Genomic DNA, 57,671 nt, shown 5'->3' on the forward strand with positions numbered 1-57,671 from the left:
TGCACAAGGTCTCCGACTGCGCGAGGTTCTTCCCATGCAAGCCATTCGCCATGGGACGATGTAGCCTTCTCTTCAACAGAACGAGATCGGCACCTCGAAATTAGACCCGTTTCGCAGCTCAATACTTGGCCCGTGGTCTCCCCTGTGAACGCTTCACGTCGGCCCTTGCGGGACGCCGCGCATCACTCGGGGTCGGGGTGGATGGCTAGTCCTTACCCCATGGGGGACTTTCACCTCCTATTCTTTGCCAGCTTTCCTGGCGCACTCTGCTCTGGGTCATTCGCTGCGGACCTAAGGCGGCCCAACGGCACCCCACGGCCCGCAAGCCTCTGAAAGCAGACACGATCTGCGCCCTCACAAACCGAGGAGCACGATCATGCCTGACGAAAATAGCCTCTCCACCAAAGCTCGCCACACACCCTGGAATAAGGTAAGCGGATCGAGCCAAACCTCCGGTGCGCCCAAACCAAGTCTGGTCGATCCGAACCCGACTCCTGATCGAAAGACGGACCCGCGACCTTGCCCTTTTCAACCTTGCGATCGACAGCAAGTTGCGTGGTTGCGACGTCGTCGCCTTGAAGGTCGGAGATGTCGCTCCGAATGGCTATGCGGTCGATCGTGCGACCGTCCGACAGAAGAAGCCGGCAGGCCAGTCAAGTTCGAGTTGACGGATCAAACCCGGCAAGCCGTTGACGATTTCTTGAAGGAAGCCGGCAAGAGGCCAGGTGAGTATTTGTTCACTGGGCATCGTGGGCGCGATCGGGCGATGACAACCCGCCAATATGCTCGCCTCCTTACCGACTGGGTGGCAAGCATCGGGCTTGACCCGGGGGTATTTGGCACCCACTCCCTACGCCGGACCAAGGCAACGCTGATCCACCGCCGCACGGGGAACTTGCGAGCCGTGCAGCTTTTGCTCGGCCATACCAAAATCGAAAGCACAGTGCGCTATCTCGGCATCGAGGTTGACGACGCGCTCGCGATTGCCGAACAAGTTGATGTCTGAATCACCAGGGCAGAGCGGACATGCTCTACCCATCGGCTATCAGCCCCTTCGGGCCAACAGCGGAAATGATGAGCGACATATCGACGCGCGCTCCAGCCGAAATCGCATAGCTTACTAGGGTCGCTTCAGCAAGTTTTTTGCCGAGTGCACATCAAGGAGGTCGGGTCCATGAAGACCGCCGTTCTTACACTTATGGCAATGATCTTCACGTTTGTTTCGGCATTCGCACAGCAAACTACGGGCGTGCCGGGTTCACCCAGCGCAACCACAACAATTGATGGCAAATATCTTCCGCCCCAGCCCGCGCCGTTCGACGGCACGATGAGCATGGACGCGAAGGATTCCAAACCGTATTGGCCACCGACCGTAGTGCCGCGCAAGGGAGCACCCAACATTTTGCTCATCATGACCGATGACCAAGGCTACGGCGTGTCCGGCACCTTTGGAGGCGTGATCCCCACGCCGTCCATGGACCGCATCGCGAAGGCGGGGCTGCGCTACACGCAATTCCACTCCACCGCGCTCTGCTCGCCGACCCGGGCGGCACTGATCACTGGCCGCAACCACCACTCGGTAGGCTTCGGGGTGATCACCGAAATGTCCACTGGATACCCCGGATACGATTCCGTCATCGGACCAGAAAGTGCCACCATCGGCACGATCCTGAAGCAGAACGGCTATGCCACGTCATGGTTCGGCAAGAACCACAACACTCCGAGCTATCAACTGAGTTTAGCGGGGCCGTTTAACCAATGGCCGAACGGGATGGGCTTCGATTACTTCTACGGCTTCATGGGTGGCGAAACAGACCAGTGGACGCCTTTTCTCTTCCGCGATCAGACACAGGTTTTTCCGTGGGTAGGACACCCAGGCTACAATCTCACCACCGATATGGCGGACGAGGCCATCAAATACATGAAGGACCTGAATGATGCCGCGCCTGACAAGCCGTTCTTCCTCTATTACGTGCCCGGCGGCTCGCATGCGCCACACCAGCCTACCCCGGAGTGGATCAAAAAGATCAGCGACATGCACTTATTCGATCAGGGCTGGGAAAAGCTGCGCGAGACGATCTTCGCAAACCAAAAGCAGCTCGGCGTCATCCCAGCGAATGCCCAGCTTACCCCCTGGCCGGATGGACAAGCGGAATTCGGCGGGGCCAAGCTTCAGAAATGGGACACGCTTACTGCCGATGAAAAGAGACTTTTCATACGTCAGGCAGATGTCTTTGCCGCCTACACGGCCTACACCGACCATGAAATTGGCCGTGTGATCCAGGCAGTCGAGGACCTGGGCAAGCTCGACAATACGCTGATGATCTATATCAGCGGCGACAATGGCACCAGCGCCGAAGGCTCTATCCTCGGCACGCCAAACGAGATGGCCGCAATTCAAGGCGTCAACATTCCGGTCACGGAGCAGTTGAAGTTCTATGACGCCTGGGGTTCAGATCAGACCACGCCACACATGGCGGTGGGCTGGACTTGGGCGTTCGATACGCCGTTCAAGTGGACAAAGCAGGTGGCGTCGCACTTCGGCGGTACCCGACAAGGTATGGCTATCTCGTGGCCGGGCCACATCAAGGACATCGGCGGCATCCGCACGCAGTTCCACCACATGATTGACATTGTGCCGACCATCCTCGAGGCCACGGGCGTCCAGGCGTCGGTGATGGTCGACGGCGTTGCCCAAAAGCCAATCGAAGGCGTGAGCATGGCTTACACCTTCGACAATGCCAATGCGAACGCCCCGTCTACCCGCAGCACGCAGTATTTCGAAATGGTCGGCAACCGAGCCATCTACAATAACGGATGGTTGGCCGCCACAACGCCACCCTCACCACCTTGGGATTTGGGCTTCGGCAAGTTTCCCGACGTCGTCAACGGCTACACCTGGGAGCTCTACAACCTCGCCGAAGATTATTCGGAGAACAATGACCTCGCCGCCAAGATGCAAGACAAGCTGCGCGACATGCAGCAGCTCTTTCTGGTCGAGGCGACGAAATATAACGTGTTCCCGTTAGATAACAGCTTCACCGCCCGCGCAGCTACGCCGCGACCGAGCGCGACCGCCGGCCGGACCGTCTTCACCTATTCGGGTGAATCGTCCGGTCTCCCTTACAGCAGCGCTCCGGACATCGCCGGCAAGTCTTACTCGATCACCGCCGAGGTCGACATCCCGCAAGGGGGGTGCAGAGGGCATGATCAATACGCTCGGCGGCCGTGGCGGTGGCCACGGTCTCTACATGCTCAAAGGCAAGCCCATTTTTGTCTACAACTTCTTTGACGTGGAACGATTCCGTTGGGAAGGGCCAGCGGCACTCACTCCCGGCAAGCACACCATCGTGTTTGACTTCAAATACGACGGCCCTGGTTTCGGCAAGGGAGGCAGCGGCGTGCTGTCGGTAGATGGCAAGGAGGTCGCGAGCAAAACGATCGCGCACACCATTCCGTTTGTCGAGACGATTTATGAAACCTTCGACGTCGGAGTGGATACACGCACGGGGGTAGACGACAACGACTACCAACCGCCGTTCCGGTTCACCGGCAAAATCGATAAGCTGACCGTCAGGTTGACCCCTCTGAATGCTACGGAGGAACACCACCTTCAGGGGAATATCCAAGAAACCAAAAACAGGGCGCACTAGTTCTCGCCTGATCGCCTTCAAATCACGGGCCGGTTTCCTCATGGAGAGCGGCCCAGTGATGGCGTTTACCGCTGTACTCACGCCACCCTCCCGATATCCGGGCCGGAACGGGTTGTACATGGATGCTGCGCCAACGATCGCGGGTCCAGAGGCGGCACTATTGAGGGCATCTGAAAGAGCCGCCCGATTTTAACTTCGAGCCATGGCAACAGGCGAAATAGCAAGCGTCATTCCGGCGCCGCAGATTGCGGCGCTCAGCCGAAACACGATCAGGACTCCTTGATCGATTCTGGATGCGGATTCGGTCTGCTGTCGCGGGAGATTGAGCGAGAGCGTTAACGGAACCCAGACATCTCTTTGCGGATTGGTGCCAATCGGGCGCCAAAACTTGTGAAGAAGCCGTGCCGGTCCTGGTCGACTAAAGCAGAGGGGGTTGGCATCGCCGTGGGAGCACGGGCATCGACGTAGCACGGGCGATACATGGCTTGCAGCTGTTTGCCGCGAAGGAAGATCATTCTGGGGGTAAGACCGCCGCGCCTTGCAATCCATCGCCGCACTTGTGATGGATATCCCGAATAGAGCAGCTGGGTTGCCTCGGGATTGGTGACAGTTCGGCCATTACCGGTGAAATCATAAGCGGCATGGAACCCAAGTGTCGCGTTCGAGGTGACACAAATCCTGTCGTGAGGGATTGTTGAGAGGAGGATGGTGCAGGCCGAAGCGCAAAGGCCATCAATCATCACCGTTTGGCCTGAAGCGCGGAGTTCACTGTACTTCGAGAGGTACTCTCCGATCTGCCCGCCTGGGTCGTCCGCAATCCGAACCGCCGCGTGGCCTGACCCTATGCCCGCGAGCAAGAGCGCTGCCGTGAGCAGCGCAGACAGAATTTTCATTAAGTTCCCTACCCAAGTTGAAGAAGTGATGCGGACGTCCGCCGTTGCGCATCGGGCCGGAAACAATGGCCGAAGATGGTTGAGGTGTGACGTCGGGCGTCCAATAGCGGCTCTTGGTCGCCGCTTAAACTAACCGCAACGTTTGTTGCGCGGTGGATGCACGCGCACTGTTCCCTAGCGGAACCCTTGAGCACTTTGCATGAGTTACTGCGATAGACGCCGCGATCCCTCAATAAGATCAAATCGAAAAGACGTTGGCATTGCACCCGGCTCTGCGACCGCGACCTTCATTCCGCAGGTCCCGCGCATAGGCGCCCAGCAACACACGACCGTATATCGACCGAGCGAAGCTCGCGCAGAAATTGGTTGCAGGAACCCGGGTCTCAACTTTCGGCGCAGGGATTGGCACTGATGAGAAAGTGCCTGAAGGGAAGCGTTTGCACGCGGGCATCAGGTCGATGGGCACGCGAGAACAATTCCTTGGTTCTCTTGATTTAGGTCAACGAGACCTCAAAGTGCGTAACCATTTTGCGCGGTGCTTAGGGGGCCACCTATCACCTAGGAGATCTCCGATGTTGAAAATAGTAGTGGCCGGAACAACTGCACTCTTCGTTATTGCATCCCCTATTGCCAACGCCCAAAACTCGCAGACTTCGTCTTCCGCGTCTCCGGAACGGTTAAATGCAGCGGACCGCAATAACCTGACGGACATGAGGATTGATCTGGTAAAGGCGGCGTTGCAACTGACACCTGAACAGGAAAAGCTTTGGCCGCCGGTAGAGAGTGCTATCCGTGCCAGGGCGGAGGATCGGAAAGCGCGGGTAGCAAAAATCCAGGAAACAGTGGGTAGACGGGCCGACGAAAGCCGCGTCGAAGCCTTGCGCAATCGTGACCCCATCGCCTTTCTGCAACGACGCTCGGAAGCATTGGCTCAACGATCAGCCGATTTGGATAAACTCGCTGAGGCATGGCAGCCACTCTACAAAACTCTCAATCCCGAACAGAGGCAGCGCATGGCGGCCGTCGCGATCTTTGTACTCCGCGATATGAGTGATGTCGTGGAACGGCGCAGGGCGCTGCAGTCTGACGACGACGAGGACTGAAGCGAAGTCCTGCAAACCTACAATAAAGCCCGTTGGCCTGGTATGTTATGACCACTCTGCGGCGGGGGCGATCGGCGCGAGCGAAGCGTCGTTTTGCAACATCGGCCCGTCGACCCCGCCGTCGACATCTTCTATGCGTGCGCTCGGCTTTCCAGAGTCGATCGTCAGACGAGCCGACCCCGCATTCACCGCGCCCGGTCTGCCAGCACGTTCCGCTTCCTGGATCGACTTGTCGATTTTCGATGACGTGATCGATCGGTGCCGACTTTGATGAGCGCGACAAGGACTATGGGAAGGAGCTGCAAACGAAGCAGACCGCTAACTGAGGCGGCTTCTTTCATGCAGGCCGATCTGCTCCAGATGGTCGGCGATCCAACCAATCGGCCAACCGTTTGTATTCAAGCGCCATGAGCTCTAGTTCACGTCGCGTGGCGTCGGTCGATGCAAGCGCCGCCTGCGTGCGGCATAGGAGCGCAAGGGAGCGATAAGAGGAATTGGGAAGGTCGTGATGCATCGGACGATCCTAGCCACGTTTCCATGTTTGCGGAACTAAGTATGTTAGTTTCACATCCCCAACGGAGGCGCCTTAATCGTCCCAGATCAGTTCGCGGCACTTGAGCGGGAGCACACGTCTCTTTCAATCACCAACGCTCATGAGTCGCTGTCGGTGATGGAGTTACACTGTCTGAATACGATAACGCAGACAGTCATCTAAGACAGCGCCCTCAAGTTTAACTGGGGTCGACGCTGCTCTCTCGTCTCTTTTGGAAAGGGCTCTTGGGTCTTGCGGCCGAGGAAGGTATCGGGCGCTGGACAGTGCTTGAGCACTTCGACCGCTTCTCTGGCCAATTCTCGCAGCATCTCTGCGTCCTGCGCTTCCCGCTGGGACGGACGGCAAACGCCACGCCGCAATAGCATGGTTGCGCTCCTCGACTATGCAGGCGGGAGCGCAATCAGTCTCTCTGCCACCGACGCCTACGGACAGAGCCTCAGCCGGTGATGCCAGGACGATATCACCTTCAGACCATCATTCCCACGAATAAAAAGACCACACAGAACAAATTACGTGCCGACACTTCGCCTCTGGCGTGATCAGCGGACTCCCCGCTCTGACAAGCGGGCGAACTCGCCGATCCCGTTGCACCTGCTGCGGGCCCGTATGATCGAAGAACTATCGCTGCCTAGCCAGCGACCTCGATCATCCCTGTTGCGAAGGCAGATTGAACTGAAACACCGCGCCCCTTGGTTCATTCGCACCGGTCCAAAGTCGTCCTCCGTGCGCCTCGATGATCGATTGGCAGATCGACAGGCCCATGCCGGTCCCGCCCGGCTTGGTGGTGTAGAAGGGCTCGAACAGGCGATCGACCATTACCCCGTCAAGTCCGGGACCGTTGTCCCGCACGGCGACAACAACGCGACTTGAGGCACCTCCGGCCGTGCTGATCCGCAGCTCCCGTCCCCCCACGTCGAGGCAGTTCATTGCCTCGATCGCATTGAGGATCAAATTCAGAACAACTTGTTGCAGCTGGACGCGATAGCCCTCCACGCGTGGCAAGCCCGGAGCGAGGTCCGTCTGGATCAAGACACCGTGCTTGAGCAGTTCGCTCCGGGCTATGGTGATCACGTCCAGGATCGCACCATTGACGTCGATGCTCTCTTTCGGCGCCGGCGTTTTCTTGATCAACGAACGGATCCAGCCGATGATCTCGCCGCCCCGCTTGGCGTCTGCGACAATGGATGCGAGCGCCTGCCGTGCCCTTTCGAAATTCGGAGATTGAGATCCCAGCCAGTTCAGTGCGGCTTCTGCGTTGCAGAGCATCGCGGTGATCGGTTGGCTCAACTCGTGTGTCACCGAAGCCGTGACCTGGCCCATTGCCGCCGCGCGATTGGCGTGTGTCAGTTCCGCCTGCATCTCGCGGAACGTCTCGGCGGTTCGCTTGCGTTCGGTGATGTCGCGGCTCAGACAAATGATCTGTCGTCGGCCGCCTTCGCAGAATTCCCGCATGCGGACTTCGACGGGAAACACGGTGCCGTCCTTTCGGCGATAGCGGCTCTCGAGCGTCGTGATGCCGCCGGCCTTGATGCGCTCGCGGTTGATCCGCCAGGTCGCTTGATCAATCTCCAGATCGAAGAAGGACGCAGTTGCCCCAACCAGTTCGCTTCGGCTGTAGCCCAGGCTTTCGCAAGCATTTCGGTTCACGTCGAGAACGCGACCGTCTTCACTGTGAAGCATGAACGTATCTGTGGCGTGGTCCACGAAGGTCCGGAAACGGGCCTCGCTCTCGATCAGCGCCTGTTCGGCGCGCTTGCGCTCCGTGATGTGGCGCCCGACGCCGCGGTAGCCCGTGAAGCGCCCCGTTTCGTCAAAGACGGGCAGGCCGGAGACGGACACGTAGCGCTTGCCGCCATCGGGCGTCGGCCGCGCGTGCTCGAAATCCCGGAACGGAAGGTGGGCATCCAGCATCTCCCGGTGCTTGCGCCAGCCCTCTTCATCAGGCTCCAGATGCGGGACCTCCCACCGCGTCCTGCCGATCTCGGCGACCGGCGGCTCGGCCAGCGTCTCCGCGAACTCCTGGCGGATGAAGCGATGCTGCGCATCGGTTTCCCAGTACACATCGAAGGAGAATTGCACCAAGGTGCGAAAGCGCTCCTCGCTCTCGCGCAGCGCCTCCTCGTGGCGCTTGCGCTGATTCGAATCGAGCGCGACCGACGGCACTTGAACCGGATCTTGCATAATCGACTCTTGCTCGAGAGCGACGGATCAAATCGACAAATTTCTCGCACCGGATAGCGGGGCTGTCCCTCGCCCCCGGAGCGGCAGATAACCCCGACGATCGCCAACGATGCACGGCGGGTCGAACCTCGCAGTGGCCAATGATCGTTCAGGAATATGCCTTGTGACGACTATACTTACGTATACGAGGGCTTCTTTGTTGCCCACTTGCGGGACGAAATTGGTCCGGCCGCCAAACAACGCGAACTGAGCTCCGTTCCATCAACGCCTGCGTGTGAGGCGAAGCCGTGCGCTTGTGCCGGGGGTGTCGACCCATGTCCGCCGTGCCATGAGGTGACCTGGCTGCCGCGAAATTGATCTTGGTCACAGACCTGGCCCGGCCGGATCTTCCATGTTCGACAGGGTTTGGCCGACCAAACCATGGTTTAGCTTGAACAAAACCTGGTGCTTGCGGTCTCATCCGGACCGCTTGCAGCGAAGCTGATGGGAGACCCCTGTGTGGATACCGGGACTTTCTGTGTCCAAGGCATGAAACTCGCATGACAAGGCACCGGCAGACCCATAACTTTTCGCTTTGAGCGCGCACGAGGGGACAGGGGTGATTCACGCTGGCGTTAGCCCGATGGCGTTGCGTGGTGATCGGCATGGCCACGATGGCCTCGCCGGCCTCACGCCAGGCATCTCGTTTGCTTTGGTGCGACAAGCGCCGCGAGAAATGTTGCGCGTCTTACGGTGCGGCCCTACCGTCATCGCGGAGATCCATTGGCCGTCGGGAGAGGCAGGCGTCTTCCTGCGCTGCCGTATCGAACTGAGCTCAAGAGACCAGTGGCGGTTGCGGCATCGACGGCACGCCCATCAGGCCGCGAACCATCAATCATCTGCATTGGCGATCCTTGCAATGACGTTGCTGCTTGCCGTGTGCGGCTGGATCGTCGGCGGAGCCGAGGGAATGCAGCGGGCGCTGTTGGGAAGCATGCCCCGTCCCGACGAAACCGTCATCTCACGCGAGAGCATGTATCGCTGGTTCGGCGCCCGCCTGCTGTCCCCTGCCGAGGTGCCGGACCTGTTCGCCATCCTGACAGGGGTTTGCTGCCGGGCGGGCCTTACTCGATCGCCGGATCTCTATTGCCTGCCGGCACCGCGCGACATGAATGCCTATGCGCTCGGCGGACCAGAACGCAGTGCCATCGTGCTCACCGAGGGCCTGCTGCGCGGCATGACGCGCGACGAAATTGCCGGGATCCTGGCCCATGAAGTTGCTCATATCCGTAACAATGATGCCCGGACCATGAGCTGGGCGACGGCGTTGCGTCGCGCGATCGATTGGACATCGCTCGCTGGTCTTACGCTGCTGCGGAGCAGCCATCATCATCACGGTGGCATGGCATCAAGCCGGCCACTGGCGACGCTGCTGAGCGCAGCTCCAACTCTCGGTCAGCTCCTTGGATTGGCACTGTCGCGCGTCCGCGAGCTGGATGCAGATGCAACAGCGCTCGAACTGACCGGCGACTCGCGGGCGCTCATCGCCGCACTCGACAAGCTCGAGCGCCATCACACCGGCTCTGCGTCAAGGCCCACATCCGCATTCGCGCATGATCCGATGCGCTTGCTTCGCAGCCATCCCGCCACCTCCGAGCGCGTCGGCACATTACTCAACCTCGCCTATTAGAATGCGCGCAAGTTGACACCAGCGCACATCGGAAAGCTTGCTGACCAGGCAAAGAGTGCTGACGAAAATCCGCGGACTTGAAATTTTGCTGAGATTGATTGCCGCCAAAATATCGCCGCGCTTTCGCGAAACTATTTCGCCGCAAGTACGTTTTTCGCGTCTATGCTCATTGGAAAGATTGGAGAGAGGTCAGCGTAATTGCAGAGCGTCTGAGCGGACGTCGGACATAACATAACGAAATGGCTGGCCACATCGCCAGCGAGGAAAATCCGCTCCACATCTCTCAACGGCTGTCATCTTGTTGCCGCTCTAAAACATCTCACCGTTGGCGTGTCACCTTGAGGGGAAGCAACTTGCATCTCTCAAGTGGACGACGTTGCTTGCGGCTGAGATTTTCGTGCCAAGCATTTCAACTTGAATGTCCAGCGCCGTCGCACCGGCGTGACGATCCGCTATTGCCGCAGAAGGCGTCGCGCATGCGACAGCCTTCGCAAGATCCAGACTTCGCAAGACAGAGACTTGGCAAGACATTGGGCTGAGGGCACCCACCATCGCGAGGAGGCAAGCGATGACCTACTATGACACCCTGCAACAGAACCTCGGGCCTGGTTCGCCATTCGGACAATTCGGTCCGCAACAATGGGGAACCGGAGCATTTGGTTCGCAAGGCGGCCAACAGCATGGAGGAGGCGGTCTTGGATTGGGCCAGGCGGCCTACGGACAGCAATACGGACAGTTCGGCGGTCAGCCGACCTTTGGCGCGTTTGGATATGGCCCCGGCTGGGGCGGCCAAATGGGCTGGGGTCAGCAGCACTGGGGCGGACAACAGCGCCAGCTTTCGCCGCAGGACGTGAGTGAGGTCGTGCGCCAACTGGTACCGGCGCTGCCTCAAATTCTTGCGCAGGCGCAAACTCCGTTCGCAGGAATCGGCTATGCGGCCTACGGCCAGGCACCGCGGCAGCTAAGCCCGCAAGACGTGAGCGAAGTCGTGCGACAACTCCTGCCCATCGTGCCTCAGATCATGGGAATGCTGCAGAGCCAGCCGCAGATGCAGCATTCGGCCATGCATGGCGGTCTCGGTCAGGGTCAATTCGGAGGCCTCGGTCAATTCGGTCTCAGCTATCCGGGGCAGACTCAGCCTGGGCAGTTGTGGGGTGCGCAATCCGGCGCGCCGCAGTTCCAGGCGGCATTCGGCGGCCAGACGCCGTTCGGCCAGCAGCGACAACTGACGCAGCAGGACGTCGCCGACATCACCCGCCAGCTGATCGGCATCATTCCGCAGGTGATCGGTAACCTTCAGGCCTACGGTCAGCAGCGGATGATCTGACCGCACGGTATGGCGCGACCGCCGCCAGACGCGGCGGTCGCGCTCGGCCGTTGCGCACGTCCTCCGAAGGAGAACCCTCATGTCGGATTCAAACCCCTCTGCGGCAACCGCGTCGCAGCGCCACTCCTCAGACATTCAGCAGCTCGTGGGCCTGCTCGGCAATCTGATGCCGCTGCTCTTGCGCCTGCAGTCGCAAGCGTTCGAGCAGCCGTTCCGGACCATGCCCGGCAACTTCCCGATACCGAACGCGGTGCTCGATCATCAGGCCGCGGACAACATGATCGGAGACATGATCGCAGAATCGCTGCGCTCGCTCTCTGCCTATCTCGAGGCCAATGCTGCCCAGCATGCCGGCCTGGAAAACTGCGTTTCGATCGTCACCCAGGCAGCCAACAGGTTTACCGAGCGGGACTATGCGCAGGCCTTCAACCTGATCTGGCTGGCCTATCGGGCGATCGAAGCCGTCCGCGCAGCCGATCCTCGCCTTCCGTTGCTGCGACAGGCTTCGATCGATCACGCGCAATCTTCAATTCACTGAGATCAAGGAGGTGACGCCATGGCAACAGGTCCAGATGATGCGCAACCGACCTCGCGCGGCAATCGACGCAAACCAGCGCGCGCCACTCAATACATGATCGCACCGGCGGGCCCCGGCGTCAGCGCTCAAACGCTGGCCGAACAACTGAATCAGTTCGGCAATATCCTTTGGACCCATGACCAGCGCGGCATCAGCGGTCCTCCCATTGCGATCGTGCGTATGCCCGACGAAGCCGCGGCCGCCTTGCGCCGCTCCACGGGCGGCAGCCTGGTCATCGAGCCCGACAGCATTCTACGAGCTGCATCCTTCGCCGGCCCGGCCTCGTCTTTCATCCCGGCGACCGCGACAATGACCGCACTCGGGCCGGACCTGAACGTGACGATCCGGGTCCTCAGCGAAGCTGGGACGCCCGTGGAGCAGGCAATGGTGCGGCTCATCGGCGAGCAGGGGTCAGTTCAAGGGCGGACGAATGGTGATGGCAGCGTCAGTCTGACGCTGCAGGACGAAGTGCCTGAAACGATCACCGACGTATTCGTCAGCCCACGCTCCGGCCATTGGGGCCTATGGCAACGGCGGCCGTATATCGAGGCCGATGCGGTGAACACCTTCACCCTCAAGCCGTTGCCGCTGGCTGGCGGGCTGGATTGGGGCGGCGAAGCGATGCGCTTCGATCGGATTCCAAACCAGTGCCGTGGAGCTGACATCAAGATCGCCCTCATCGACAGCGGCGTGGCGACCAGCCACAAGCAATTGGCGAGGATTGATCACGGCATCGATGCCAGAGGTTGCGAAGAACGCTCGTGGTCGAAAGACGCAGCTGGCCACGGCACGCCTTGCGCAGGCATCATCAATGCCGCTCCGCAGGCCGATCACGGCATCCGCGGCTACGCTCCGGATAGCGAGTTGCATGTTTGCAAGCTTCCCACCGACGCCCGTTGTAGCGACCTGATCGCGGCTCTCGATGACTGCCTGCAAAATGGCATCGACGTGGCGTGCGTTGGCGTCGGTTGCGAGCGGGGCTCCGTGCTGGTCGAGCAGCGCATTGCGATGGCCAAGCAGCAAGGCATCGGCATCATCGCCGCTGCCGGCAACTCCGGAGCAGGCGTGCTGTTTCCGGCCTGTTCTGCCCATGTCATGGCGGTCGGCGCAGTCGGACAGATCGGCAGCTTCCCGGAAGACAGTCCGCAGGCGGCACAGGCCGCAGCGGCCACGGCGGCTTCGGGCGGGTTGTTCGTGCCGCCGTTCGCCTGCCGCGGGCCCGAGCTCGACCTGTGCGCGCCTGGTGTTGCGATTGTCGCCTGCCAGTCGCCGGATGGCTACGCGGTCTGCGACGGCAGCTCGCTTGCGGCGGCTCACGTTGCCGCGCTTGCCGCCTTGATCCTGGCTGACCACGCCGACTTCAAGGGCAGCTTCATCGCAAAGGATTATCGGCGGGTCGAACGGCTGTTCCAGATCCTGAAGGACACGGCGCAACCCATCGGTCATCCATGGCAGACCGGGGCCGGGCTGCCGGATGCGGCCCGCGCGCTTGGCGTCTGGTCCGATCAGCGGCCCCTTGCCGTGCCGCTCAATGCCGGACTGCGCGAGATGCGCAGCGCCATTCGGCAGCTCGATCGGATTCCATTCGGCGCAAGCCAGGCGATGATGTTCGAGCCGCCGCGAGGCCCGGCCAATGTGACGCGGCTTCCGCTGAATCCGGCCCCTATGGCGTTCGAGGCCGCTGGCGGGCAAACGGCAACGGTGCATGAACTCAGAACAGCGATGACGCTCGCTGGTCTGGCGTAAGGACCTGAGAGGATGACACAGGCCCGCAGTCCTAGAACGTCGCGCGCAATCCCGCATAGAAGGCGCGCGGCCTTGCCGGGCTCAGCGAGCGCGGATCGGTGAAAGGATTGCCGCCGTTGGCGAAATTAGGCAGTGCCTCCCTGTCGAAGAAGGTACCGAGCGTCGAGTAACGGTTGTCGAAGACGTTGTCGACGCGACCGTAGATCTGGAGGTTCTTGGTGACCTGGTAAGAGGTGTGGAGGTTGAACACGGCATAGGACGGCAGCTTCGGGAATTGGTTGGATTCGTCGCCGACGAAATACTGGCTTGAGACAAAGAGCGCATCGCCCCCGACCTTCCAAACGTCGGTAACAGCATATTCAACGCTGGCCTTGACGAGGTGGCTCGGCAGGCGCGGAATGTGGTTGCCCGGCAGAACCTGGATATTGCCGTCGGCGTCGGCGAACGGGCTGTTCGAGCCAAGCTGCAGCGCATCGAGGAAGCGCGCATCCAGGAACGCATAGCTCGCCTGGAATTGAATCGCATTCGATTTCAGGCTCACCTCGGCTTCGATACCCTGTCTGCGCGTCCGGCCGACGTTCTGGAAGAAGCCGAATCCCGTCAGCCCCGGAATTGGGGTCGCGAGGATGTCGTTGTAGTTGGTGGCGCGGTAGGCGCCGATCTTCCAGCCGAGCGAGCCGATGTTCAATTCCTTGGTGCCGCGGAAGCCCGCTTCCACGGTCTTGGAGACAACTTGCTGCAGTGACGGATCGGCAATCAAGAACTGCCCGATGACACACGGCCTCGTCGGATCGGCGCACCCGAGTTCAAGCGGCGTCGGCACACGGTTGGCTTCGGAATAGCCCGCATAGGCAGTCACTTCCGACGTGATCTTGTAGGTGCCGCCGACGACCGGATTGAATCGATCATAGGTATGATCGCCATTGAGCGCGGTGCCGAGCTGGTCCATCAGCGTGACACGGGCCGCATTGAACCGCCCGCCTGCCGTCACCGCAAAGCGATCGTCCACGTTGAACGTGTCGAGCGCATAAAGTCCCTGATACTGGTTGACGGTGCGAAGCGACACCGGACCGATTGATGTCGGAACTCCGGACTGGCCCAGAAATATGCCGCTGCCCGTGACGACATAGTTCGTGCCTATGGTTGCCAATTCGGCGCTACCGGTAAAGCGGGTGCTGCTGACATCATAGCTTGCGCCGATCACGAAGCGGTTCTCATGACCGAACAACTGATCGCTGTTGGTTGCCTGCCCGGATACGCCAAACGTGGTCGATCGCGTGCTGGTGCGATCGATCTCGCCGAGTATGGCATCCGGCGCAAAGGGATTGACGAGCTGAGCGCCATTCAGGCCAAAAGCGGGGGTCGTATCATTGCCAAAGCACAAGAGCGTTGGATCGGCTCCGCAGGGCTGCGTATCGGTCGGGTTTCCGTCCACGGTGTTCTGGCTGAAGCGCCGCACATGCGCCGTGCCTTCAAAGGTCCAAGTCGGCGTCGCCTCCACCTTGCCGGTCAGGTTGAGATAACCGACCTTGTTGGAAGTGGTTTGTGGCGTTGTGTAGGTCGCGCCCCAATATTGCTGGAGCAACTCGGCCGGAACAGTGCTGGGTCCGGCCAGGGAATTGTTGGCGAGGCCCATGTTGAGGTGGAATTCGTTGCCTTCAAAGCGATACCCGACATCGCCAAAAAAGCGCCGGACGTCCGACGACGAGAAATTGCGGAAGCCATTGTCGTGAATGCCTTCAAGCGCTCCGTAGACCGCCCAGTTGTTGTCGACCTGCTTGCCCCATTGTGCAGAGCCATAGATGCGACCGAATGAGCCGCCCATGACGTCGATCTCGGCGCCGTGATAGTTGAAGCCGTTCTTCATCTGCAGATCGATGGCACCACCGAGCGCATTGAGACCGAACGCGGGATTGTTGGTCACAACCAGGGCCGATCGGATCGCGGCTGTCGGGATCAGGTCCCAATTGACAGTATCGGAAAAGGCCTCGTTGATGCGCACGCCGTTCTGATAGACGGCCAAGCCCTGCGGCGTGCCGGCCAGAGGTGAAGCGACGAAGCCGCGAAACTGCACATCGGGCTGGAATGGATTGCCGGTCACCTCATTGATGCTGAGACCAGGCACGTACTGCTGCAGGGCAACGGCGATGTCCGGCGAGCGGGTGCGGCTGATCTGGTTTGAATCGACCGCATTGATGCTGGCTGGAATCTTGTCAACTTCGATGCTGCCGGAGGCGCCGGGCGAGGTCGGATAAACGTAAACCCTGGTCCGGGGACGCGTTGCCACGCGGATCGTGGGTCTCGCCCGAGGGGACGCGCGCCTGGCGCTGGTCTGCGGCGGTGCCGTCACCTCGACGGCCGGCAGGTTCTGAACGTTGGTCTCCTCGTCCTGTGCGAAAGCTGCGTCGGTACCAACTACCATTCCCGTAAAAATTGAAAGTATAACCAGCCCACGAACCCCCATGGTCGACACGTCTCCACGCGCAATGTTCCGGCTCATTTGTCCCCGCCGGTTTTGACGTGAAGGATACAGGTCAAAGAGCGAAACGCGCCAGCTACAAAAGGTCGGGCGGTATCGGCACCATATTTCCCGACGAAATCGGGAATTATTCCCGATCCTCAACTCGCCGCCGTTGGGATCAGCGCCTCCACCGTCACGCCGCCCTCGCTGGATGCGACGTTGAGCGTGCCGCCGAGCGCGAGAATCCGCTCGCGCATGCCAACGAGACCGAAGCCGAGCTTCTGGCCCTCCTCCATGCCGCGGCCGTTGTCGCAGACCCGCACGCGTGCGCAGCCGCGTCCCTCCCGCGCGACGCCGGGCAGCTCGGCCGGCTCGATCGTGACATTCACCGAGGTCGCGCGCGCGTGACGGAACACGTTGGTCAGCGCCTCCTGCACGATGCGATAGATGGTGAGATCGGCGGTCTCGCCGGTGACCCCGAGCTCGGGCGAGATCGTGGTTTCGATCCGCACGTCGGGATGCGACTCCCGCCACAGCCGCGACAGCGCTTCGAGCGCCTGCCGCAAGCCGAGCTCGGCAAGGCCCACGGGCCGCAGGCGCTCCAGAACCCGGCGGTTGAACTGCTGGAGCGCGTTGACCTGCTCCAGGATCGCACCGCCATGCTTGCGCACCGTCTCGGCACTCAGTTCGCGCGCCTCAGAGAGCTTTGCCAGCGCGCTCGCATGCGCGCGCAGCGAGAACAGATAGGGCCCGAACTCGTCGTGAAGTTCGCGGGCGATCTCCTTGCGTTCCCTGTCCTGGAGCGACACCGCGCGCTCGGCAAGGCGTCGCTTCTCCTCGACCGCCTCGCCCAACGTCGCCGCAAGGTGGTTGAGCCGGGTACAGATCGCAGCGAGCTCCGGCGCGCCGCCGGGCGCGACGCGCGCGTCATAGCGGCCGGCTTCGAGCGCGATCATGGCCTGCGAGAGGGATTCGAGCGGTTTCAGCGCGCGGCTGACGACTGTCATGGTCACCAGGAAGAGCGCCAGCGCGATCGCCGAGCCGATCTCGAGCTGGGTCACGATGCCGTCCCAGATCTCGGCGATCTCGTCATTGGGATGTGAGGTGATGACCAGCGAGCCCGGATTGCCGTGGATCGAAACGGGGACGCTGACCGCGGTCTGCTCGGGATGAACCAGGCTGACGAACCAGGCCGGCGGCGCCCGCGCATCATCATCCTCGCCGGCGCGCGGCGGCGTCAACGCGTTGCCCGCGGCATCGCGCAGCGCGATGCTGATGTGGCGCTTCCGGTTGAGGTCGTGCGCGATCTGGTTCAGCCTGGCGTCGGGATCGGGCGCCTCCTTCAGCTCGGCGACGATCATCTCGATGAACTCGCGCGCCAGCCGGATCACGCTCTGGTCCTCCGCCTGGACGCGCGGCCCCGCCTCTGCGACCTGCCGCGCGATATTGACGCCAAGCCCCAAAGCCAGCACGAGCGCCAGCAGGAGATTGATGCGCCCGCGCAAGGATAAATTTTGCCACATTGCTTTCGCCCGCTGCCCGCGAAGGTTCGTTCATCGGGAGCGTTGACATGACCAAAGCGCCCGATATCTAATCCGAACCGTACAGCAATCTCGGCCGGGTTGCATGGTCCGACGCGGGACGTTCGTTGCGAGCGTTACCGTTGCGGAGGCTCATGCGACGCAAAAACCAAAGGCGCGAATGGCTGTCGCGGGGAACGCCTATGCGCATTCTGATCGTTGACGATCATCCTATCGTCGCCTCCGGCTGCCGTGCCGTGCTGGCCGACGAAGGCGAGATCGATATTCTGGAAGCCGCCGACGCCGAAAGCGGCGAGTGCGTGTTCATCGTCGAGCGCCCCGACATCTGCGTGATCGACATCAACCTGCCGACCGTCTCGGGCTTCGAGCTGGCGCGCCGCATCCTCGATCGCGCACCTGACGCCCGCATCATCATGTTCAGCATGAACGACGATCCGGCCTTCGCCGCGCGCGCCATCGAGTGCGGCGCGAAGGGCTACGTCTCCAAGACCGGCGATCCCAACGACCTCGTCGAGGCGATCCGCGCCGTCGGCAAGGGCGAAACCTATTTGCCGAGCGCGATCGCCCGCAGCATCGCGTTCGCCGGGCCCCAGCTCGCGCAGAATCCGTTGTCGAAGCTGAACGCGCGGGAGATGGAGATCCTGCGGCTACTGAGCGCGGGCAAGAGCCTCTCGGAGATCGCCTGGCTGGTGCAATCCTCCTACAAGACGGTCGCCAACACATCGTCGATCATGCGCCAGAAGCTCGGGGTGAAGACCTCGGTCGAGCTGGTGCGACTGGCGATCGACAGCGGCGTCGCCTGACGAAGCACGCTTTCGCAAAAATTCGGTCACATACGCGTTGCAATCTTGATGTGGCGAGACGCCACGGAGTTTTTCGGCATGACGATCCAGACTGTTTCGACCAACAAATCCTACGGCGGCGTGCAGGGCGTTTATCGCCATGCGAGCAGCGCCACCAAGACCGACATGACCTTCTCGGTCTATGTGCCGCCGCACGAGGACGGCGCAAAGCTGCCGGTGGTCTGGTATCTCTCCGGCCTCACCTGCACGCATGCCAACGTCACCGAGAAGGGCGAGTTCCGCCGCGCCTGCGCCGAGCTTGGATTGATCTTCGTCGCGCCCGACACCAGCCCGCGCGGCGCTGACGTGCCCGGTGACCCCAACAACGCCTATGATTTCGGCCTCGGAGCCGGCTTCTATGTCGACGCGACGCAGGAGCCGTTCGCACGCAATTATCACATGTGGAGCTACGTCACCGACGAGTTGCCGAGGCTTGTCGCGGAGACGTTTCCGGTCGATGCCAAGCGTCAATCGGTGATGGGGCACTCGATGGGCGGCCACGGCGCGCTGACGGTCGCGCTGCGCAATCCGCACCGCTATCGCGCCGCCAGCGCCTTTGCGCCGATCGTCGCGCCCTCCCAAGTGCCCTGGGGCACCAAGGCGCTCACCGGCTATCTCGGTCCCAACAAGGACACCTGGCGCGCGCACGACACCGTCGCGCTGATCGAGGACGGCGCGAAATATTCGGGCTTTCTGGTCGACTACGGCGATGCCGATAACTTCTTGACGGAGCAGCTTCGCCCTGAGCTGCTGGAGGCCGCCTGCACGAAGGCGAATATCCCGCTGACGCTGCGGCGACAGCCCGGCTACGACCACAGCTACTACTTCATCTCGACCTTCATGAGCGATCACCTGCACTGGCACGCGGCGAGATTGACGGCGTAAGGTGGAGCATGCTGCTTTCCCTTCTCCCTTGCGGGAGAAGGTGGCGAAGCGGGTTCAGCGGTGCCGGGGGCGCGAAGAAGCTCCTCTACTCCGGCTTGCCGTAGTTCGGGGCGAGGAGGCGGTTGCGGATCAGGTAGCTCATGGCGCGGGACCAGGATTCGTCGGTATTGCCGCGCATGTCGGCGCTGGCCACCGTCACGAGATTTCCGGTGTGCACGTCGCGCAGGTAAATGTTGAGGTTGAGGATCAGGTTCGAGACCTTCTGCACCACGCCGGTGATTTCGAGATCGGCGCCCAACTGCCCCGCCAGCTTGACGTCGCAACCGCCGCAAGCCTGGAGATTGCTGTGCCGGGCCGCATCACTCACCGGCGCGATATCCACGACCTGGAACTTACCCGATTGTGCCAGTTCCTTGCGCAACTGATCGCTGATCCGCAGCATGCGCTCGTTCTCCGGCTTCGATCCGTAGAACTCCCCCGGCAGGCTGGTGTCGATCAACTCGAAATCGAACACCGCAAGTTTCGGCGGATCGGCGAATGCGGCCGTACCAGTCAACACAAATAAGCCGGCCAGCAAAAGCGCTCGCATGATCGTGACCTGCTCCCTCGTGTCGCGACGACGAAATGCGGGGTTGCAAGCTAAGCCAAATCGGTCATGTTTCAAGGCGGGAAATACCTCTACCGATACCTAAGCCGGGGAGGACGACAAGGAGGAAGCATGATCCGATGGTTGGTCGGCCTGATCGGCGTCAGTCTTGTTGGCGCTGGTCTTGCGGCGACGCAGGCGCTCGCGGCCGAGCCCACCGAGATCGGGATCGGCTATCTCGGCGTCGCCGGCACCAGATCGACCCTGTCGCTGGTCGAGCAGCCCGCCGAAAATGACGGCGTCGCCGGCGCGCGGCTTGCGGTCGAGGACAACAATACCACCGGCAAATTCCTCAACCAGCGCTTCAAGCTGGAGGAGCATCGCCTGAAGGAGGGCGAGGATCCGGTCCAGGCCGCGACCGCGCTCGCCGAGCACAACGGGTTCATTATCGCCGACCTGCCGGCGGACGGGCTTCTGAAGGTCGCCGACGGCCTGCGCGATCACGGCACGCTGCTGTTCAACGCTGGTGCGATCGACGAGCGGCTGCGCGAGACCGATTGCCGCGCCAATGTCATCCACGTGGCGCCGACGCGCGCGATGCTGGCGGATGCGCTCGGGCAATATCTGGTGTGGAAGCGCTGGTCGCGCTGGCTGCTCGTGGTCGGCTCGCATGACGAGGACAAGCTCTATGCCGATGCGCTGCGCCGCGCCGCCACGCGCTTCGGCGCCAAGATCGTGCAGGAGCGTACCTTCGAGGACACCGGCGGCGCGCGCCGCACCGATAGCGGCGTGACGCTGATCCAGCGCCAGATGCCCGTTTTTACGCAGCAGGCCCCTGCGTATGACGTGCTGGTCGCCGCCGACGAGAGCGAGGTGTTCGGTGCCTACCTGCCTTATCGTACTTGGGACCCCCGTCCTGTCGCCGGCTCCGCCGGCCTCGTTCCACGCAGCTGGGATGCGGCGCAGGACCAGTGGGGCGCCATCCAGATGCAGAACCGCTTCATGAAGCTGAATTCGCGGCGCATGACCGCGCTGGACATGCAGGCCTGGACCGCAGCGCGCATGATCGGCGAAGCGACCTCGCGCACCAATTCCGGCGACGTCAAGAAAGTCACCGACTTCATCAAAGGGCCGGATTTTTCCGTCGCCGCCTTCAAGGGCACGCGACTGACCTTGCGCGACTGGAATTTGCAGCTCCGCCAGCCGATCCTGCTGGTCGACGGCCGCATGGTGGTCTCGGTGTCGCCGCAGGAAGGTTTTTTGCACCAGGTCTCCGAGCTCGATACGCTCGGCTATGATCGCCCGGAGAGCAAATGCAAGTTGAAGTGAGCAACATGAGATGAAATCCGGCTACCGCCACAACGACGCCGCGCCCCCTCTCCCGCTTGCGGGAGAGGGTTGGGGTGAGGGTGTCTCCGCAAGAAAGAACCCCCTAGAGGAACGAGCCCTCACCCGCATCGCATCTTACGAAGCGACGCGACCTCCCCCGCAAGCGGGGGAGGTGAATCGAGCCCGTGGAGAGGGCGTTCGCATATCGCGTGGTTGGTTGCTATTGGCCCTGCTGATCTGGCCTCTCGCCGCGCCGGCACATGCGTTCATCGCCTATGTCTCGAACGAGAAGAGCAACACCGTCACGGTGATCGACACCGAGAGCTGGACGGTGACCAAGACCATCAAGGTCGGCCAGCGCCCGCGCGGCATCGAGTTCACGCGCGACGGGAAATTCGTCATGGTCGCGGTCGGTGACGACGACACCATCCAGGTGATCGACGCCAAGACGCAAGGCATCGTCGACACCCTGCCCTCCGGCCCCGACCCCGAGCTGTTCACCCAGGATGCGAGCGGCAAGGTGCTCTATGTCGCGAACGAGAACGACAACACGGTCACTGTGATCGATCTGGAGAAGCGCGCGCGGATCGGCGACATCCAGGTCGGCGTCGAGCCGGAGGGCATGACCATCAGCCCCGACGGCAAGACGCTGATCAACACGTCGGAAACGACCAACATGGCGCATTTCATCGACACGGATTCGCGCCAGATCGTCGGCAACGTGCTGGTCGACGCGCGCCCGCGCTTTGCCGAGTTCAAGCACGACAGCTCGGAGCTCTGGGTCTCCTCGGAGATCGGCGGCACCGTCTCGATCATCGATCCCAAAAAACGCGAGGTGATCGGCAAGGTCACTTTCGAGATCCCCGGCCTGCGACGCGAGGCGATCCAGCCGGTCGGCATCGGCATGACCAAGGACGACAAGACCGCCTTCATCGCGCTCGGGCCCGCCAATCGCATTGCCGTGGTCGACACCGCCACGCGCAAGGTGACGAAATATCTCCTGGTTGGACAGCGGGTCTGGCACATGGCGTTCACGCCGGATGAAAAATATCTCCTCACCACCAATGGCGTATCCAACGACGTCTCGGTCATCGACGTCGCAGCGCAGAAGGTGATCAAGACCATTCAGGTCGGCGAACTGCCCTGGGGCATTACGATCGCGCCATGACGACACCTGCACCGATCGCCGCCTCGACCGAAAGCGCGCCCCGGCTAGAGGCGGCCGCAGTGCCGGCGCTGTCGATCGACGGCATCAGCCACGCTTATGGCCCGCGCCGTGCGCTGATCGACGTCTCCTTCACGGTTCAGCCTGCGAGCTTCACGGCACTGCTCGGCCTCAACGGCGCCGGCAAGAGCACGCTGTTCTCTCTGATCACCCGCCTGTTCGGGATCCAGACCGGCTACGTCGGCATTTTCGGCCATGACATCAGCCAAAATCCCGGTGAGGCGCTGCGGCTGTTAGGGGTCGTGTTCCAACCGCGTACGCTCGACCTCGACCTGTCGCTGACGCAGAACCTGCTCTACCACGCCGCGCTCCATGGCATCAGCCGGCGCGAGGCGGCCGCGCGTAGCGCAGAGCTGCTTGGTCGCATCGGTCTTGCCGACCGCGCCGGCAACAAGGTGCGCGATCTCTCGGGCGGGCAGATGCGACGGCTCGAGATCGCGCGGGCGCTGCTGCACCGGCCGCGCCTGTTGCTGCTGGACGAGCCGACCGTCGGCCTCGACGTCAAGGCCCGCGCCGACATCATCAGCCATGTCCGCCAGCTCGTGACCGAACAAGGCATCGGCGTGCTCTGGGCCACGCATCTGTTCGACGAGATCACGGCGAGCGACGACCTCGTCGTGCTGCATCAGGGCAAGGTGCTGGCGAAGGGACCGGTCGGCCGCGTGATCGCCGAGGCCGGCGCGCAGGACGTCAATTCCGCCTTCATGCGCCTCACCGGGGCGCAGACGATGCCGGGAGGCGGCGCATGAGCAGCATCACCACGCGCGACGCCACACCACGCGGCTTCCCGCTCTCGGCCTACATGACCTGCCTCACCGGCATCGTCTGGCGCGAGGGCCTGCGCTTCCTGCACCAGCGCGAGCGCTTCGTCTCCGCGCTGGTGCGTCCGCTGGTCTGGCTGTTCATCTTCGCCGCCGGCTTTCGTCAGGTACTCGGCATCTCGATCATCCCGCCCTACGAGACCTACATCCTCTATGAGGTCTATATCGCGCCCGGGCTGATGGCGATGATCCAGCTCTTCAACGGCATGCAGTCCTCGCTCTCGATGGTCTATGACCGCGAGATGGGGAATATGCGTACGCTCCTAGTGAGCCCGCTGCCGCGCTGGTTCCTGCTGTTCTGCAAGCTGCTCGCGGGCACCGCGGTGTCGCTCTTGCAGGTCTACGCGTTCCTGGTCATCGCCTGGGCCTGGGACATCACGCCGCCGCCGCTCGGCTATCTCACGGTGCTGCCGGCGCTGGTGCTGTCGGGCCTGATGCTGGGCTCGCTGGGCATGCTGATTTCCTCCGGCATCAAGCAGCTCGAAAATTTCGCCGGCGTGATGAACTTCGTGATCTTCCCGATGTTCTTTGCCTCATCAGCCCTCTATCCGCTGTGGCGCGTGCAGGAAGGCAGCCCGTATCTCTACTATGTCTGCCAGGCCAATCCGTTCACCCACGCGGTCGAGCTGATCCGCTTTGCGCTCTATGGGCAGATCAACTGGATCTCGCTGGCGGTGGTCGCGACCTGCACAATCGTCTTCATGATCGGCGCGATCTATGCCTATGATCCGTCGCGAGGGCTGGGCCGACGCGGGCCCGCGGGAGGCGAAGGATGAGATTCCGGATCGTGACCATAGCCGTCCTGGCGGTCGCGGCATCGACCGCGGCCTCGCAGGCGGCCGATCCGCGCTATCCCGACTGGCCCTGCACGCAGGCAAAAGTCCCGGAAGTCTCGCTCGCCGCGGTCTGGGCCGGCCCGCCGCTCGACGACGTCCAGGACAAGTGGAAGGACAATGCCAAGGTGAGCGCGCTGGTCTCAAAATTATCGGCGCGCAAGACGCCACTGGATGATGCAGAGAAATCGGTGAAGGAGTTTCTGGCAAGCTCCGCCTCCGACAAGACCATGAACGCAAAGCTCCTGTTCGCCGGCCTGTTCGACACGCTCAACGCCCAGCGCTCCTCGGTGATGAACGGGCTCGAGCGGGTCAGTCGCAAGCAGCGCGAGGCCGCCGATAAGGTCCGCGACGACACCATCGAGCTCCAGAGGTTGCAGGGCGCAACGCCGCGCGACGAGGCCAAGGTCGACGCGCTGTCCAATCAGCTGATCTGGGAAACCCGCATCTTCGAGGACCGCCGCAAGGTGGTCCGCTTCGTTTGCGAGGTGCCGACGGCAATCGACCAGCGCCTGTTCGCACTCGGACGCGTGATCCAGCAGGAAATGGAATAGCGTCAGTCTCGTTGACGCCTGCGCGAACAGGGTTCCCGCTGCCCAGCGGGAATCGTGAACCTTTGCCACACTGTCGGCCGGAACCAAATCTATTTAAGATGTCTTGTCGAAATGAAACCTAGACGTCGGGAGGCCTCGATGGGAACAGCAAAACTCCTTCTCGCCAGCGCTGCGGCCATCGGCTTGCTTGCCTCGGCGGCCATCGCCGAAGACAACATGAACGGAATGATCACCAAGATCGACCGGCTCAACAGCACCATTTCGATCCAGGAGGTGCAAGGCGGCACGGTCGGCGCCAATGGCGGTGCGACGGGCCCGGTGCAGGAGTTCAAGGCCAAGGATGCAGGCATGCTCGAGAGCGTCCATGCCGGCGATCGTGTGAGCTTCTCCACCGACGCCAACGGCTCCAAAACCATCACCAAGCTGCAAAAGGCGAAGTAGCGGCGCCTCGCGCGCACCTGCTATTTGCCTTCATCCGGCCGCGGCTCCGGCGGTGTCTCTGATGTCATGAGCCTGGCGCGTTCCCAGCCGTCGGTACCCTCGGGATACCAGGCGATGTTGGCGTAGCCATAGCCGAGCGCGCGCTTGGCCGCGTTCCACGACATCCAGCAGTCGGCGAGGCAGTAGATGACCAGCAACGCCGACTTGCTGCCGTGCGAGGCGCGTTCAAGGCCGCGGCGGAAATAGTCCTCCATCGCGGGCGGCAGCGCGCCATAGCCGGTGTCCGGCAGCCAGATGCTGCCGGGGATGTCAAAGCGCGGCGTATCGCGCCAGATCGTGCCCGCGGGAAGATTCTTGGGCTTCGGCGGGCGCGGCATCACGTCGATGAAGGCGCCGCTCTTCTCGTGCCAGATCGCTTCCGCCTCCGCCGTCGTCAGCACGCGCGCGCCGGCGAGCGTCGCCGGCACCGGCGCCCGGTAGTTGTCGGTGCGATAACCCTCCGGCTCAAAGGGCTCCTGCTGCTGCGCAAGCGCCGGCGCGAGGAGCGCTGCGGCAACGAGCGCAGCGGCAAGATGCCGCCTCATGAGAACGTACTCATGGCGATTTCGTCATGGCGACTTCTTGGCAGTCTCCGCGCCGAGCGGGCGGTCGCTCTCATCGAGCAGCGGCACGCCAAAATCGACCAAAATCCTGTTGATCTCGGCCTGGTTCTCCTGGATGAGCCGGTTGAGCTGCCGCTTCCAGTTCTGGTCGGCGGGGCGCACGCCCATCCCGATGCGATAGACGAGCTTTGGCCCGGTGGTTTCCTTCACCAGCGCCGTGACATGGAGCGGCTGCGCGGCCTTCTTGGCGTAAAAGCCGGCCATCGGGCCCCACAGCACGCCGGCATCGATCTTGCCGGCATTGAGATCGTCAACCATCGCCTGCGCCGAATTGTCGAAGCGGGTGTCGATCATCAACGGATAGGGCTTTGCGTTCGCCATCAGGCCCGCGATCGCCATGTTGGTCGCCGGCGGAGTGCCCGCGATGATGCCGATGTGCTTGCCCTTCAGCCTCTCGTCCTCGAGCGTATCGACGTCCTCGAGCCCGCTGCCGGGCTTGGCGATCAGCGCATAAGAGGTTCGGTAATAGGGATTGGTGCCCTGGACGAGATCATCGCCTTGCGGAAAGCCCATGATGACGTCGCAGCGATGCGCGCCCAGCGTCATGCGCACGAAGCCGGTCGCCTGCGGGAAGAAGACGTAGTCGAGCTTCTTCTGGAGTTTTTCGGCGAAGAATTCCGCGAGCTTGTTCTCGAAGCCCTCCCCCTTCTCGTTGGAGAACGGCAGGTTGCGCGGATCGGCGCAGACGCGCAGCACTTTTGGATCGACCAATTCGAACGAAAGATCGCCGCTGTCCGTGGTCTGTGCGCGCGCGGCGCCATCAGCGACAGATATTGCAGCAATCGCCAACATCGAGAACAACCAGCGACGATGTCGTCCGGCCTCCGTCATCGCGCTTCCTCCTGTTTTCTTGATTGAATGCTATCCATGGATCACGTTACGCGCCATGGTTGGCGAAGGTTCTTGCCGACTTCGCTTGATGACTCGACTTGTTGCAGTGCAATGCCGCGCGATGTTCGGAACTGAGGCGTAAAGATGGCGCATGTCGCTCGGCTGATCGCGGTGCTTGCCCTGCTGGGACTCTCGACGCTAGCACGCGCAATCCCACCTGAATTGCCTGTGAGCGAAGTCGCCCCCGGAATTTTCGTGCACGCCGGGGCAATTGCCCTGATGAACTCCGAGAATGAGGGTGCGATCGCCAATGTCGGCTTCGTCATCGGCAAGGACGCGGTCGCGGTGATCGACACCGGCGGCAGCGTCCGCGAGGGCGCGGCACTGCTTGCCGCGGTACGGGCGCGGACCGACAAGCCGATCCGCTACGTCATCAACACCCACGGCCATCCCGACCACATCTTCGGCAATATAGCCTTCGCCCACGAGGGCACGAGCTTCGTTGGCCATGCGAAGCTCCCGCAGGCGCTTGCGACACGCGGGACGTTTTATCTGGACAATTTCCGCCGGACCATGGGCGCGGAGCTGATCGAACCCGTCAGGATCGTGCCGCCGACGCTGCTCGTCACCGACACAATGCGGCTAGACCTCGGATCGCGTAGTCTCGTATTGCGGGCGTGGCCGGCCGCACACAGCGACAACGACCTGACGGTGCTGGACGAGGCGAGCAAGACGCTGTTTGCCGGCGATCTCGTGTTCCTCGGCCATGTTCCGGTGATGGACGGCAGCATCCGCGGCTGGCTCGCTGTGCTCAGGCAGATCGAAACCTTGCCGGCGCAGCGCGTCGTTCCCGGTCACGGTCCCGTGAGCGATTGGCCCGCAGCGCTCGCCGATGAGCGCCGTTATCTCGAAACCCTGCTCGCCGACGTGCGCGCGCTCAATCAGAAGGGCGAGCCGATCAGGGCGGCTGCGGACAAGGCAGGCGCAAGCGAGCGTGGGCGCTGGCAATTGTTCGACGATTACAATGCGCGCAACGCAACCGCAGCATTTTCGGAAATTGAATGGGAGTAGCGCTCGCGCTACGCTACCGCCCTGCTTCGTCCACGCGAGAGCCGCGCGCATGATCAAACATTCGCTTCGCCTGACCTTTGCGGCCACACTGCTCGGCATGGCGCTCGCGGCAACGCCCGCGCGCACTGAAGAGGCCTATGATCCCTGGCCGGGCCTCGTGCAGGACATCTTCAACAACCGCCCGTTGAACGACGGCAACGACGTCATCGGCATCGAGATGCCTTACCGTGCGGAAGATGCGGCCATCGTGCCGGTCACGCTGCGCGCAAAGCTTTCGCCCGGCGACAACAGGCGCATCCGCGCGATCACGCTGGTGATCGACCGCAACCCGGCGCCGATGGCGGCGAGGTTCGAGCTCGGGCTGGATGCCAATGTCTCGGAGATCTCAACGCGCGTGCGGGTCAACAACTACACCGACGTCCACGCCGTCGCCGAGCTCAGCGACGGGCAGCTCTATGTGAGCAAGACCTATGTGAAAGCGTCCGGCGGCTGCTCCGCACCGGCGGCGAAGAACGCCGAGGAAGCCAAAAATCGGCTCGGCCAGATGCGCTACCGGCAATTCGCCCGCGCGGATGAAGCGCCCGCCAGCCGGATCCGGGAGGCGCAGATCATGATCGGCCATCCCAACAATTCCGGCTTGCAGATGGATCAGGTCACGCAGCTCTATATCCCTGCGTTCTTCGTCAACCAGCTCAGGCTCTGGCAGGACGACAGCCTCGTGCTCGCAGTGGAAGGCGGCATCTCGATCTCGGAGGATCCCAACATCCGCTTCACCTACGTCTCCACTGGCGCAAAACATTTTCGCGCAGAGGCGACGGATACGGACGGACACGTATTCCGGAACGAGTGGGATGTAGAGAAGCCGGGGATGTGACTTTCGATCTCCGTCATTCCGGGGCGGTCCGCAGGACCGAACCCGGAATCTCGAGATTCCACAATGCGCAATTGCGCATTGGGGTTCGATGCTTCGCATCGCCCCGGAATGACGGAGTCATCAGAAACACCTCACCTCGGCCTCGGCCTGCGCGCGCCGGAGATCGTTGACGGCTGAGGTTGCCTGCTCCGAGGTGCGAAACTGGGCGCCGAGGTTTCCACGTACCTGCGACATGCTGAGCGCGGTTTCTGCGGTGACATATCGTTCATAGGGCACGATCGAGGCGACGACATCGATCGAGCAGGAGCATTGCTCGATCGCCTGCCGGGTCTCGCCATTGGCCTTCATACAACCATAGACGTATTCGGCACGTGCCGCGGTCGGATAATCATTGGCCTCCTCGGCCGGCGCCGCCATCGCGGTGGCGGCGAGCACGGCTAGGGCGGCGACAATCGGTCGTAGCTGTCGTGCTGAGATCATGGCCGTCCTCCCGCTGGTTGCGATGGAAACTATGCTATGCCTATGGTTCTGAAAAGCACACGTCTTATGGAAATGGCCTGGAAGTGATGGGACGCCTGGTTCGAACATTGGCCGTATCGATTGCTCTCGCGCTGACGCAAGGCGGGACCAGCCACGCTGCGGACACAATCCGCCTCGCGGTGCAGAAAACCGGGACCTTCTCCTGGGAACTGGCTGCGATCCGCGACCAGGGTCTCGACAAGGCCGCCAATCTCTCGCTCGAGGTCACCGAACTCGCGAGCACCGAGGCCGGCAAAATCGCGATGCGCGCGGGCAATGCCGACATCATGCTGTCGGACTGGCTGTGGGTGTCGCGCGAGCGCGCGCTCGGCGCCAAGCTGACCTTCTATCCCTATTCGAGCGCGCTCGGCGCGGTGATGGTGCCTGCCTCTTCGCCGATCAAGACGCTTGCGGACCTGAAGGGCCGCAAGCTCGGCGTTGCCGGCGGCGCCATCGACAAGAGCTGGCTGCTGCTGCAGGCGCGGATGAAGCAGGACGGCATCGACCTCAAGTCCGACGCGAGCATCGTCTACGGCGCCCCGCCGCTGCTCGCCGCCAAGGCACTCGACGAAGAGATGGATGCGAGCCTCAATTTCTGGAATTTCTGCGCCCAGCTCGAGGCCAAGGGCTTTCGCCGCCTCGCCGGCATCGAGGAGATCTTGCCCAATCTCGGCGCCAAGGGACCGGTCGCGGCAGTCGGCTACGTCTTCGACGAAGGCTGGGCGGCGAGCCACCGTGACGTCGTGGCGCGCTTCATCGCGATGACACGCAAGGCCAAGGAGCTACTGACCACCTCGGATGCCGCATGGGAGAAGGTCGCACCGCTGACCGGCACCAGCGATCCCGCCCTGCTGCAGGCCTATCGCAACCGCTATCGCGACGGCATCCCGCACCGGAACATTGACGACGAAGAGGCCGATGCGCGCGTGCTCTATCGCGTGCTGGCCGAGGTCGGCGGCCGTGAGCTGGTCGGGCCGGCACCGGAGCTCGATCCCGGCACCTTCTATCACGCACCCGGCGGAGACTGAGGTTGCTGCGTCTCGTCTCGTTTGCCCTGTTTCTTGCGATCTGGTGGATCGCCGCGCTGTTCGTCGGCGGGGCAAAACTGCCCTCGCCGCCTGCGGTGCTCAACGTGATGATCGCGGAAGCGGCCTCCGGCGCGCTGTTCCTGCATCTCGGAGCGACGCTGGCGCGCGTCATACTGGCCTTCGTGCTGGCGATGTCGCTCGGCAGCGCGATCGGTTATCTCATGGGCCGCAACAGGCTCGCCGACCGGCTCGGCGATCCCTGGCTGATCCTGCTGCTCAACCTGCCCGCGCTAGTCGTGATCGTGCTCGCCTATATCTGGGCTGGCCTCACCGAAGCCGCAGCCATCGCGGCGATCGCGATCAACAAGCTGCCGACCGCGGTGGTCACCTTGCGAGAGGGGACGCGGGCGCTTGACCGCTCGCTGGACGAGATGGCGACGGTGTTCGCGATGTCGCGCTGGCGCACCTTCCGCCACGTCGTGCTGCCGCAGCTTGCGCCCTATGTCGCCGCCGCTGCGCGCTCCGGCCTGTCGCTGGTCTGGAAGATCGTGCTGGTCGCCGAACTCCTGGGACGGCCGAACGGCGTCGGCTTCGAGATCGGCGTCGCCTTCCAGCTGTTCGACACGCCGCGCCTGCTCGCCTATTCGCTGACCTTTGCGGCCGTCGTGCTCGTCATCGAGACCCTGCTGGTGCAGCCGTTTGAAACCCGCTCAACCCGGTGGCGGCCCCGTGCGGCTTGAAGTCGACATTTTAGGCAAGACCTTCACGAGCGCCGCGGGCGGGACGCACGAGGTGCTCGCGCCGGTCAAGTTCTCGCTCGGCGCCGGCGAGGTCGGCGTCCTGATCGGCCCGTCCGGCTGCGGCAAAAGCACGATGCTGCGCATCATCCTGGGTCTCGACCGCGATTTCCGGGGCGACATCAGGCGCCCGCCGAACGCCCGCATCGGCATGGTGTTCCAGGAGCCCCGGCTGTTGCCGTGGCGTTCGGTCGAGCAGAACGTGCGGCTGGCGGCTCCCGAGGTCGACGACGTCAAGCTTTCCGAGCTGTTCAAGATCCTCGAGCTGGAAGCGCATCGCAGCCACTATCCCGGCGAATTGTCGCTCGGGCTTGCGCGCCGCGTCGCGCTCGCCCGCGCTTTCGCCGTCGAGCCCGACCTGCTGGTGCTCGACGAACCCCTCGCCTCGCTCGACGACGCGCTGGCCGGCCGCTTGCGCGAGGAGATTGCAACGCTGGTCGCAAGCCGGCCGGTGATGACGCTCCTGGTGACGCACAGCCTGGACGATGCGGTGCGCCTCGGCGACCGCCTGTTCTTCCTGTCGCCGCGGCCGGCACGGATGCTGGCCGAGGTGCCCATCGGCATCCCCCGCGGCGCGCGGGGCGAGGCCGAGATCGCCGCGATCAAGGCCGGCCTGGTGCGGCGAACGCAGGGCGAGCGCGCCGGGCGCGACGTCTCATAGGCGGCCGCTTTGCTAAAGCGCGATAAGATCGCGCTTTAGGTAATTGTTGGAGCATGATCTTTTCGGAAAACCGCTTCCCACTTTTCCGGATCATGCTCTGGCGTGCTAAACAAGCCGGCGGCGGAGTTTGATCATGAAGCGAACGGTCGCCCTGACGATGTTCGGCCTCGCGCTTGTCGCGTCTGCGGCAAACGCGCAAGACATGATGCGCGACCTCGACCTCACCTCGCCGGCGATGACGTCGGCCGAAATGACGAGGCCGGAGGTCGAAGCCGTGCTGGCGAAAGCGAATGCGGCCGCGCCGGCCGATTTTACCGGCAAGCGGCTGTCCGGCCTTGATCTCTCGGGGCTGGACCTGTCCGGCGCCATCCTCCGCGCCGCGCGGCTCAACAAGACGAAGCTCGCTGGCGCGCGGCTGGATCGCGCGATCCTCGATCAGGCCTGGTTGCTGGAGGCGGACCTCACCGGGGCAAGCCTGAAGGGCGCCAATCTGTTCGCCTCGCAGATGGCGCGCGCGCATCTCGACGGCGCCGATCTGACCAGTGCGCGCATCGCCGCCGACCTTTCCGGTGCAAGCCTCATTGGCGCCTCCATCGCGGACGCGCAGCTCGGCGCCGATATGCGCAACCAGTCGATGGGACTGATGCGGACGGTGCTGCGCTCGGCGAAGCTTTCGGGGCTGAACGCGCGCAACGCCGACCTCTCGCGCGTCGATCTCGAATTCGCCGTACTCAAGGGCGCCGACCTCACCGGCGCCTCGCTCAAAAGCGCCCAGCTCGGCGGCGCGGATCTCAGTGGCGCGACCGTCATCGGCACCGATTTCGAGGGCGCCGATCTCGTCTCGACCAGGCTGGTCGCACCGATCGGACTTGACCGCGCGAAGAATTTCGACAAGGCAAGGAACGTCGAGCGCGTCATCAGAGAATGACGGCATGAGGAGGAGCGGCTGATGATGCGTTGGTGTCTGGCTTTGATCGTGGTGGTGGCATGCGCCGGCGAAGCTGCCGCGCAGGGCAAGGGCAAAGGCGTCCGGCTCTGGAATCTGACCTCGGAGACCATCTCCGGCTTCCAGCTCTCGCCTGCCGGCAAGACCGAATGGGGACCGAACCAGACCTTGAACGACAAGGACAAGGAGGTCGACCATGACGAGCGGCTGCGCATCACCGGCGTCGAGCCGGGCCGCTACGACGCCAAGGTCAGCTACCCCAACTCACGGAGTTGCGTCGTGCGCGATATCGAGATCAGGGCGGACGCGGTGTTCTCGATTGCCGACAAGGACCTGAAGGACTGTACCAAATAGCACGGCGGCTCAGGCGGCGGGCTTTGCTCCGCCCGCCTCCGCCTTGTCGTTGCTGTGCGGATATTCGCAGCGCCAACGCACGGCCTGCCATTTCGGATGCTCGCCGACCCATTGCGCGATATAGGGCGGCGCCGCCATGGCGCACTGCCTCGGTGACCCGCCATAGGCGAACACCAGGTGCTGCTCCTCGCAGGTGGTCGGCGAGAGCACCGCGCAGACAGTCACAATCAGATCAATCGGATTCATGCCTGAAATCCCTCATAGTCGCCAAGAGATAGCATAAAGGGCTACGCTGCACGCGGCGGGAAGTTTCAAACCGGCGTGAAATGGCGCAGGAACCGGCGGGTCAAAGCCCTCGCGCTGATAGCCGCTGGGCCCTCCACGGCGCCGCGGGACGAAACCCGCGCCTTGCCGCCAGTTGATTTCGCCAATAAGCTGGTTCCCAACAAACTGCTAACAGGCTAATGGCTCTCGCAGAAACCCGATGGCGCGGCGTTGCAGTCGCTGTGCGTTTGCTGGCGCTGGTTGCCGGCATCACGACCTTCGCCGGTCAAACCCCTCAAGCTGTTTCGCAGCCGTCGCAATCGGACAGCCCGAATGCGAGCCGCGCCGAGCCATCCCGCACTGCAAACACCGAGCAGGCCGTCGTCAAACTCACTCCCAGCCAGCAGAAGCAGATTGGACTTGAAACGGCAGTTGTGGAAGCAGCGCCGCACCCCGAGCAATTTCGCGCATACGGCGCAGTGCTGGATATCTCCCGCATCACCGAGCTGACCAACAGTTACGCCAATGCGCAGGCTCAGCTCCAGACGGCCCAGGCCCGATTCGAGGTTGCAAAGAGCGCATTCGACCGGACCAAAAATCTCGTCGACTCCGCGGCGCTTCCAAAGAAGGAAGCCGAAACCGCAGAGGGAACGTTGCGGACGGACAAGGCCGCGCTCGCGGCTGCGGAGTCACAGCTCAGGACTCTCGCCGCAACGGCGCAGCAGGAATGGGGGCCGGTGATCGGCCGCGGCATCGTCGAGCGCTCCCCCGCCGTGGTCCGGCTGATCGAACGCGATCAATTTCTCGTCCAGGTGACGCTGCCGCCGGGCGTAACCGTCATCGGGACCCCAGGGACGGCTCTCGCGCAGGCGCCGACGCGGAACGCGAATATCGATCTGCAGTATGTCTCCCCGGCGACGCGTACCGACCCGCGCATTCAGGGATTGAGCTATTTCTTCTCGGCACCTGGCGACAGCGGACTGCTGCCCGGCATGAACACCACGGTTTACGTGCCGTCAGGCAACACATACGAGGGCGTGTTCGTCGAGGATACCGCAATCGTGCGGTGGCAGGGTCGATCGTGGGTTTACCTGCGCGTCAACGCCGATGGCTTCAGACGTCATCCGATCAACACCGATCAGCCCGTATCGGATGATGACTACGTCGTCCGGGACATTCCGTCGGGTTCGGAAATCGTGATGCGAGGGGCGCAGGTCTTGCTGTCCGAGGAGGCAAAGAGCGAGCTCCGGGGCGACACCGACAATGACTGACGGCATTGGCTCAGGCAGGTCAGGGCCACAAGTCGCTCTCGTAGCTTTCGCCATTCGCTTCCGCGGCGTCGTACTGGCGCTTTCATGCGCGCTGCTCGGCTACGGACTGTTCGCACTTGGCGAAGCCAAATACGGCGTTTTCCCCGAATTCGCGCCGCCACAGGTGACTATCCAGACCGAAGCGCCTGGCCTCAGCCCGGAGCAGGTCGAGATTCTCGTGACACAGCCGATCGAAACCTCGATCAACGGCCTCGCCGGTGTCGAGAGCCTGCGCTCGTCATCGATCCAGGGCCTCTCCGTGGTCACCGTCATCTTCCAGGCGGGCAGAGACATCTACCGTGGGCGCCAGTTGGTGACCGAGCGCCTCGCAGCCGTGGCCTCGCGGCTGCCACAAGGCGTGCAGTCACCGTCGATGACGCCTTTGACGCCGCTGGCCGGTACGGTTCTGGTCATCGGCCTGACCTCCGACGAGCGCTCCCTGATGGACTTGCGCACGGTTGCGGACTGGACCGTAGCCAGGCGCCTTTTGGCCGTCCCGGGCGTGGCGCAAGTGTCCACGTACGGCAAGGATGTCAGGTCGTTGCAGGTGCAGGTTCGGCCTGACGATCTGATCCGCTTCCGGATCGGCATGAATGACGTCCTGGCTGCTGCGCGCAAGGCCACAGGAGTGCGGGGCGCCGGCTTCGTCGATACGGCCAATCAGCGCATCACGCTGCAAACCCAGGGGCAGTCTTTGACGCCCGACCAGCTTGCCCGCACGGTGCTTCTGCACGAGGGTGGCGCCAGCGTGGTGCTCGGCGACGTCGCGACCGTCGTGACCGCCCCCGAACCACCGATCGGGGCCGCCCTGATCAACGGCGCGCCCGGCATCATGCTGATGGTGAATCAGCAATACGGCGCGAATACCAGGGAAGTCACCACGCGGGCGGAAGCCGCGCTGCAGGAACTCCGCCCGGCGCTCGAAGCCGATGGGATTCAGCTCCACGCCGATCTGTTTCGTCCCGCCAACTTCATCGACACGGCGACGGAGAACGTGCTCTACGCCTTGCTCATAGGCGGGGCACTCGTGATCATCGTGCTGTTCCTGTTTCTGTTCGATTGGCGCACGTCGGTCATCAGCTGCACCGCTATTCCCCTGTCATTGATCGTGGCGGTGCTCGCCCTGCAATGGATGGGCGAAACCCTCAACACAATGACATTGGGCGGCCTTGCGATCGCCATCGGCGAAGTCGTCGATGATGCCGTGATCGGCGTCGAGAATGTGGTTCGCCGATTGCGCGAGAATCGCAGGGCAAGGGAACCCAGAGCCGAGGCCCGCGTGGTGCTCGACGCCTTCCTCGAGGTGCGCACCGCCGTTGCCTACGCAACGTTTGCGGTGCTGCTGGTGTTCTTTCCGATCCTCGCCCTGTCGGGTATCGCCGGCCGCCTCTTCGGCCCCCTCGGCATTGCCTACATCTTTGCAGTGCTTGCCTCGCTCGCGGTCGCTCTTACCGTAACGCCGGCGCTCTCGATGCTGCTGCTGACCGGGAGGGCCGACCGCCAGCGCCTGCATGAACCACCCGCCGTGCGATGGTCCCGCCGCTATTACCAGGCATTGCTGCGTCGCATCGGCCGTTTCCCGAAGCTCGTGATGACGGCGGCCGTGGTTCTGACGATCACCGCCGCGGCCATGGTGCCGTTCTTCGGCGGGACGTTCCTGCCGGACTTACGCGAGGGCCATCTCATCCTGCACGTCTCCGCGCTTCCTGGCACATCGCTCGACGAATCGCTGCGCATCGGCAAGCTGATCACGGATACGCTCAAGCAAATTCCCGGCATACGCAGCGTGGCGCAGCACACGGGCCGTGCCGAAGCCGGCATCGATACGGTGGGAACGCATTCCAGCGAGTTCGAGGTCGACCTGCAAGCCGGACTGTCCGGCCACGAGCAATCCGAGGCAGAGACGCGCATCAGGGCCGCTTTGGCCGACTTCCCCGGCATTTCCTTCTCGAGCAAGACCTACCTGACGGAGCGGGTGGAGGAAACCGTTTCGGGATTCAGCGCGGCAGTCGCCATCAACATCTACGGACCCGACCTCGACTCACTCGAGGGCGCCGCACGCGATGTCGCGCGGGAGCTCGACGAAGTCCGCGGCGCGATCGACGTGCAACAGCGATCCCCGCCGGGGATGCCGCAGGTCAATGTGACGCTCCGCCCGGCCGATCTGCAGCGCTGGGGGCTCGATGCGGTCGACGTGCTTGAATTGATCCGCACCGCCTATCAGGGCGACGTCGTCGGACAGGGCTATGAAGGCAATGCGGTGTTCAATGTCATCGTGGTCCTGGACGCGCCCGCCCGCGCTCGTATCACTCAGCTCGGGGACATGCCGCTGCGCACGCCGAGCGGAGCCTACATTCTGCTGAAGCAAATCGCCGACGTCTACGAAACCTCCGGCCGCTATCAGATCCTGCATCAGAACGCCCAGCGCGTTCAGACCGTCACGGCAAATGTCAGTGGACGCGATCTCGAATCCTTCGTCGTCGCAGTCAAGCGCAAGATGGCGCGCGAGGTCACTCTGCCACCCGGTGCACATATCGAATTTGCGGGAGCGGCCGAGGCGCAGGCGCGCTCGCGGCGCGATCTCATCGTCAACTCGCTCCTCGCCGGGACCGGCATCATCCTTCTGCTTGCGATGGTCACCGGTCATTGGCGAAACCTGCTGCTGGTGCTGATCAACATGCCTTTCGCATTCGTCGGAGGCGTGTTTGCACTGGCCCTGACCGGCGGCCTGCTCTCGCTCGGTTCGATGGTCGGCTTCGTGACCCTGTTCGGGATCACGCTACGCAACTCCATCCTGATGATCTCGCACTACGAGCACCTCGTTCTGATCGACGGCCGTGTGTGGGGGCCCGACACTGCGATCGAGGGTGCGGCGGACCGTCTTGTTCCGATCCTGATGACGTCCCTGGTGACGGGTCTGGGCCTGTTGCCGCTGGCGCTTGGCGCGGGCGAACCAGGACGAGAGATCGAGGGCCCGATGGCGATCGTCATCGTTGGAGGCCTCGTGACGTCGATGGCTCTCAATCTGCTGCTGCTGCCGACGCTTGCGCTTCGCTATGCGCGTTTCAAGGTGAGGCCTGAACTAAAAACCGGAAGCGCCGCGGTCTAGTGGATAGCTTGCGTGGCGACTGCACGAAGTCAGATCCGGGATTGGGCGCGTCGAACGCGTCGGCGTAGCCAACGCCACAAACACCACCGCGGCTCCAACGGTCTCACCGTTGAAGCCGCGGCAGGTCGTCTGGATCGTCTTACTTGCGCGAAGCGCAGGCGTACATGTTGATTTCCATGCCGACCGACACTTCCACGATCTTCGGAGCTTTCCAAGCCATTCGGGGTCTCCCAAGGTATTGAGCGCGACATCGCGCGAGCCAAAACCTAGGGCTGCATCGCCGATCACGCAAGCCTGTAATCACGCGCCGAACATTTCTTGTTCGATTCTTTGCAAACCTAGTTCTCTCTCGGGCAAAACGCCTTCACTTTTGGGCAAACGCGCACGCAGCCTTGTGCGATGCATCGGGAGACTTTCCCGAGTCCGATGCTCCGGGAGATATTCCCGACAGCGATGTCGGCTGATGTCGGCACATCCTTAACAACCCTTGTCGGCTGTTTGCGGATTGGCCTTTGCGCCTTCCGCGCGTTGTGCCGCGGTCGGCTGGCTCTGCATCTGCCGCTGCGCATCTTTCGACGACGCAGCCGTCTCACCACTGGCGCGATTCATCGTGCTGGTCGGCGGATGCCGACTCACATCATTCGCAGAGCCGTGCGACTGCGCCGAGCCGACGGTCACAGGACCCGAGCCCGCGTCCTTGTCGGTGGTCGCGTTGCCGGTGTTGCAGGGAGCTGCCATTGCATTGCCGACGCTCAAGACCAGGATCGAGCATGCGGTCAAAATGAGGCGTTTGGTGTTCATCTGATCTCCTCTCCTCCCGCAGCACTGCCCCGGAGCGATGCGGGATGTCGCGGGAGAAACAGGTCGGCGCGTCCCAGGTTCCGGGTGGCGGGAGAGAATTGATTGCGCTGTAGTCGCAACCAATGCACGGGATCTCGGAGAGATTCATGGCCATGTTCTGCAGACGATTCACGATTTCACTGCTCGTTGCGGGTCTCGCATTTCCGGCAATTGCCGGCGAGCGTCGCGATGAACGAGCCGCGCCGCGATCGGGCGCGACGGCAACCCTCACCGGCAAGGCAAGTCTCACCGGCAAGACAAATCTTACCGGCAAGGAACGACTCGGCCCGAAATGGACGGATGAACAGCGGATCGATGATTGCAACGTGCCGCCCGACAAGCGCGGCGTGAGCCTGCGTCCGATCACCTGCCCGAACGCACAGACGAATTAGACGCAAGCCTGAAGCGGCAACCAGGCACTCATCTGAGCAGCCGCAGCAGGGCGCGTCCTGCGGGCGACCTCAGTTCCTTGGCGTCGAGCGTTCCATCCTTGTCGGGATTGGCCGCGTTGAAGCGCTGCTCCACAACGGCGAGATATTCGTCGAGCGTCAGCGTTCCATCGTGATCCGGATCGGCCACTGCGAGTTCCTTTGCGGTCAACCGTCCGCGCAGCTCGCGCGCATCGAGCGTTCCGTCATGATCCGGATCGAGCTTGGCGAACACCGCGGTCGCGGCCTTCTTCACCTCGGCAAGATCGAGCGTGCCGTCATTGTCCGTGTCGAACATCTTGATGGCGTTCGGGGATGCCGACCAGGCCGGACCGCCGAGCAATGTGCATGCAACTGCGAATGCAATGGAGCGACGCGATATCATCGAAAACCTCCCGGCTCGGGCTCCCGGCGCGCCCATGGAATCGAAACAGGTTGCCTGCCGGGACCATGGTTCGAATTCTACGCGGCTCCTCGCGCACACGCAAAGCTGGCAACGACACAGGAGGCAATCTTCGTACCGCGGAATTTTCGCCGTGCACCTTGTATGCAGTGCGAAATGTCGGGCGGTTTACCAGGGGTGACTGCCGTCTGGCGTCCAACAATTCGGCAGCGCGTTTGCGACTTTCGTATTGACGCATTTTACGTTCCATCGGAGTGTTGCAATCGCAGCGTCAAAAGGCGCGCACATTGGGAGGAACGGATGAAACGCTTTGCGATGGCCGCGAGCCTCGTCATGCTTGCGTCGACGGGTGTCAATGCCCAGACCACAGAACAACTCAACAAGGGCGCGTCAGACACATCGAATGTTCTCAACTACGGGATGGGCTACAATCTTCAGCGTTTCTCGACGCTGAATCAGATCAACAAGGACACCATCAAGAACCTCGTCCCAGTCTGGAACTACAGCTTCAATGACGATCGCAGCGAGGAATCGCAGCCGCTGGTGTACCAGGGCGTGATCTACGTGACCTCGCACAACGCCACCATGGCGGTCGACGCCAAGACCGGCAAGCAGATCTGGAAGACAAAGGTCGAGTACCCCGCCGAAACACCGCGTATCGTCTGCTGCGGCATCATCAACCGCGGCGCCGCGCTGTACGACGGCAAGGTTTTCCGCACCACGCTCGACGCCAATGTGATCGCGCTCGACGCCAAGACCGGCAAGGAGCTGTGGCGCGAGAAGGCCGCCGACATCAAGGAAGGCTATTCGATGACGGTGGCCCCGCTGGTCGCCGACGGCGTCGTCATCACCGGCATCTCCGGCGCCGAGTTCGGCACCCGCGGCTTCATCGACGGCTGGGATCCCGCAACGGGCAAGCGCCTCTGGCGTACCCATTCGATCCCCTCGCCGGATGAGCCGGGCGGCGACACCTGGAAGGGCGACACCTGGAAGCTCGGTGGCGGCTCGACGTGGATTACCGGCTCCTACGATCCGGAGCTGAACACAGTCTATTGGGGCATCGGCAATCCGGGCCCGTTCAACTCGGCGGTGCGTCCGGGCGACAACCTATACACCTGCTCGGTGCTGGCGATGGATCCCAAGACCGGCAAGATCAAGTGGCACTACCAGTTCTCGCCGAACAATCCATTCGACTATGACTCGGTCGCCGAAATGGTGCTCGCAGACATGAACGTCGAGGGCAAGCCGACCAAGGTGTTGATGGACGCCAACCGCAACGGCTTCTTCTACGTGCTTGACCGCACCAACGGCAAGCTGCTCGCGGCCAATCCATACGTGAAGGTCAACTGGGCCACCGGCGTCGACATGAAGACCGGCAGGCCGATCGAGACCGATGTTGCCAAGGACGCGCGCGAGGGCAAGAAGGTCACGGTCTATCCGTCGATCCTCGGCGGCAAGAACTGGGAGCCGATGTCGTTCAATCCGCAGACCGGCCTTGCCTATGCCAACACGCTCAACTTCGGAGGCAAGTACAAGGCCGAGCCCGTCACCTTCAAGCAGGGTGAATGGTATCTCGGCATGGACCTCACCGATCCTTGGGAATTCGGCGACGGACCGCGCGGCCACCTCAAGGCGATCGATCCCCTGACCGGCAAGTCGAAGTGGGAAGCGGCGAGCGACATCCCGCGCTTCTCGGGCGTCTTGTCGACCGCGGGCGGCGTCGTGTTCTCGGGCGCGCTGACCGGTGAGTTCGAAGCCTTCGACGCCGACACCGGCAAGAAGCTCTGGCAGTTCCAGACCGGCTCCGGCATCGAGGGACAGCCGGTGACCTGGCAGCAGGACGGCGTGCAGTATGTCGCGGTGGCAAGCGGCTATGGCGGCGTCTACTCGCTGTTCTCCGGCGACGAGCGGCTCGCCAAGGTGCCGCCCGGCGGCTCCCTGTGGGTTTTCGCGATCAAGCAATAACCACGGGTTCGATGTGCTGAAAGACACTTTGATCAGGACGGCGGCGACATTCGCCGTCGTCGCGGGGCTGGCGGTTGCGTCTCTGGCAACCGCCCGCGCCGCGGATGAACCGAATGGCGATCCCGTTCAGGCGCAGCTCGACCACGGCAAGGCGACCTATGCCGAAAAATGCTCGCATTGCCACGGTCCCGGCATGATGAACTCCGGCACCATCACGCCGGACCTTCGCGCCTTCCCCGACGACAAGATGCGGTTCGTCACGACGGTGAAGAACGGCAAGAACAACAAGATGCCGCCATGGGGCGACATCCTCAGCGAGGACGAGATCACCGACCTCTGGGCCTACATTTCGAGCCGGAGACGGCCATGAGCTGTCGCCTTGGGGCGTTTGGTCTTGCCGCGATGTTTGCGGCTCTCGCGACAGTCGCTTATGCGGCTGATCCCTTGCGAATATGCCTCGACGAGGACCGGCCGCCGTTGTCCGTGCAACACCGCGGCAAGCCGGGCGCCGGCTTCGACGTGACGCTGGCGCAGGCGATCGCGCAGCGGCTCGACCGTCCGCTCCAGATCCAGTGGTTCGAAAGCAAACTGGATGAGGATTCGAGCCCGCAACTCGAGGCCAACGCGCTGCTGTCGGACGGGCGCTGTGCATTGGTTGGCAGCTACGCGCTGACCCGCGATTCCCTCGTCGTGCCCGGCATGAAGACCGCAAGGCTTCCGGATTTCGACGGCGCCAGCCGCGACGACCGCAGGCGCCGCGTCGCGCTCGGCGTGCTCGCGCCGAGCCAGCCTTACATCTATTCGCCCATGACGGTCGTGCTCGGTCCGAAGGCGCGCGATCGCAAGATCAGCGACATCGGCGATCTCGCAGGTCTCCGCCTGGTGATTGAAAGCGGATCGCTGGGCGACGCCATCTTGATGACCTTCCACAAGGGGCGGCTGATCGACGGCATCACGCATCTCGTCCCCGGCCGCGACGATCTCCTGGGCGCGCTCGACCGCGGCGACTATGATGCGACACTGCTCGATCTCGCCCGCTTCGACGCTCACCGCGCCGCCCACCCCGACACGACGATCACGGCGTCCGGCTATTATTATCCGATCGGCGCCAATCGCGGTTATGTCGGGCTTGCCAGCGATCCCGCCCTGCTCGCCGCCGTGAACAAGGCGCTCACCGACCTCATGGCAGAAGGCAAGATAGCCGAGTTCGGCAAGCAGGCCGGGCTCACCTACCTGCCGCCGCGCGAGCCTGCAATCCTCGGCGATGTCTGGAAGCAGATCATCCAGCGGTGAGGCATATCATTGCGACGGCGGCGCCTCGTTCTCCGCTGTCATGCCCCGGCTTGACCGGGGCTCCAGTATGCCGCGGCTTCTCCATATCATTCACCGCCTCTGGAATACCGGATCGCCCGGTCAAGCCGGCCGATGACAGCAAGAGTGCAGCACGGCGCTCAGCATGCGCCCCGCACTGCCCCGCGCCAAAGGCACCGCGGCCATTTCCGTGCTAAGCATTGGGGTCCCCTCGACGATCCGGTGCAATCGTGAGTTCGCCGACCAGCCCGCCCGCTGCAAGCCTGCGCGATGTCCTCTTCCGGGAGATCAAGACCAGCGAGCTCGTCAGAGCGCTAATTCTCGTCGGCCCGCTCGTGGCGGCCTATTTCCTCTTCCGTGAGGCGGCGCTGCTGAATTTGGGACTGGTCGCGGTTTCCCTGCTCATCCCCGCGCTGAAACTGCACCTCGCTCCGCGGGCAGTCGCGCTGCACTACCTCGCCATCGTCGTCACCTTCATCACCCTTTTCCTCGCCGCCCCCGTCAAGCCGCTGTTCGTGGCGCTGACGGCGCTGGCCGGCTTCCTTGCCGTGGCCGTGACGCGCCATGGAAACGCCTTGCGGACGCTGGGCAACTGGGTCTTCATCCCGGCGGTCTATCTCGCCTGCGAGGTGCGCGAGGGGGTGAGCGCGTCCGAGGCCCTGCGTCATGCCGCCGTGATCGTGGCGTCGTCCCCGATTGCCCTCGCCCTCGTCTGCGGCGTCCAGATCCATGACCTGCGGCGCCATCCCGACCACGCCCCACCCTCTTACGGACCTGCCGCGGCCGAATGGTTTCTACCGGCGGCGGCAACGGCGATGGCCGTCTTTGCGGCGGCGGCCCTGGTCGAGGCGTTACATCTGGCCCAGGGACAATGGGTGATGTGGTCGGCCGCAAGCGTCGTCGTCGGCGATCTCGCGGCGTCCACCGGGAAGCTGAAACAGCGCGCCATCGGGGCATTCGTCGGCGTCCCGCTCGGCCTGCTCGCAGGCGTCGCGCTGCCCGAGAGTCGCGCCGGCTATGCGCTCGCTGTTCTCGGCGCGACGCTCACGCTGATCGCATTCTCCCGCTATGTCGTGGGCTTCGGCTTGCGCTGCTTCTTCATCGCCCTTGCAGCGTCGTTCGCGGGCGGGGCAAGCGGAATTGCCGAGGAGCGCGTGGTCAACGTGATCACGGGCGGCACGTTCGGGCTCATTGCGGTCGGTCTGACCGAGATTGTCTGGCGGCGCGTCAGGCAGAAGGGCGGCGGGCCGTCGCAGGCTTCGTCGTGAGGCCGCGCCTAATGCTCTTCGGAAGCCACGGCACTCTGCTGCGCCTTGTGGATCGACGACGGCACGACGCCAAAGTACTTCCGGAACACGCGGCTGAAATGTGACGAACTCGAGAAGCCCCAGGAGAAGGCGACGTCGGTGATGGTCTTGCCGGCGTGGGCCTCGAGCTCCTGGCGGCAGTTCTGAAGGCGCGCCTGCCAGATGTAGTCGCTCACCGTCGTGCCGCGCTCGCTGAACAGCATGTGCAGATAGCGCTTGGAGCAGCCGAGCTCGGCGGAAATCTGGTCGATGCACAGATCCGGGTCACGCAGGTGCTCGCGGATGAAAAATTGGGCACGCACATACATCGCCTCGGGCCCGACCCGATCGAACATCGTGTCGGCCTCGCGCAGCGGCAGCAACAGGAGGTCGATCAGCGAATCGGCGACGCCGACCGCGCTGTTCGCCGAGAGCTTTGCGGCCTCGTCGAAGGTGGCGTGGACGAAGTCGTGGGCGATTCGCCCCGTGCCGGTGCGCGCCGACAGCTTGCATGCCGGCATCCGCTGGGACGGGAAGCCGCGATCGCGCAGCAGAGCCTTCGGCACGATCACCACGTCATGCCGCGTGAAAGCGGGGCTGATGATCGAGTGCGGACAGGACACGTCATAGGCGATGATGTCGCCGGGCATCAGCTCGATGTGGCGGCCTTCCTGCTCGAAATACGAGACGCCGTAGGTCTGGAAATGGATCTTGATGTAGGGGTGTTCATTGGCCTTTGCGCGGGCATGCGTGTGCGCGATGCGATGCTGGCTCACCTCGATCTGGCAGAGTTTCAGCCGAGATACCGTGGTGTAGTCGATGCGCCCTTCGAGCGCGGTCGCTTCAAGCGGATCGACGTCGAAATGCCCGCAGAGACTTGTCAGTCCGTCGACCCAGCTCTGGATCTGCCTCTTCGGCGTAAGTCCGGTCGTGCTGAGTGTGTGTATTGTGTCGGACATGATCCCAGCCACTGATTTGATTCAAATCGTGATGGGTGCCGCCAGAGGCCCCCTGTCACGATGAAGCGACGTTTACCTCAAATTAGGGCGGTCTTTGGAGCAAGCGCCAGTGCTCCGTCTGCCATCCTTGTGTTCAATCCTCCGCCTTAGTTGCAGCGCCGTCAAGGGGAACCTGAGTCGAGTCCCCGCGGCCGGGCAGCGCAGAAGATGCTGAATTCGCTACTGCAAAATCAAAAAGTTGGCCCCTTTGCGCTGTCAAGCAAATGCCCTTCTCTCTTGGGCAAGTTTCCCGTTTACGAACCGGTTACGGATTGTGCCAGGAACAACAAGAAACGGGCCGTACTGCAAGCGGACTCGTGGCTCATTACCAGGAGGAGGAAACAGCACAGCATCGTTTCTGGTCCCAATCGTGACCGCCCTGCACGAGCAGACGCTGGACCTCAGTGCCCAGCGGTACGCAATGCTTCGGAAACAATAAACGAGACCTAGGAGGAATGACTATGCGCAAGGTGCTACTGGCGACGTTTCTTGGCTCTGCCGCGGCTCTGGCCGCCGGCAGCGCTTCAGCCAATGACGAGCTGATCAAGATGTCGCAAAACCCCAAAGACTGGGTGATGCCTACGGGTGACTACGCCAACTCCCGCTATTCCAAACTCAATCAGATCAACGCACAGAACGTCGGCAAGCTGCAGGTCGCATGGACCTTCTCGACCGGCGTGCTGCGCGGCCACGAAGGCGGACCGCTCATCATCGGAAACGTGATGTACGTCCACACGCCGTTCCCGAACAAGGTCTACGCCCTTGACCTTTCCAACGAGAACAAGATCATCTGGAAGTACGAGCCGAAGCAGGATCCGAACGTCATCCCTGTGATGTGCTGCGACACGGTTAACCGCGGCTTGGCCTACGGCGACGGCAAGATCTTCCTTCATCAAGCCGACACCACGCTCGTCGCGCTCGATTCCAAGACCGGCCAAGTTGCCTGGACTGCAAAGAACGGCGATCCCACCAAGGGCGAGACCGGAACCTCGGCGCCGATGGTCATCAAGGACAAGGTGCTGGTCGGCATTTCCGGTGGTGAGTTCGGCGTGCAGGCCCACATGACGGCCTACGACATCAAGACCGGCAAGCAGGTCTGGCGTGGGTACTCGGAAGGGCCGGATGACCAGATCCTGGTCGACGACAAGACCACGGCTCTGGGCAAGCCGGTCGGCAAGGACTCCAGCCTCAAGACCTGGCAAGGCGATCAGTGGAAGATCGGCGGCGGCGCCACCTGGGGATGGATCTCCTATGATCCTGCTCTGAACCTCATCTACTACGGCTCCGGCAACCCCTCGACCTGGAACCCGAAGCAGCGTCCGGGCGACAACAAGTGGTCGATGACGATCTGGGCCCGCAATCCCGACACTGGCGTGGCCAAGTGGGTCTACCAGATGACGCCCCACGACGAGTGGGACTATGACGGCGTCAACGAGATGATCCTCTCGGATCAGCAGATCAACGGCCAGGCGCGCAAGCTGCTCACCCACTTCGACCGCAACGGTCTCGGCTACACCCTGGACCGTGAAACGGGCGAGCTGCTGGTCGCCGAGAAGTACGATCCGAAGGTGAACTGGACCTCCGGCGTCGATATGGACAAGAACTCGCCGACCTATGGCCGTCCGAAGGTTCTCGATGCTGCCTCCACGGAGAAGGGCGGAGAGGACCACAACACCAAGGGCATCTGCCCGGCCGCGCTCGGCACCAAGGACGAGCAGCCGGCAGCCTACTCGCCGGACACGCAGCTGTTCTACGTTCCGACCAACCACGTCTGCATGGACTACGAACCGTTCAAGGTCAGCTACACCGCGGGCCAGCCCTATGTGGGTGCGACGCTCTCGATGTATCCGCCGCAGGGCGAGACCAACATGGGCAACTTCATCGCCTGGGACGGCAAGACCGGCAAGATCGTGTGGTCCAACAAGGAGCAGTTCTCGGTCTGGTCGGGTGCGCTCGCAACCGGCGGCGGCGTGGTGTTCTACGGCACGCTCGAAGGCTACCTGAAGGCGGTCGACGCCAAGACCGGCAAGGAGCTCTACAAGTTCAAGACTCCTTCCGGCATCATCGGCAACGTCACGACCTATGAGAACGGCGGCAAGCAGTACGTCGCAGTGCTCTCCGGCGTGGGTGGCTGGGCCGGCATCGGTCTGGCGGCAGGCCTGACCGATCCGACCGCCGGTCTCGGCGCAGTCGGCGGCTACGCGGCACTGTCGAACTACACGGCGCTCGGCGGCACGCTGACCGTGTTCTCGCTGCCGAACTAGGCTCAACCTCGTATCGTCCCGGCGCGTGGATCAACTCCACGCGCCGGCTCGTCTCCACCGCGCGCTGTCGAGGAAAAAATCTCTTGCGTAGAATCTGCTCTGTCATAGCTGCGATGATCATCGTCGCGTCCGGAGGAATTGCACTCGCGGACGGCTCGGGCGACCCGGCCGCGGTCAAGCAAAACGAGAATGGTGAGTGGCTCGATAAGGAAGGAAACCCGACCTACAAGATCACTGAGGGATCCGTGGACTGGTACACCTATTCCGGATACCGCCGCTATCACTCGGACTGCCACGTCTGTCACGGCCCGGATGGAATGGGATCGACCTACGCTCCGGCGTTGAAGGACTCCCTGAAGACCATGAGCTACGCCGACTTCCTCGGCGTCGTCGCCTCAGGCCGGAAGAATGTCTCGACCGCGCAGGAGAACGTGATGCCGGCCTTCGGCGACAATCCGAACGTCGCTTGCTACATGGACGATCTCTACGTCTATCTGCGCGCCCGTTCCAACGAAGCCTGGGGCCGCGCGCGGCCGGGCAAGCACGAGGACAAGACTGAGGCCTACACCAAGGCCGAAGATTCCTGCATGGGCAGGAAATGAACGGTTTGGAGCTCGGCTGAGACGACTTCTCGGCGTCTCCAGGAGAGAATTTGAGGAGCTTACGATGAAGACACGTGCCGCGGTCGCTTTCGAAGCGAAAAAACCGCTTGAGATCGTCGAGGTCGATCTGGAAGGACCGAAGACCGGCGAAGTTCTGGTCGAGATCAAGGCGACCGGAATTTGCCACACCGACGCCTACACGCTCGACGGTTTCGATAGCGAAGGAATCTTCCCCTCGATCCTCGGCCACGAGGGCGCCGGCATCATCCGCGAGATCGGCGCAGGCGTCAGCTCGGTGAAGCCTGGCGATCACGTCATCCCGCTCTACACGCCCGAATGCCGGCAGTGCAAAAGCTGCCTGAGCGGGAAGACCAACCTCTGCACCGCGATCCGCGCGACGCAGGGCAAGGGCGTGATGCCCGACGGCACCAGCCGCTTCTCCTACAAGGGCAAGCCGATCTATCACTACATGGGCTGCTCGACCTTCTCGAACTTCACGGTGCTGCCGGAAATCGCAGTCGCCAAGATTCGCGAGGATGCCCCCTTCGACAAGAGCTGCTACATCGGCTGCGGCGTCACGACCGGCGTCGGCGCCGTCGTCAACACCGCCAAGGTCACGCCGGGCTCCAACGTCGTGGTGTTCGGCCTCGGCGGCATCGGTCTCAACGTGATCCAGGGCGCCAAGATGGCCGGCGCCGACAAGATCATCGGCGTCGACATCAACGACTCCAAGGAGGATTGGGGCCGCAAGTTCGGCATGACAGACTTCGTCAACCCGAAGAAAGTGACCGGCGACATCGTCCAGCATCTGGTGACGCTGACCGATGGCGGCGCCGACTACACCTTCGACTGTACCGGCAACACCACGGTGATGCGCCAGGCCCTGGAATGCTGTCATCGTGGCTGGGGAACATCGATCATCATCGGCGTCGCGGAGGCCGGCAAGGAGATCGCCACCCGCCCGTTCCAGCTCGTCACCGGGCGCAACTGGAGAGGTACCGCGTTCGGCGGCGCACGCGGCCGCACCGACGTGCCCAAGATCGTCGACTGGTACATGAACGGAAAGATCCAGATCGATCCAATGATCACCCACGTGCTGAAGCTCGAAGACATCAACAAGGGCTTCGACCTGATGCACGAGGGCAAGTCGATCCGTTCGGTCGTCGTCTACTAAAACAGAACCATCACCCAAAAGGAGGATCGTCCCATGACTGTTGCTCTCCATCCCTCGATCGACAATGGCCTCAAACAGGGCAGTGGCAGCTTTGCCGGCGGCACGCTGGTCTGCAAATGCAAGGATCACCCGGTCAAGGTCGGCATCAAGGGCGACGTGGCGCACAACCACGCCTGCGGCTGCACCAAGTGCTGGAAGCCGCAGGGCGCGACGTTCTCCGTCGTCGCCGTGGTGCCGCGCCAGAACGTCACCGTGCTCGAGAACGGCGACAAGCTGCAGATCGTCGATCCGTCGGCGGTGATCCAGCGCTGCGCCTGCAAGGCCTGCGGCACGCACATGTACGGCCGCATCGAGAACAAGGGCCACCCGTTCTACGGCCTCGACTTCATTCATCCCGAGCTGTTCCAGGAGCAGGGCTCGCAGGCGCCGCAATTTGCCGCCTTCGTCTCCTCGGTGATCGAATCGGGCGTGAAGCCGGAGCAGATGGCCGGCATCCGTTCGCGGCTGAAGGAAATCGGGCTCGAGCCCTATGACTGCCTGTCGCCGGCGCTGATGGACGCGATCGCGACCCATGTCGCGAAGGCCAGGGCTGCTTAAGTACCAAGGCTGCTTAAGTAAAAGGCCGCGTAGGTACGAGGCTGCTTAGTGGCAGCCTGAGGCAACGCGTTCAACCTTGCCGCTTCCTCTCGGCTCGCTGGTCTGAACCCAGCGAGCCGGTCGGGTCCTCCAGGATTGGGCGCAAACCGGATGGCCAGCATTGCCGCCTCATTCGCTTGTGAGGCGGCCGGTTCCCTCAGCATCGAGAGTTGTACTCACTCCGCAGAGTCGCCAGCTCGCAAAGCTCGCGTCACTGCGTTCTCCCTCCCTCGACTGAGGTCTCCTGCTTCGTCCGCGCAGTCCCGCCGGACGAAGCTTTTTTATGTCGGTCGCAATGATGCTCTGCCGCACCGCGCAACGGGCGAGCGACGGGTCGCGCCCAGCTTTTGACAAATCAGGGATGCAATCTGGTCGCGAACACAAGCGGCTGTGATGCCCGCGGTGTCCGGTTTCTGCTAGCATCACGCTCGTCACGATGCCGCGCGGAAATCATCAAACAAGAATCAACCGGGAGGTATCGAGCACATTCCAGACATCGCCCGTCGTCATCCCCTCCGCCCCGGGAGTTGCCTGGGCTTGCGGAAGCAGGGGATGCGGGCGCCGCCACACCAATCACGCGCATCGGATCATTGGCTTAAGAAGAGCGAGAAACGATCATGATCAAGATAAAAATCAACGGCCAGGAACAAAGCTGGGATGGCGACCCGGATCTTCCGCTGCTCTGGTTTCTCCGCGACGAGGTCGGGCTGACCGGCACCAAATTCGGCTGCGGCCAGGCGCTGTGTGGGGCCTGCACCGTCATCGTCGACAAGGAAGCGGTGCGCGCCTGCATCACTTCGGTCAATGACGTCGCGGGCCGCGAGGTCACGACCATCGAGGGCCTGCATCCGAACGGCGATCATCCCGTGCAGAAAGCGTGGCGCCAGGTCAACGTTCCCCAATGCGGCTTCTGCCAGGCTGGCCAGATCATGCAGGCCGCGGCGCTGCTGATGGACAATGCAAAGCCGTCGCATGACCAGATCCGCCAGGCGATGGCGGGCAACATCTGCCGCTGCGGCTGCTACCAGCGCATCGAGAACGCCGTCCATCTCGCATCGACGGGGGTGTGATCATGAATTTCATCGACAACCCAAAGAAGCTTCGCGGCTTCGAGAAGCACGTCAGAATCGAGAAGGTTTCCCGCCGCAGCATCCTGAAGGGACTGGGCGTCACCGGCGGCTTCGTGCTCGCCGCGCCCGTGATGTCGCGCCAGGCCTTCGCCTATGAGACCGGCGCCGGGAAGATGCCGCACGGCGTCGTGGTCGATCCGCGCGTGTTCGTCGCGGTCGCTCCCGACGGCATCGTCACCATCGTCGCGCACCGCTCCGAGATGGGTACCGGCGTGCGCACCAGCCTGCCGCTGATCGTCGCCGAGGAGATGGAAGCCAACTGGTCGAGGGTCAAGGTCCAGCAGGCGCATGGCGACGAGGTCATGTACGGCAACCAGGACACCGACGGCTCCCGCAGCACGCGGCACTATCTGATCCCGATGCGCCAGATCGGCGCCTCGGCGCGCATCATGCTGGAGCAGGCCGCAGCCAAGCGCTGGGGCGTGCCGGCGACGGAGGTGAAGGCGGTCAATCACGAGGTCGTTCACGGCGCCAGCGGACGCAAGCTCGGCTTCGGCGAGCTCGCCGCCGACGCGGCCAAGGAATCCTTGCCCAGCGTCGACAGCCTCAAGCTGAAGGACCCCAAGGATTTCCGTTATCTCACCAAGGGCCAGATCGGCATCGTCGACCTCCACGACATCACCACGGGGAAGGCAGGCTACGGCGCCGACGTGCGGCTGCCCGGTATGAAATACGCCGTCATCGCGCGCCCGCCGGTGACCGGTGGCAAGCTGGTCTCGTTCGACCCGGCCGACGCAATGAAGGTCTCGGGCGTCGAGAAGGTGATGGAGGTGCGCGGCTGGCCGTGGCCCTCGAAATTCCAGCCGCTCGGCGGCGTGGCCGTGATCGCCCGCAACACGGGCGCGGCGATCAAGGGACGCGATGCGCTGAAGATCGTCTGGGACGACGGGCCGAACGGCAAGTACGAGTCGGTCGCCTACCGCAAGGAGCTCGAGGAAGCTGCACGCAAGCCCGGTCTCGTCGTGCGCAAGGAGGGCGATGCGGATGCCGCGCTCAAGAGCGCCGACAAGGTGATCGTCGGCGAGTACTACGTCCCTCACCTCGCCCATGTCAGCATGGAGCCGCCGGTGGCGGTTGCCGACGTCAAGGGCGACAAGGCTGAGATCTGGGCGCCGGTGCAGAGTCCGGGTGGCACCCGCGAGGACGTCGCCAAGACGCTCGGCATCCCCGAGCAGAACGTCACCGTGAACGTGACGCTGCTCGGTGGCGGCTTTGGCCGCAAGTCGAAATGCGACTATGCGCTCGAAGCCGCCCTGCTCTCCAAGGAGCTCGGCGCGCCCGTGAAGGTGCAGTGGACGCGGGAGGACGACCTCCACAACGGCTTCCTGCACACCGTCTCGGTCGAGCGCATCGAGGCGGGTCTCGACAAGAGCGGCAAGGTGATCGCCTGGCGCCACCGCAGCGTCGCTCCCAGCATCGCCTCGACGTTTGCGGCGGGAACCGTGCATCAGGCCTCGTTCGAGCTCGGCATGGGCCTCGTCGACATGCCCTTCGAGATCGCCAACGTCTCCTGCGAGAATCCGGAAGCGGCCGCCCGTACCAGGATCGGCTGGTTCCGCTCGGTCTCCAACATCCCGCGCGCCTTCGCGGTGCAGTCGATGGTCGGCGAGATCGCGCAGGCCATCGGCCGCGATCAGAAGGACATGCTGCTCGAGCTGATCGGTTCGCCCCGCATCGTCAAGCTCACTTCGGTGAAGGACCTCTGGAACTATGGCGAGCCCTATGACAGCTACCCGATCGACACCGCGCGCCTGCGCAAGGTGGTCGAGCTGGTGGCCGACAAGGGCGAATGGGGCCGCCAGGTGCCGAAGGGCCATGGGCTCGGCATCGCCGCGCATCGCAGCTTCGTCAGCTACATCGCGACGATCGTGGAAGTGGCCGTCGACGATAAGGGCAAGCTGACGATCCCGCGGGTCGACACCGCCATCGACTGCGGCACCTTCGTCAATCCCGAGCGCATCCAGTCCCAGATCGAGGGCGCTGCGATCATGGGCCTGAGCCTCGCCAAATATGGCGAGATCACCTTCAAGGACGGCAAGGTCCAGCAGAAGAACTATGACGATTTCCCGGTGATCCGGATGGACGAATCTCCGCTGCTGACCAACGTCCATATCGTGCCGCCGGGGCCCGACACGCCCCCGAGCGGCGTCGGCGAGCCCGGCGTGCCGCCATTCGCGCCGGCGCTGATCAACGCGATCTTCGCCGCGACCGGCAAGCGCATCCGCTCACTTCCGATCGGCAAGCAGTTGGAAGCCTGAGCACAAGCAGAAATGCGGCGGACGTTACCGTCCGCCGCATTGCTACTCCCCCCTGGCCGCGCCGCTTCCTTCGATCCGCCTCCAGGAACTTCTTCAGCGAGCTACTTCTTCAGCGCGAAGACCCAGATCACACCGCCCTGCGGCACGTTGGCTTCGATGCCGATGTTGTTGGTCGCGAGCGCATCCTGGATGCGTTGCGCATCGACGCCCCAGCCGGACTGAATCGCGACATATTGCGTGCCATCGACCTCGTAGGAGATCGGCATGCCCATGATGCCGGAGTTGGTCTTCTGCTGCCATAGCTGCTCGCCGGTCTTGGCGTTGAAGGCGCGGAAATAGCGGTCGTTGGTACCGCCGGCGAAGACGAGATCGCCTGCGGTCGCCGTCACCGAGCCAAACAGCTGCGACTTCGGGAAGTCGTGCTGCCACACCTTCTTGCCGGTCGCGGGATCCCAGGCCTGGAGCTCGCCGAAATGATCAGCACCGGGCTTCGCCTTCAGGCCGATGTCTTCCGGCTTGGTGCCGAGCCAGAGCTCGCCGGGCTTGAGCGCCACCTTCTCGCCAGTGAAGCCGCCGCAGAAGTTTTCGTTGGCGGGAACGTAGACGAGGCCGGTCTTCTGGCTGTAGGCCGCCGAAGGCCAGTCCTTGCCGCCCCACAACGACGGGCAGAACTCGACGCGTTTGCCAATCACGGGCTTATGCGCGGGATCGACGATCGGCCGGCCGCTCTCGGCATCGATGCCTTTCCAGACGTCGGTGGAGACGAACGGCCAGCCCGCGACATAGTTGATCTTGGTCGGCGTGCGCTCGAGCACCCAGAAGATCGCATCACGTCCCGGATGGATCAGGCTCTTGATCGAGCGGCCGTCGCGTTGCAGATCGACCAGCATCGGCGCGTCGACCTCGTCCCAGTCCCAGGAGTCATTCTGGTGATACTGGTGATAGGTCTTGATCTTGCCGTTGGCAGGATCGAGCGCGATCACCGACGAGGTGTAGAGATTGTCGCCGGGATGACTGTCGCCGGGCCATGGTGCAGCGTTGCCGACGCCCCAGTAGATCGTCTTCAAGTCCTTGTCGTAGGTGCCGGTCATCCAAGCCGAGCCGCCGCCGGTCTTCCAGTCGTCGCCCTGCCAGGTGTCGTGACCGGGCTCGCCCTCGCCTGGAATGGTGAAGGTGCGCCACAACTCCTTGCCGTCCTTGGCATCGAAGGCGGCGACGTAGCCGCGCACGCCGAGCTCGCCGCCGGAGCCGCCGACGATGACCTTGCCGTCGACGACGAGCGGCATCAGGGTCATGTACTGGCCCTTCTTGTAGTCCTGCACCTTCGTATCCCAGACCACCTTGCCGGTCTTGGCATCGAGCGCGACAACGTGGTCGTCGGTGGTGGCGAGATAGAGCTTGTCCTCCCACAGACCAACGCCGCGGCTGGTCGGATGGAGCTGGAACAGGTCGTCCGGCAATTGCCGCTTGTAGCGCCAGTATTCGTCGCCGGTCTTGGCGTTCAGCGCGATCACCTGCCCCATCGGCGTCGCCACGAACATCACGCCGTTGTTGACAATCGGTGGCGCCTCATGGCCTTCGATCACGCCGGTGGCGAAGGTCCAGACCGGTGTGAGATCCTTGACGTTGCCGGCGTTGATCTGGTCGAGCGGGCTAAAGCCCTGCCCATCATAAGTGCGGCGATACAGCATCCAGTTGCCGGGTTCCGGATTTTCCAGACGCTGCGAGGTGACTGGCGTGTAACTCTCGATCGGACCGGCGCCCGCGGAGGTCGAGACGATGCAGGTGAAGGCGACGAAGCCGGACAACAACCATTGTTTTCTGGTCATGGACGTTTCCCCTTTTGAATTCTTGCTGCTTGAATTCTTGAAGTTTGTTTGTCTCCTCGCCCGCACGCCTGCGGGCGCGACCGCTTCTGGCGCGCGGGTGCGACCCGCGGCTGATCACCCTGGCTGCTGGCCACCTACCTTTCCGATGAAATTGCCGGCGACGCTGAGCGCGCCGTCAGTGAGTGCCAGCGGCAACGCTGCAAGCCGTCGCGGCGCCGGCCCGAACACGACCTGCGCGCCCTGTCGCGGATCGTATTCGGAGTTGTGGCACATGCACTTGAACACCTCCTTGTCGCCGACATCGCTCTTGACCCAGACGGTGACGGGACAGCCGGCATGGGCGCAGATCGCCGAATAGGCGACGATGCCATCCTGAGCACGCGCGCGCGTCTGATCGTCGAGCTCGGCGGGATCGAGCCGGATGATCAGGATCTCGTTGAGGCGCGAGGCGCTACGCACCACTGATGTCTTGGGATCCTTCGGCCAAGCGTGCACTGGCGGGCCACCAAGCGGCAAGTCGGCGATCGTGACGAGCTTGCCTTCCTGATCGCCTTCGGAGAACACCAGCACATCGCCCTTCTGCGGCCGCTCGTCGGCGCCGGGCGGATCCTCGCCCGCGGCGGCATGTCCGGAACCTGCAAAGCAGGCCGTGGTGGCGATTGCACCGATCAAAAGCGTTCGTCGCGTCTGCGCCGCGCAGACGCAGGCATCAGATTCCGCTGTGTTGTCGGAGGATGGACATGACGTGCTGTGCGTTGAATGCGCCATGTACGCTAGCAGGCGCTGGGACTCTGCCAAAAAGAAGGCGAAGAATTTGCGCCGCAGTGCATCATTCGCATGATGCTCGCTTTGATTGAATGCGAAAGTGCGCATTCACCGGCGTTTTTGCGATCGCAACGTCAAGATGCGCGACGGGGCATGATCATTTTGCAGATCAGATCGAACATGTTGGAATTGGTGCGACGCGCCATCGCATGGCGCATTGCAGATTCAATTCAAGGTGTCTGCACGTTTGTCAGGCAGGCATATCGTATTCAAGAGCGCAGCATGTGACGCGGCGTGAACATGCGTCCGCTTTGCGTCGCTGCCGCCATTTCAAAGCTGTCGGCAATGCGGCGTGCCTTGTCGATGAACAGAGCCGCTGCGGCCGGCGGGCAGACCTCGCGCGCAGTCTGCTCGAACAGATCGAGCCAGCGATCGAAATGATCGCCGATTAGGCTGAGCGGAAGATGCGCCCGCATCGGCTGGCCGTGATAACGGCCGGTGGTCAGCACCACCGACGACCAGAAATCGCGCAGCTTGGAAAGATGCTCATCCCAGTTCTTCACGATGGCGAACACCGGACCAAGCAACGCGTCCTCGCGCACGCGGCCATAAAACCTCGTGACGAGTTCCCCGATCATCGCCTCGTTGATCCCGGTTCGCTCCATCACGTCCTGGGCCAGCAGGCTGCGCCGCTCCGCCGCCGCTTTGCGATCGATCGTCATTCGGTCAGGCATCTCGCTCTCAGTATCCATTCGCGTTGTTCCAAGTCCTCGTGTTCCAGGCGCCTCAGCGCGCCACGAACCGGTCGGAGGTCGACAGCACCGTCCCTCCCGTTTCGTCGCGGGCGGTGAAAACCACATCGGCGTCCTTCGGACTCGCCGAGGTCAGGGTGACCCGTAGCGATTCCGAGCCGTCAGGCTCGACGGTGATGGGAGTTCCATCGTCGTGACCGACGATGCTCAGGCTGGCATCTATGCCTTTTATCGCCAAAGTGTAGTGGTGGGCGACGTTCGCCTTGTTGAGAAGCTTGACGGTGTAGGCATTTCTGACCGAGCCGTCGGACAAGGTCACGGCCAGGGGATCGCGGTCGTGCAGCACCGCTATAGCGCCCGTCGCCTTGGTTGCCAACAATCCGACCAGGCCGGCCGCCAATCCGACGCTGACGACCGTGAGCGCGATGGTTTTCGGGCGCAGCAAGCGTGAGACGCGGGCCTCGCCGCGATGGCCGCGCTCGATATTGCGCCAGCTTTCATAATCGATCAGGCCGCGAGGGCGATCCAGCCTGGTCATGACGCTATCGCAGGCATCGACACACAGCCCGCAATTGATGCAGGCGAAATTCGGCCCCTCGCGAATGTCGATCCCGATCGGACAGACATTGACGCACAGGCCGCAATCGACGCAGTCGCCGGCTGCCTCGCCGCGCGCGCGAAGTTCCGTGGCCTTCTTGGCCGACATGCGCTGCTCGCCCCGGTAGTCGCGATAATTGACCGTGAAGGCTTCCGGATCCCAAATCGCGCCCTGCAGCCGCGGCCAGGGGCACATGAAGGTGCAGACCTGCTCGCGCGCGAATCCCGCAAGGCCGTAGGTGGTCCCGGTGAAGACAGCGATCCAGGTCAGAGCCGTCGCGGAGACGTCACCGCCGGCAAACGCGCGAACGAGGCCGGGCGCATCCGTGAAATAGAAGATCAGCGTCCCACCCGTCATCAGTGAGATCAGTAGCCAGGCGCTGTGCTTGATGCCGATCCGGAGCGCCCGCGCGGCGGTCAGCGGAGTGTTCATGTCCTTCAGCCGCTCGCGCCGGTCGCCTTCAACCAGGCGTTCGACCAGGAGGAACAGGTCGGTCCAAACCGTTTGCGGACAGGCAAAGCCGCACCACACCCGTCCTGCAAGCGCGTTCGCGAGGATCAGGATGACCGAGGCGAGGATCAGCAGACCCGTGACGAGATAGAGGTCCTGCGGCCAGATCTCGATGAAGAACGCATAGAGCCGGCCATGCGCGAAGTCGAGCAGCACGGCCTGGTCGGGCGCGTTCGGCCCGCGGTCCCAGCGCAGGAACGGCGTGACGTAATAGATCGACAGCGTCAGGACGAGGATGGCCCACTTGATCCGCCGTATGCGTCCTGAAACGGCTTG

At 62.9% G+C, this 57,671-nt stretch carries 50 protein-coding genes and 2 pseudogenes (1 of these 52 running past the window's edge); 35 read left to right on the forward strand and 17 right to left on the reverse strand.

Annotated elements, in window-relative coordinates:
• Positions 1-376 precede the first annotated feature (376 nt).
• Both YUU_RS52210 and YUU_RS52215 read left to right on the forward strand, forming a co-directional pair.
• Positions 377-1,006, forward strand: a pseudogene (locus YUU_RS52210) (tyrosine-type recombinase/integrase).
• 168 nt (positions 1,007-1,174) lie between these two features.
• Positions 1,175-3,653: pseudogene (locus YUU_RS52215) on the forward strand (arylsulfatase).
• A gap of 335 nt (positions 3,654-3,988) precedes the next feature.
• Here YUU_RS52215 and YUU_RS52220 read toward each other — a convergent pair.
• Positions 3,989-4,546, reverse strand: a complete 558-nt coding sequence (locus YUU_RS52220; RefSeq protein WP_245288137.1) for a hypothetical protein — start codon at positions 4,544-4,546, stop codon at positions 3,989-3,991.
• Between the two features lie 572 nt (positions 4,547-5,118).
• Here YUU_RS52220 and YUU_RS0130305 point away from each other — a divergent pair.
• Positions 5,119-5,649, forward strand: coding sequence for a Spy/CpxP family protein refolding chaperone (locus tag YUU_RS0130305; RefSeq protein ID WP_027525734.1), 531 nt, complete (start codon positions 5,119-5,121; stop codon positions 5,647-5,649).
• A gap of 1,198 nt (positions 5,650-6,847) precedes the next feature.
• Here YUU_RS0130305 and YUU_RS55275 read toward each other — a convergent pair.
• Entirely contained in the window at positions 6,848-8,383 is a 1,536-nt protein-coding gene (locus YUU_RS55275) for a PAS domain S-box protein (RefSeq protein WP_027525735.1), read from the reverse strand.
• Positions 8,384-9,281: 898 nt separating this feature from the next.
• Here YUU_RS55275 and YUU_RS52235 point away from each other — a divergent pair.
• From YUU_RS52235 to YUU_RS52245, 4 genes are all read left to right on the forward strand, one after another.
• Positions 9,282-10,052, forward strand: coding sequence for a M48 family metalloprotease (locus YUU_RS52235; protein WP_051389959.1), 771 nt, complete (start codon positions 9,282-9,284; stop codon positions 10,050-10,052).
• 568 nt (positions 10,053-10,620) lie between these two features.
• The gene (locus YUU_RS55280; protein ID WP_027525736.1) at positions 10,621-11,379 is read left to right on the forward strand and encodes a hypothetical protein; all 759 of its coding nucleotides are present in this window, start codon (positions 10,621-10,623) and stop codon (positions 11,377-11,379) included.
• Positions 11,380-11,458: 79 nt separating this feature from the next.
• Positions 11,459-11,917 (forward strand): hypothetical protein, encoded by a 459-nt coding sequence (locus tag YUU_RS0130330; protein ID WP_027525737.1) that lies wholly within the window; start codon positions 11,459-11,461, stop codon positions 11,915-11,917.
• Positions 11,918-11,935: 18 nt separating this feature from the next.
• On the forward strand, positions 11,936-13,702 hold the full coding sequence (locus YUU_RS52245; protein WP_084801614.1) for a S8 family serine peptidase: 1,767 nt from the start codon (positions 11,936-11,938) through the stop codon (positions 13,700-13,702).
• Positions 13,703-13,733: 31 nt separating this feature from the next.
• On the opposite strand, the gene YUU_RS0130340 is transcribed toward YUU_RS52245, so the two are convergent.
• Complete coding sequence (locus tag YUU_RS0130340) at positions 13,734-16,124, reverse strand: TonB-dependent receptor (RefSeq protein ID WP_245288138.1); 2,391 nt, start codon at positions 16,122-16,124, stop codon at positions 13,734-13,736.
• Positions 16,125-16,321: 197 nt separating this feature from the next.
• Positions 16,322-17,686, reverse strand: coding sequence for a histidine kinase (locus YUU_RS0130345; protein ID WP_027525739.1), 1,365 nt, complete (start codon positions 17,684-17,686; stop codon positions 16,322-16,324).
• A 200-nt stretch (positions 17,687-17,886) separates the two neighbouring features.
• Between YUU_RS0130345 and YUU_RS0130350 the strand changes: the two genes are divergently transcribed.
• Both YUU_RS0130350 and fghA read left to right on the forward strand, forming a co-directional pair.
• Positions 17,887-18,507 carry a response regulator transcription factor gene (locus tag YUU_RS0130350; protein ID WP_027525740.1) on the forward strand — a complete coding sequence of 207 codons (621 nt, stop codon included), beginning with the start codon at positions 17,887-17,889 and terminating at the stop codon, positions 18,505-18,507.
• A gap of 78 nt (positions 18,508-18,585) precedes the next feature.
• Positions 18,586-19,431, forward strand: coding sequence for an S-formylglutathione hydrolase (gene fghA, locus YUU_RS0130355; protein WP_027525741.1), 846 nt, complete (start codon positions 18,586-18,588; stop codon positions 19,429-19,431).
• Positions 19,432-19,516: 85 nt separating this feature from the next.
• On the opposite strand, the gene YUU_RS0130360 is transcribed toward fghA, so the two are convergent.
• Positions 19,517-20,020, reverse strand: a complete 504-nt coding sequence (locus tag YUU_RS0130360) for a DUF3280 domain-containing protein (RefSeq protein ID WP_027525742.1) — start codon at positions 20,018-20,020, stop codon at positions 19,517-19,519.
• Between the two features lie 129 nt (positions 20,021-20,149).
• On the opposite strand from YUU_RS0130360, the gene YUU_RS0130365 reads away from it, so the two are divergent.
• The 6 genes from YUU_RS0130365 (at position 20,150) to YUU_RS0130390 (ending at position 25,220) form a co-directional block, all read left to right on the forward strand.
• A complete protein-coding gene (locus YUU_RS0130365) occupies positions 20,150-21,346 on the forward strand; it encodes an ABC transporter substrate-binding protein (protein ID WP_027525743.1) in 1,197 nt (398 codons plus the stop codon).
• A gap of 223 nt (positions 21,347-21,569) precedes the next feature.
• Positions 21,570-22,514, forward strand: coding sequence for a YVTN family beta-propeller repeat protein (locus YUU_RS0130370; RefSeq protein WP_245288139.1), 945 nt, complete (start codon positions 21,570-21,572; stop codon positions 22,512-22,514).
• Positions 22,511-23,320, forward strand: coding sequence for an ABC transporter ATP-binding protein (locus YUU_RS0130375; RefSeq protein WP_027525745.1), 810 nt, complete (start codon positions 22,511-22,513; stop codon positions 23,318-23,320). The genes YUU_RS0130370 and YUU_RS0130375 overlap by 4 nt, the downstream gene beginning before the upstream one ends.
• Entirely contained in the window at positions 23,317-24,168 is an 852-nt protein-coding gene (locus YUU_RS0130380; RefSeq protein WP_027525746.1) for an ABC transporter permease, read from the forward strand. Before YUU_RS0130375 ends, YUU_RS0130380 begins: the two co-directional genes overlap by 4 nt.
• Positions 24,165-24,779: a hypothetical protein gene (locus tag YUU_RS0130385; RefSeq protein WP_027525747.1), complete on the forward strand. Its 615-nt coding sequence runs from the start codon at positions 24,165-24,167 to the stop codon at positions 24,777-24,779. Before YUU_RS0130380 ends, YUU_RS0130385 begins: the two co-directional genes overlap by 4 nt.
• Before the next feature lie 138 nt (positions 24,780-24,917).
• Complete coding sequence (locus YUU_RS0130390; protein WP_027525748.1) at positions 24,918-25,220, forward strand: copper-binding protein; 303 nt, start codon at positions 24,918-24,920, stop codon at positions 25,218-25,220.
• Positions 25,221-25,240: 20 nt separating this feature from the next.
• Here the strand turns inward: YUU_RS0130390 and YUU_RS0130395 are convergent, their stop codons facing one another.
• On the reverse strand, positions 25,241-25,804 hold the full coding sequence (locus YUU_RS0130395) for a PQQ-dependent catabolism-associated CXXCW motif protein (protein ID WP_027525749.1): 564 nt from the start codon (positions 25,802-25,804) through the stop codon (positions 25,241-25,243).
• Positions 25,805-25,828: 24 nt separating this feature from the next.
• Positions 25,829-26,713 (reverse strand): substrate-binding domain-containing protein, encoded by an 885-nt coding sequence (locus tag YUU_RS0130400; protein ID WP_027525750.1) that lies wholly within the window; start codon positions 26,711-26,713, stop codon positions 25,829-25,831.
• Between the two features lie 144 nt (positions 26,714-26,857).
• Between YUU_RS0130400 and YUU_RS0130405 the strand changes: the two genes are divergently transcribed.
• Together YUU_RS0130405 and YUU_RS0130410 are read left to right on the forward strand one after the other, a co-directional pair.
• Complete coding sequence (locus YUU_RS0130405; RefSeq protein WP_027525751.1) at positions 26,858-27,784, forward strand: quinoprotein relay system zinc metallohydrolase 2; 927 nt, start codon at positions 26,858-26,860, stop codon at positions 27,782-27,784.
• A gap of 49 nt (positions 27,785-27,833) precedes the next feature.
• Complete coding sequence (locus YUU_RS0130410) at positions 27,834-28,658, forward strand: quinoprotein dehydrogenase-associated SoxYZ-like carrier (protein ID WP_027525752.1); 825 nt, start codon at positions 27,834-27,836, stop codon at positions 28,656-28,658.
• A 120-nt stretch (positions 28,659-28,778) separates the two neighbouring features.
• Here YUU_RS0130410 and YUU_RS0130415 read toward each other — a convergent pair whose 3' ends face one another.
• Complete coding sequence (locus tag YUU_RS0130415) at positions 28,779-29,138, reverse strand: hypothetical protein (RefSeq protein WP_027525753.1); 360 nt, start codon at positions 29,136-29,138, stop codon at positions 28,779-28,781.
• Positions 29,139-29,224: 86 nt separating this feature from the next.
• Between YUU_RS0130415 and YUU_RS0130420 the strand changes: the two genes are divergently transcribed.
• The 5 genes from YUU_RS0130420 (at position 29,225) to YUU_RS0130440 (ending at position 32,963) form a co-directional block, all read left to right on the forward strand.
• Entirely contained in the window at positions 29,225-30,205 is a 981-nt protein-coding gene (locus YUU_RS0130420; protein WP_035663749.1) for an ABC transporter substrate-binding protein, read from the forward strand.
• 2 nt (positions 30,206-30,207) lie between these two features.
• The gene (locus YUU_RS0130425; RefSeq protein WP_027525755.1) at positions 30,208-30,945 is read left to right on the forward strand and encodes an ABC transporter permease; all 738 of its coding nucleotides are present in this window, start codon (positions 30,208-30,210) and stop codon (positions 30,943-30,945) included.
• Positions 30,935-31,663, forward strand: a complete 729-nt coding sequence (locus YUU_RS0130430; protein ID WP_027525756.1) for an ABC transporter ATP-binding protein — start codon at positions 30,935-30,937, stop codon at positions 31,661-31,663. Before YUU_RS0130425 ends, YUU_RS0130430 begins: the two co-directional genes overlap by 11 nt.
• A gap of 133 nt (positions 31,664-31,796) precedes the next feature.
• Entirely contained in the window at positions 31,797-32,591 is a 795-nt protein-coding gene (locus YUU_RS0130435) for a pentapeptide repeat-containing protein (protein WP_027525757.1), read from the forward strand.
• 24 nt (positions 32,592-32,615) lie between these two features.
• On the forward strand, positions 32,616-32,963 hold the full coding sequence (locus YUU_RS0130440; RefSeq protein WP_156944590.1) for a hypothetical protein: 348 nt from the start codon (positions 32,616-32,618) through the stop codon (positions 32,961-32,963).
• A 9-nt stretch (positions 32,964-32,972) separates the two neighbouring features.
• On the opposite strand, the gene YUU_RS0130445 is transcribed toward YUU_RS0130440, so the two are convergent.
• Positions 32,973-33,209 carry a hypothetical protein gene (locus tag YUU_RS0130445; RefSeq protein ID WP_027525759.1) on the reverse strand — a complete coding sequence of 79 codons (237 nt, stop codon included), beginning with the start codon at positions 33,207-33,209 and terminating at the stop codon, positions 32,973-32,975.
• Between the two features lie 266 nt (positions 33,210-33,475).
• On the opposite strand from YUU_RS0130445, the gene YUU_RS0130450 reads away from it, so the two are divergent.
• Both YUU_RS0130450 and YUU_RS52250 read left to right on the forward strand, forming a co-directional pair.
• Positions 33,476-34,498, forward strand: coding sequence for an efflux RND transporter periplasmic adaptor subunit (locus YUU_RS0130450; RefSeq protein WP_245288140.1), 1,023 nt, complete (start codon positions 33,476-33,478; stop codon positions 34,496-34,498).
• Positions 34,491-37,646 (forward strand): efflux RND transporter permease subunit, encoded by a 3,156-nt coding sequence (locus YUU_RS52250; protein ID WP_051389962.1) that lies wholly within the window; start codon positions 34,491-34,493, stop codon positions 37,644-37,646. The genes YUU_RS0130450 and YUU_RS52250 overlap by 8 nt, the downstream gene beginning before the upstream one ends.
• A 139-nt stretch (positions 37,647-37,785) precedes the next feature.
• On the opposite strand, the gene pqqA is transcribed toward YUU_RS52250, so the two are convergent.
• Positions 37,786-37,866 carry a pyrroloquinoline quinone precursor peptide PqqA gene (gene pqqA, locus YUU_RS52255; RefSeq protein WP_035663753.1) on the reverse strand — a complete coding sequence of 27 codons (81 nt, stop codon included), beginning with the start codon at positions 37,864-37,866 and terminating at the stop codon, positions 37,786-37,788.
• Between the two features lie 257 nt (positions 37,867-38,123).
• Positions 38,124-38,447, reverse strand: a complete 324-nt coding sequence (locus tag YUU_RS0130465) for a hypothetical protein (RefSeq protein ID WP_027525761.1) — start codon at positions 38,445-38,447, stop codon at positions 38,124-38,126.
• Between the two features lie 146 nt (positions 38,448-38,593).
• Here YUU_RS0130465 and YUU_RS52260 point away from each other — a divergent pair, with 146 nt between their 5' ends.
• On the forward strand, positions 38,594-38,878 hold the full coding sequence (locus YUU_RS52260; RefSeq protein WP_156944587.1) for a hypothetical protein: 285 nt from the start codon (positions 38,594-38,596) through the stop codon (positions 38,876-38,878).
• 28 nt (positions 38,879-38,906) lie between these two features.
• On the opposite strand, the gene YUU_RS0130475 is transcribed toward YUU_RS52260, so the two are convergent.
• Complete coding sequence (locus tag YUU_RS0130475) at positions 38,907-39,299, reverse strand: EF-hand domain-containing protein (RefSeq protein ID WP_027525762.1); 393 nt, start codon at positions 39,297-39,299, stop codon at positions 38,907-38,909.
• Positions 39,300-39,617: 318 nt separating this feature from the next.
• On the opposite strand from YUU_RS0130475, the gene YUU_RS0130480 reads away from it, so the two are divergent.
• From YUU_RS0130480 to YUU_RS0130495, 4 genes are all read left to right on the forward strand, one after another.
• Positions 39,618-41,282, forward strand: a complete 1,665-nt coding sequence (locus tag YUU_RS0130480) for a methanol/ethanol family PQQ-dependent dehydrogenase (RefSeq protein ID WP_027525763.1) — start codon at positions 39,618-39,620, stop codon at positions 41,280-41,282.
• Between the two features lie 13 nt (positions 41,283-41,295).
• Positions 41,296-41,652: a cytochrome c gene (locus YUU_RS0130485; protein WP_027525764.1), complete on the forward strand. Its 357-nt coding sequence runs from the start codon at positions 41,296-41,298 to the stop codon at positions 41,650-41,652.
• Positions 41,649-42,575: a transporter substrate-binding domain-containing protein gene (locus YUU_RS0130490; protein WP_027525765.1), complete on the forward strand. Its 927-nt coding sequence runs from the start codon at positions 41,649-41,651 to the stop codon at positions 42,573-42,575. Before YUU_RS0130485 ends, YUU_RS0130490 begins: the two co-directional genes overlap by 4 nt.
• A 248-nt stretch (positions 42,576-42,823) precedes the next feature.
• Complete coding sequence (locus YUU_RS0130495) at positions 42,824-43,861, forward strand: FUSC family protein (RefSeq protein ID WP_027525766.1); 1,038 nt, start codon at positions 42,824-42,826, stop codon at positions 43,859-43,861.
• Between the two features lie 8 nt (positions 43,862-43,869).
• Here YUU_RS0130495 and YUU_RS0130500 read toward each other — a convergent pair whose 3' ends face one another.
• Positions 43,870-44,838: a helix-turn-helix domain-containing protein gene (locus tag YUU_RS0130500; RefSeq protein ID WP_027525767.1), complete on the reverse strand. Its 969-nt coding sequence runs from the start codon at positions 44,836-44,838 to the stop codon at positions 43,870-43,872.
• A gap of 500 nt (positions 44,839-45,338) precedes the next feature.
• On the opposite strand from YUU_RS0130500, the gene xoxF5 reads away from it, so the two are divergent.
• From xoxF5 to YUU_RS0130530, 6 genes are all read left to right on the forward strand, one after another.
• Positions 45,339-47,141 (forward strand): lanthanide-dependent methanol dehydrogenase XoxF5, encoded by a 1,803-nt coding sequence (gene xoxF5 / locus YUU_RS0130505; RefSeq protein ID WP_027525768.1) that lies wholly within the window; start codon positions 45,339-45,341, stop codon positions 47,139-47,141.
• Between the two features lie 113 nt (positions 47,142-47,254).
• Positions 47,255-47,743, forward strand: a complete 489-nt coding sequence (locus YUU_RS0130510) for a c-type cytochrome, methanol metabolism-related (RefSeq protein WP_027525769.1) — start codon at positions 47,255-47,257, stop codon at positions 47,741-47,743.
• Positions 47,744-47,807: 64 nt separating this feature from the next.
• Entirely contained in the window at positions 47,808-48,917 is a 1,110-nt protein-coding gene (locus tag YUU_RS0130515; RefSeq protein ID WP_027525770.1) for an S-(hydroxymethyl)glutathione dehydrogenase/class III alcohol dehydrogenase, read from the forward strand.
• A 33-nt stretch (positions 48,918-48,950) separates the two neighbouring features.
• A complete protein-coding gene (gene gfa / locus YUU_RS0130520) occupies positions 48,951-49,514 on the forward strand; it encodes an S-(hydroxymethyl)glutathione synthase (RefSeq protein WP_027525771.1) in 564 nt (187 codons plus the stop codon).
• 656 nt (positions 49,515-50,170) lie between these two features.
• Positions 50,171-50,623, forward strand: a complete 453-nt coding sequence (locus tag YUU_RS0130525; protein WP_027525772.1) for a (2Fe-2S)-binding protein — start codon at positions 50,171-50,173, stop codon at positions 50,621-50,623.
• A gap of 2 nt (positions 50,624-50,625) precedes the next feature.
• Complete coding sequence (locus YUU_RS0130530) at positions 50,626-52,941, forward strand: molybdopterin cofactor-binding domain-containing protein (protein ID WP_027525773.1); 2,316 nt, start codon at positions 50,626-50,628, stop codon at positions 52,939-52,941.
• Positions 52,942-53,042: 101 nt separating this feature from the next.
• On the opposite strand, the gene YUU_RS0130535 is transcribed toward YUU_RS0130530, so the two are convergent.
• From YUU_RS0130535 to ccoG, 4 genes are all read right to left on the reverse strand, one after another.
• Positions 53,043-54,770, reverse strand: a complete 1,728-nt coding sequence (locus YUU_RS0130535; protein WP_027525774.1) for a methanol/ethanol family PQQ-dependent dehydrogenase — start codon at positions 54,768-54,770, stop codon at positions 53,043-53,045.
• A gap of 114 nt (positions 54,771-54,884) precedes the next feature.
• Positions 54,885-55,538 (reverse strand): ubiquinol-cytochrome c reductase iron-sulfur subunit, encoded by a 654-nt coding sequence (locus YUU_RS0130540; protein WP_027525775.1) that lies wholly within the window; start codon positions 55,536-55,538, stop codon positions 54,885-54,887.
• 266 nt (positions 55,539-55,804) lie between these two features.
• Positions 55,805-56,200 carry a group III truncated hemoglobin gene (locus tag YUU_RS0130550; protein WP_371260517.1) on the reverse strand — a complete coding sequence of 132 codons (396 nt, stop codon included), beginning with the start codon at positions 56,198-56,200 and terminating at the stop codon, positions 55,805-55,807.
• A gap of 121 nt (positions 56,201-56,321) precedes the next feature.
• Positions 56,322-57,671: the 3' portion of a cytochrome c oxidase accessory protein CcoG gene (gene ccoG / locus YUU_RS0130555; RefSeq protein WP_035663758.1), read on the reverse strand. Its footprint extends 105 nt past the window's final position; 1,350 of the gene's 1,455 nt are visible here — the last part of the coding sequence; its start codon lies beyond the right edge, outside the window; the stop codon is at positions 56,322-56,324.

This window comes from Bradyrhizobium sp. Ec3.3, assembly GCF_000472925.1.
GTDB lineage: Bacteria > Pseudomonadota > Alphaproteobacteria > Rhizobiales > Xanthobacteraceae > Bradyrhizobium.

Bases quoted from the DNA above. Each gene is read 5' to 3' on its own strand.
- YUU_RS52235 (WP_051389959.1), top strand. From the start codon at position 9,282: ATGACGTTGCTGCTTGCCGTGTGCGGCTGGATCGTCGGCGGAGCCGAG.
- YUU_RS0130340 (WP_245288138.1), bottom strand. From the start codon at position 16,124: ATGGTAGTTGGTACCGACGCAGCTTTCGCACAGGACGAGGAGACCAAC.
- YUU_RS0130345 (WP_027525739.1), bottom strand. From the start codon at position 17,686: ATGTGGCAAAATTTATCCTTGCGCGGGCGCATCAATCTCCTGCTGGCG.
- xoxF5 (WP_027525768.1), top strand. From the start codon at position 45,339: ATGCGCAAGGTGCTACTGGCGACGTTTCTTGGCTCTGCCGCGGCTCTG.
- YUU_RS0130410 (WP_027525752.1), top strand. From the start codon at position 27,834: ATGATCAAACATTCGCTTCGCCTGACCTTTGCGGCCACACTGCTCGGC.
- YUU_RS52250 (WP_051389962.1), top strand. From the start codon at position 34,491: ATGACTGACGGCATTGGCTCAGGCAGGTCAGGGCCACAAGTCGCTCTC.
- YUU_RS0130515 (WP_027525770.1), top strand. From the start codon at position 47,808: ATGAAGACACGTGCCGCGGTCGCTTTCGAAGCGAAAAAACCGCTTGAG.
- YUU_RS0130415 (WP_027525753.1), bottom strand. From the start codon at position 29,138: ATGATCTCAGCACGACAGCTACGACCGATTGTCGCCGCCCTAGCCGTG.
- YUU_RS52260 (WP_156944587.1), top strand. From the start codon at position 38,594: ATGGCCATGTTCTGCAGACGATTCACGATTTCACTGCTCGTTGCGGGT.
- YUU_RS0130510 (WP_027525769.1), top strand. From the start codon at position 47,255: ATGATCATCGTCGCGTCCGGAGGAATTGCACTCGCGGACGGCTCGGGC.
- YUU_RS0130375 (WP_027525745.1), top strand. From the start codon at position 22,511: ATGACGACACCTGCACCGATCGCCGCCTCGACCGAAAGCGCGCCCCGG.
- YUU_RS0130365 (WP_027525743.1), top strand. From the start codon at position 20,150: ATGATCCGATGGTTGGTCGGCCTGATCGGCGTCAGTCTTGTTGGCGCT.
- YUU_RS0130305 (WP_027525734.1), top strand. From the start codon at position 5,119: ATGTTGAAAATAGTAGTGGCCGGAACAACTGCACTCTTCGTTATTGCA.
- YUU_RS52220 (WP_245288137.1), bottom strand. From the start codon at position 4,546: ATGAAAATTCTGTCTGCGCTGCTCACGGCAGCGCTCTTGCTCGCGGGC.
- YUU_RS0130440 (WP_156944590.1), top strand. From the start codon at position 32,616: ATGCGTTGGTGTCTGGCTTTGATCGTGGTGGTGGCATGCGCCGGCGAA.
- YUU_RS0130530 (WP_027525773.1), top strand. From the start codon at position 50,626: ATGAATTTCATCGACAACCCAAAGAAGCTTCGCGGCTTCGAGAAGCAC.
- fghA (WP_027525741.1), top strand. From the start codon at position 18,586: ATGACGATCCAGACTGTTTCGACCAACAAATCCTACGGCGGCGTGCAG.
- gfa (WP_027525771.1), top strand. From the start codon at position 48,951: ATGACTGTTGCTCTCCATCCCTCGATCGACAATGGCCTCAAACAGGGC.
- YUU_RS0130445 (WP_027525759.1), bottom strand. From the start codon at position 33,209: ATGAATCCGATTGATCTGATTGTGACTGTCTGCGCGGTGCTCTCGCCG.
- YUU_RS0130330 (WP_027525737.1), top strand. From the start codon at position 11,459: ATGTCGGATTCAAACCCCTCTGCGGCAACCGCGTCGCAGCGCCACTCC.
- YUU_RS0130490 (WP_027525765.1), top strand. From the start codon at position 41,649: ATGAGCTGTCGCCTTGGGGCGTTTGGTCTTGCCGCGATGTTTGCGGCT.
- YUU_RS0130435 (WP_027525757.1), top strand. From the start codon at position 31,797: ATGAAGCGAACGGTCGCCCTGACGATGTTCGGCCTCGCGCTTGTCGCG.
- YUU_RS0130360 (WP_027525742.1), bottom strand. From the start codon at position 20,020: ATGCGAGCGCTTTTGCTGGCCGGCTTATTTGTGTTGACTGGTACGGCC.
- YUU_RS0130400 (WP_027525750.1), bottom strand. From the start codon at position 26,713: ATGACGGAGGCCGGACGACATCGTCGCTGGTTGTTCTCGATGTTGGCG.
- YUU_RS0130475 (WP_027525762.1), bottom strand. From the start codon at position 39,299: ATGATATCGCGTCGCTCCATTGCATTCGCAGTTGCATGCACATTGCTC.
- YUU_RS55275 (WP_027525735.1), bottom strand. From the start codon at position 8,383: ATGCAAGATCCGGTTCAAGTGCCGTCGGTCGCGCTCGATTCGAATCAG.
- YUU_RS0130385 (WP_027525747.1), top strand. From the start codon at position 24,165: ATGAGATTCCGGATCGTGACCATAGCCGTCCTGGCGGTCGCGGCATCG.
- YUU_RS55280 (WP_027525736.1), top strand. From the start codon at position 10,621: ATGACCTACTATGACACCCTGCAACAGAACCTCGGGCCTGGTTCGCCA.
- YUU_RS0130420 (WP_035663749.1), top strand. From the start codon at position 29,225: ATGGGACGCCTGGTTCGAACATTGGCCGTATCGATTGCTCTCGCGCTG.
- YUU_RS52245 (WP_084801614.1), top strand. From the start codon at position 11,936: ATGGCAACAGGTCCAGATGATGCGCAACCGACCTCGCGCGGCAATCGA.
- YUU_RS0130540 (WP_027525775.1), bottom strand. From the start codon at position 55,538: ATGGCGCATTCAACGCACAGCACGTCATGTCCATCCTCCGACAACACA.
- YUU_RS0130535 (WP_027525774.1), bottom strand. From the start codon at position 54,770: ATGACCAGAAAACAATGGTTGTTGTCCGGCTTCGTCGCCTTCACCTGC.
- YUU_RS0130550 (WP_371260517.1), bottom strand. From the start codon at position 56,200: ATGGAGCGAACCGGGATCAACGAGGCGATGATCGGGGAACTCGTCACG.
- YUU_RS0130390 (WP_027525748.1), top strand. From the start codon at position 24,918: ATGGGAACAGCAAAACTCCTTCTCGCCAGCGCTGCGGCCATCGGCTTG.
- pqqA (WP_035663753.1), bottom strand. From the start codon at position 37,866: ATGGCTTGGAAAGCTCCGAAGATCGTGGAAGTGTCGGTCGGCATGGAA.
- YUU_RS0130500 (WP_027525767.1), bottom strand. From the start codon at position 44,838: ATGTCCGACACAATACACACACTCAGCACGACCGGACTTACGCCGAAG.
- YUU_RS0130395 (WP_027525749.1), bottom strand. From the start codon at position 25,804: ATGAGGCGGCATCTTGCCGCTGCGCTCGTTGCCGCAGCGCTCCTCGCG.
- YUU_RS0130405 (WP_027525751.1), top strand. From the start codon at position 26,858: ATGGCGCATGTCGCTCGGCTGATCGCGGTGCTTGCCCTGCTGGGACTC.
- YUU_RS0130380 (WP_027525746.1), top strand. From the start codon at position 23,317: ATGAGCAGCATCACCACGCGCGACGCCACACCACGCGGCTTCCCGCTC.
- YUU_RS0130350 (WP_027525740.1), top strand. From the start codon at position 17,887: ATGCGCATTCTGATCGTTGACGATCATCCTATCGTCGCCTCCGGCTGC.
- YUU_RS0130465 (WP_027525761.1), bottom strand. From the start codon at position 38,447: ATGAACACCAAACGCCTCATTTTGACCGCATGCTCGATCCTGGTCTTG.
- YUU_RS0130480 (WP_027525763.1), top strand. From the start codon at position 39,618: ATGAAACGCTTTGCGATGGCCGCGAGCCTCGTCATGCTTGCGTCGACG.
- YUU_RS0130525 (WP_027525772.1), top strand. From the start codon at position 50,171: ATGATCAAGATAAAAATCAACGGCCAGGAACAAAGCTGGGATGGCGAC.